The sequence below is a fragment of the Bradyrhizobium nivariense genome, from assembly GCF_029846695.2.
In the GTDB taxonomy this organism is placed as follows: Bacteria; Pseudomonadota; Alphaproteobacteria; order Rhizobiales; family Xanthobacteraceae; genus Bradyrhizobium.
The window spans coordinates 1-55,178 of sequence record NZ_JARWCR020000060.1; the positions used below are offsets into that span (position 1 = coordinate 1).

General features: G+C 64.0%; 57 protein-coding genes, 1 pseudogene and 1 riboswitch (1 of these 59 running past the window's edge). Of the genes and pseudogenes, 39 read left to right on the forward strand and 19 right to left on the reverse strand.

The window, feature by feature from the left end; translation table 11 throughout:
* Window positions 1-151 precede the first annotated feature (151 nt).
* Both QCM77_RS34180 and QCM77_RS34185 read left to right on the forward strand, forming a co-directional pair.
* Window positions 152-733, forward strand: coding sequence for a hypothetical protein (locus QCM77_RS34180; RefSeq protein WP_280095910.1), 582 nt, complete (start codon window positions 152-154; stop codon window positions 731-733).
* A gap of 7 nt (window positions 734-740) precedes the next feature.
* Window positions 741-2,309: a S53 family peptidase gene (locus tag QCM77_RS34185; protein ID WP_280095911.1), complete on the forward strand. Its 1,569-nt coding sequence runs from the start codon at window positions 741-743 to the stop codon at window positions 2,307-2,309.
* A 160-nt stretch (window positions 2,310-2,469) separates the two neighbouring features.
* Here QCM77_RS34185 and QCM77_RS34190 read toward each other — a convergent pair whose 3' ends face one another.
* The gene (locus tag QCM77_RS34190; RefSeq protein WP_279668741.1) at window positions 2,470-3,042 is read right to left on the reverse strand and encodes a 6,7-dimethyl-8-ribityllumazine synthase; all 573 of its coding nucleotides are present in this window, start codon (window positions 3,040-3,042) and stop codon (window positions 2,470-2,472) included.
* A gap of 76 nt (window positions 3,043-3,118) precedes the next feature.
* Window positions 3,119-3,291: riboswitch (FMN riboswitch) on the reverse strand.
* A gap of 434 nt (window positions 3,292-3,725) precedes the next feature.
* Here QCM77_RS34190 and QCM77_RS34195 point away from each other — a divergent pair.
* Together QCM77_RS34195 and proC are read left to right on the forward strand one after the other, a co-directional pair.
* Complete coding sequence (locus QCM77_RS34195) at window positions 3,726-4,226, forward strand: type III secretion system chaperone family protein (RefSeq protein ID WP_279668742.1); 501 nt, start codon at window positions 3,726-3,728, stop codon at window positions 4,224-4,226.
* Between the two features lie 148 nt (window positions 4,227-4,374).
* Entirely contained in the window at window positions 4,375-5,196 is an 822-nt protein-coding gene (gene proC / locus QCM77_RS34200) for a pyrroline-5-carboxylate reductase (protein WP_279693092.1), read from the forward strand.
* 127 nt (window positions 5,197-5,323) lie between these two features.
* On the opposite strand, the gene QCM77_RS34205 is transcribed toward proC, so the two are convergent.
* The 4 genes and pseudogenes from QCM77_RS34205 to QCM77_RS34220 all read right to left on the reverse strand — a co-directional run.
* Window positions 5,324-5,716, reverse strand: coding sequence for a thioesterase family protein (locus QCM77_RS34205; RefSeq protein WP_279668744.1), 393 nt, complete (start codon window positions 5,714-5,716; stop codon window positions 5,324-5,326).
* Window positions 5,717-5,897: 181 nt separating this feature from the next.
* A complete protein-coding gene (locus tag QCM77_RS34210) occupies window positions 5,898-6,146 on the reverse strand; it encodes a tautomerase family protein (RefSeq protein WP_279668745.1) in 249 nt (82 codons plus the stop codon).
* Between the two features lie 55 nt (window positions 6,147-6,201).
* Window positions 6,202-7,701, reverse strand: a complete 1,500-nt coding sequence (gene hisS / locus QCM77_RS34215; protein WP_279668746.1) for a histidine--tRNA ligase — start codon at window positions 7,699-7,701, stop codon at window positions 6,202-6,204.
* A 52-nt stretch (window positions 7,702-7,753) separates the two neighbouring features.
* Window positions 7,754-8,200, reverse strand: a pseudogene (locus tag QCM77_RS34220) (YegJ family protein); the annotation flags it as partial.
* On the opposite strand from QCM77_RS34220, the gene QCM77_RS34225 reads away from it, so the two are divergent.
* Window positions 8,091-8,420, forward strand: a complete 330-nt coding sequence (locus QCM77_RS34225) for a hypothetical protein (protein ID WP_280095940.1) — start codon at window positions 8,091-8,093, stop codon at window positions 8,418-8,420. The pseudogene QCM77_RS34220 and the gene QCM77_RS34225 overlap by 110 nt on opposite strands.
* 63 nt (window positions 8,421-8,483) lie before the next feature.
* On the opposite strand, the gene QCM77_RS34230 is transcribed toward QCM77_RS34225, so the two are convergent.
* The gene (locus QCM77_RS34230) at window positions 8,484-9,566 is read right to left on the reverse strand and encodes a branched-chain amino acid aminotransferase (protein ID WP_280095912.1); all 1,083 of its coding nucleotides are present in this window, start codon (window positions 9,564-9,566) and stop codon (window positions 8,484-8,486) included.
* A 338-nt stretch (window positions 9,567-9,904) separates the two neighbouring features.
* Here QCM77_RS34230 and QCM77_RS34235 point away from each other — a divergent pair, with 338 nt between their 5' ends.
* The 3 genes from QCM77_RS34235 to QCM77_RS34245 are packed head-to-tail and all read left to right on the forward strand — an operon-like array spanning window position 9,905 to window position 12,582.
* Window positions 9,905-10,447 carry a MarR family winged helix-turn-helix transcriptional regulator gene (locus tag QCM77_RS34235; RefSeq protein WP_280095913.1) on the forward strand — a complete coding sequence of 181 codons (543 nt, stop codon included), beginning with the start codon at window positions 9,905-9,907 and terminating at the stop codon, window positions 10,445-10,447.
* Window positions 10,444-11,175, forward strand: coding sequence for a response regulator (locus QCM77_RS34240; RefSeq protein ID WP_279668751.1), 732 nt, complete (start codon window positions 10,444-10,446; stop codon window positions 11,173-11,175). Before QCM77_RS34235 ends, QCM77_RS34240 begins: the two co-directional genes overlap by 4 nt.
* 18 nt (window positions 11,176-11,193) lie before the next feature.
* On the forward strand, window positions 11,194-12,582 hold the full coding sequence (locus QCM77_RS34245; protein WP_279668752.1) for an ATP-binding protein: 1,389 nt from the start codon (window positions 11,194-11,196) through the stop codon (window positions 12,580-12,582).
* Window positions 12,583-12,752: 170 nt separating this feature from the next.
* Here QCM77_RS34245 and QCM77_RS34250 read toward each other — a convergent pair whose 3' ends face one another.
* The gene (locus QCM77_RS34250) at window positions 12,753-13,283 is read right to left on the reverse strand and encodes a DUF3617 domain-containing protein (protein ID WP_280095914.1); all 531 of its coding nucleotides are present in this window, start codon (window positions 13,281-13,283) and stop codon (window positions 12,753-12,755) included.
* Window positions 13,284-13,327: 44 nt separating this feature from the next.
* Window positions 13,328-13,621, reverse strand: coding sequence for a hypothetical protein (locus QCM77_RS34255; RefSeq protein ID WP_211396669.1), 294 nt, complete (start codon window positions 13,619-13,621; stop codon window positions 13,328-13,330).
* 181 nt (window positions 13,622-13,802) lie between these two features.
* On the opposite strand from QCM77_RS34255, the gene QCM77_RS34260 reads away from it, so the two are divergent.
* From QCM77_RS34260 to QCM77_RS34275, 4 genes are all read left to right on the forward strand, one after another.
* Window positions 13,803-14,267, forward strand: a complete 465-nt coding sequence (locus QCM77_RS34260; RefSeq protein WP_280095939.1) for a hypothetical protein — start codon at window positions 13,803-13,805, stop codon at window positions 14,265-14,267.
* Window positions 14,268-14,403: 136 nt separating this feature from the next.
* A complete protein-coding gene (locus QCM77_RS34265) occupies window positions 14,404-15,096 on the forward strand; it encodes a ribonuclease T2 family protein (protein ID WP_280095915.1) in 693 nt (230 codons plus the stop codon).
* 213 nt (window positions 15,097-15,309) lie between these two features.
* Window positions 15,310-16,170 (forward strand): 23S rRNA (adenine(2030)-N(6))-methyltransferase RlmJ, encoded by an 861-nt coding sequence (locus QCM77_RS34270; protein WP_279690077.1) that lies wholly within the window; start codon window positions 15,310-15,312, stop codon window positions 16,168-16,170.
* Window positions 16,171-16,420: 250 nt separating this feature from the next.
* Window positions 16,421-16,636, forward strand: a complete 216-nt coding sequence (locus QCM77_RS34275) for a cold-shock protein (protein WP_008544396.1) — start codon at window positions 16,421-16,423, stop codon at window positions 16,634-16,636.
* A 71-nt stretch (window positions 16,637-16,707) separates the two neighbouring features.
* Here QCM77_RS34275 and QCM77_RS34280 read toward each other — a convergent pair whose 3' ends face one another.
* The gene (locus QCM77_RS34280) at window positions 16,708-17,331 is read right to left on the reverse strand and encodes an outer membrane protein (RefSeq protein ID WP_279668567.1); all 624 of its coding nucleotides are present in this window, start codon (window positions 17,329-17,331) and stop codon (window positions 16,708-16,710) included.
* A gap of 253 nt (window positions 17,332-17,584) precedes the next feature.
* Here QCM77_RS34280 and uvrC point away from each other — a divergent pair, with 253 nt between their 5' ends.
* The 9 genes from uvrC (at window position 17,585) to QCM77_RS34325 (ending at window position 26,364) form a co-directional block, all read left to right on the forward strand.
* Entirely contained in the window at window positions 17,585-19,654 is a 2,070-nt protein-coding gene (gene uvrC, locus QCM77_RS34285; protein ID WP_279668568.1) for an excinuclease ABC subunit UvrC, read from the forward strand.
* A gap of 98 nt (window positions 19,655-19,752) precedes the next feature.
* On the forward strand, window positions 19,753-20,370 hold the full coding sequence (pgsA, locus tag QCM77_RS34290) for a CDP-diacylglycerol--glycerol-3-phosphate 3-phosphatidyltransferase (protein WP_280095916.1): 618 nt from the start codon (window positions 19,753-19,755) through the stop codon (window positions 20,368-20,370).
* Window positions 20,367-20,618: a molybdopterin converting factor subunit 1 gene (moaD, locus tag QCM77_RS34295; protein ID WP_279668570.1), complete on the forward strand. Its 252-nt coding sequence runs from the start codon at window positions 20,367-20,369 to the stop codon at window positions 20,616-20,618. Before pgsA ends, moaD begins: the two co-directional genes overlap by 4 nt.
* Before the next feature lie 3 nt (window positions 20,619-20,621).
* Entirely contained in the window at window positions 20,622-21,104 is a 483-nt protein-coding gene (locus QCM77_RS34300; protein WP_279668571.1) for a molybdenum cofactor biosynthesis protein MoaE, read from the forward strand.
* Window positions 21,104-22,063, forward strand: coding sequence for a 50S ribosomal protein L3 N(5)-glutamine methyltransferase (gene prmB / locus QCM77_RS34305; protein ID WP_280095917.1), 960 nt, complete (start codon window positions 21,104-21,106; stop codon window positions 22,061-22,063). Before QCM77_RS34300 ends, prmB begins: the two co-directional genes overlap by 1 nt.
* 88 nt (window positions 22,064-22,151) lie before the next feature.
* Window positions 22,152-22,739, forward strand: a complete 588-nt coding sequence (locus tag QCM77_RS34310; protein WP_280095918.1) for a phage holin family protein — start codon at window positions 22,152-22,154, stop codon at window positions 22,737-22,739.
* Window positions 22,740-23,870, forward strand: a complete 1,131-nt coding sequence (locus QCM77_RS34315; RefSeq protein ID WP_280095919.1) for a YihY/virulence factor BrkB family protein — start codon at window positions 22,740-22,742, stop codon at window positions 23,868-23,870. It abuts the gene before it with no gap.
* A 142-nt stretch (window positions 23,871-24,012) separates the two neighbouring features.
* Window positions 24,013-25,494 (forward strand): EAL domain-containing protein, encoded by a 1,482-nt coding sequence (locus tag QCM77_RS34320; protein WP_280095920.1) that lies wholly within the window; start codon window positions 24,013-24,015, stop codon window positions 25,492-25,494.
* A gap of 15 nt (window positions 25,495-25,509) precedes the next feature.
* A complete protein-coding gene (locus QCM77_RS34325; RefSeq protein ID WP_280095921.1) occupies window positions 25,510-26,364 on the forward strand; it encodes a TIGR01459 family HAD-type hydrolase in 855 nt (284 codons plus the stop codon).
* Between the two features lie 119 nt (window positions 26,365-26,483).
* Here the strand turns inward: QCM77_RS34325 and QCM77_RS34330 are convergent, their stop codons facing one another.
* Complete coding sequence (locus QCM77_RS34330; RefSeq protein WP_007596883.1) at window positions 26,484-26,879, reverse strand: response regulator; 396 nt, start codon at window positions 26,877-26,879, stop codon at window positions 26,484-26,486.
* A gap of 229 nt (window positions 26,880-27,108) precedes the next feature.
* On the opposite strand from QCM77_RS34330, the gene QCM77_RS34335 reads away from it, so the two are divergent.
* From QCM77_RS34335 to arfB, 7 genes are all read left to right on the forward strand, one after another.
* Window positions 27,109-28,080: a bifunctional riboflavin kinase/FAD synthetase gene (locus tag QCM77_RS34335; RefSeq protein WP_279668577.1), complete on the forward strand. Its 972-nt coding sequence runs from the start codon at window positions 27,109-27,111 to the stop codon at window positions 28,078-28,080.
* A 203-nt stretch (window positions 28,081-28,283) separates the two neighbouring features.
* The gene (gene ileS / locus QCM77_RS34340) at window positions 28,284-31,292 is read left to right on the forward strand and encodes an isoleucine--tRNA ligase (protein ID WP_280095922.1); all 3,009 of its coding nucleotides are present in this window, start codon (window positions 28,284-28,286) and stop codon (window positions 31,290-31,292) included.
* A gap of 11 nt (window positions 31,293-31,303) precedes the next feature.
* Window positions 31,304-31,798 carry a signal peptidase II gene (lspA, locus tag QCM77_RS34345; protein ID WP_279668579.1) on the forward strand — a complete coding sequence of 165 codons (495 nt, stop codon included), beginning with the start codon at window positions 31,304-31,306 and terminating at the stop codon, window positions 31,796-31,798.
* Window positions 31,799-31,893: 95 nt separating this feature from the next.
* On the forward strand, window positions 31,894-32,622 hold the full coding sequence (locus QCM77_RS34350) for a hypothetical protein (protein WP_279668587.1): 729 nt from the start codon (window positions 31,894-31,896) through the stop codon (window positions 32,620-32,622).
* Window positions 32,623-32,823: 201 nt separating this feature from the next.
* A complete protein-coding gene (locus tag QCM77_RS34355; RefSeq protein WP_462804368.1) occupies window positions 32,824-34,218 on the forward strand; it encodes a M16 family metallopeptidase in 1,395 nt (464 codons plus the stop codon).
* The gene (locus QCM77_RS34360; RefSeq protein ID WP_280095924.1) at window positions 34,215-35,585 is read left to right on the forward strand and encodes a M16 family metallopeptidase; all 1,371 of its coding nucleotides are present in this window, start codon (window positions 34,215-34,217) and stop codon (window positions 35,583-35,585) included. The genes QCM77_RS34355 and QCM77_RS34360 overlap by 4 nt, the downstream gene beginning before the upstream one ends.
* Before the next feature lie 115 nt (window positions 35,586-35,700).
* Window positions 35,701-36,117 carry an alternative ribosome rescue aminoacyl-tRNA hydrolase ArfB gene (gene arfB / locus QCM77_RS34365; RefSeq protein ID WP_279668581.1) on the forward strand — a complete coding sequence of 139 codons (417 nt, stop codon included), beginning with the start codon at window positions 35,701-35,703 and terminating at the stop codon, window positions 36,115-36,117.
* A 61-nt stretch (window positions 36,118-36,178) separates the two neighbouring features.
* Here the strand turns inward: arfB and QCM77_RS34370 are convergent, their stop codons facing one another.
* Window positions 36,179-36,487, reverse strand: coding sequence for a hypothetical protein (locus QCM77_RS34370; protein WP_279690095.1), 309 nt, complete (start codon window positions 36,485-36,487; stop codon window positions 36,179-36,181).
* 309 nt (window positions 36,488-36,796) lie between these two features.
* Between QCM77_RS34370 and QCM77_RS34375 the strand changes: the two genes are divergently transcribed.
* The 4 genes from QCM77_RS34375 to QCM77_RS34390 are packed head-to-tail and all read left to right on the forward strand — an operon-like array spanning window position 36,797 to window position 39,771.
* Entirely contained in the window at window positions 36,797-37,183 is a 387-nt protein-coding gene (locus tag QCM77_RS34375) for a c-type cytochrome (RefSeq protein ID WP_279668583.1), read from the forward strand.
* Window positions 37,184-37,579 carry a VOC family protein gene (locus QCM77_RS34380; protein ID WP_280095925.1) on the forward strand — a complete coding sequence of 132 codons (396 nt, stop codon included), beginning with the start codon at window positions 37,184-37,186 and terminating at the stop codon, window positions 37,577-37,579. It abuts the gene before it with no gap.
* Between the two features lie 45 nt (window positions 37,580-37,624).
* Window positions 37,625-38,173 carry a gluconate 2-dehydrogenase subunit 3 family protein gene (locus tag QCM77_RS34385; protein ID WP_247284553.1) on the forward strand — a complete coding sequence of 183 codons (549 nt, stop codon included), beginning with the start codon at window positions 37,625-37,627 and terminating at the stop codon, window positions 38,171-38,173.
* Window positions 38,174-38,202: 29 nt separating this feature from the next.
* A complete protein-coding gene (locus QCM77_RS34390) occupies window positions 38,203-39,771 on the forward strand; it encodes a GMC family oxidoreductase (protein ID WP_280095926.1) in 1,569 nt (522 codons plus the stop codon).
* Between the two features lie 51 nt (window positions 39,772-39,822).
* Here the strand turns inward: QCM77_RS34390 and QCM77_RS34395 are convergent, their stop codons facing one another.
* Window positions 39,823-40,140: a ribbon-helix-helix domain-containing protein gene (locus QCM77_RS34395; protein ID WP_279667277.1), complete on the reverse strand. Its 318-nt coding sequence runs from the start codon at window positions 40,138-40,140 to the stop codon at window positions 39,823-39,825.
* Window positions 40,141-40,391: 251 nt separating this feature from the next.
* Here QCM77_RS34395 and mutL point away from each other — a divergent pair, with 251 nt between their 5' ends.
* Entirely contained in the window at window positions 40,392-42,203 is a 1,812-nt protein-coding gene (mutL, locus tag QCM77_RS34400) for a DNA mismatch repair endonuclease MutL (protein WP_279667278.1), read from the forward strand.
* Between the two features lie 9 nt (window positions 42,204-42,212).
* Here the strand turns inward: mutL and rsmD are convergent, their stop codons facing one another.
* A complete protein-coding gene (gene rsmD / locus QCM77_RS34405; protein WP_279667279.1) occupies window positions 42,213-42,767 on the reverse strand; it encodes a 16S rRNA (guanine(966)-N(2))-methyltransferase RsmD in 555 nt (184 codons plus the stop codon).
* A gap of 2 nt (window positions 42,768-42,769) precedes the next feature.
* Window positions 42,770-44,845, reverse strand: a complete 2,076-nt coding sequence (locus QCM77_RS34410) for a pseudouridine synthase (RefSeq protein WP_280095927.1) — start codon at window positions 44,843-44,845, stop codon at window positions 42,770-42,772.
* 118 nt (window positions 44,846-44,963) lie between these two features.
* On the opposite strand from QCM77_RS34410, the gene QCM77_RS34415 reads away from it, so the two are divergent.
* A complete protein-coding gene (locus QCM77_RS34415; protein ID WP_279667361.1) occupies window positions 44,964-45,422 on the forward strand; it encodes a nucleoside deaminase in 459 nt (152 codons plus the stop codon).
* Here QCM77_RS34415 and QCM77_RS34420 read toward each other — a convergent pair.
* Both QCM77_RS34420 and purD read right to left on the reverse strand, forming a co-directional pair.
* A complete protein-coding gene (locus tag QCM77_RS34420; protein ID WP_280095928.1) occupies window positions 45,419-46,324 on the reverse strand; it encodes an alpha/beta fold hydrolase in 906 nt (301 codons plus the stop codon). The genes QCM77_RS34415 and QCM77_RS34420 overlap by 4 nt on opposite strands.
* Window positions 46,325-46,493: 169 nt before the next feature.
* Window positions 46,494-47,777 (reverse strand): phosphoribosylamine--glycine ligase, encoded by a 1,284-nt coding sequence (purD, locus tag QCM77_RS34425; protein WP_280095929.1) that lies wholly within the window; start codon window positions 47,775-47,777, stop codon window positions 46,494-46,496.
* Between the two features lie 566 nt (window positions 47,778-48,343).
* Between purD and ybiA the strand changes: the two genes are divergently transcribed.
* From ybiA to QCM77_RS34450, 5 genes are read left to right on the forward strand one after another with little or no spacing between them, the layout of a single operon-like run.
* Window positions 48,344-48,973, forward strand: coding sequence for a riboflavin biosynthesis intermediates N-glycosidase (gene ybiA, locus QCM77_RS34430; protein ID WP_280095930.1), 630 nt, complete (start codon window positions 48,344-48,346; stop codon window positions 48,971-48,973).
* Window positions 48,970-50,907, forward strand: a complete 1,938-nt coding sequence (locus QCM77_RS34435; RefSeq protein WP_280095931.1) for a hypothetical protein — start codon at window positions 48,970-48,972, stop codon at window positions 50,905-50,907. The genes ybiA and QCM77_RS34435 overlap by 4 nt, the downstream gene beginning before the upstream one ends.
* Complete coding sequence (locus tag QCM77_RS34440; RefSeq protein ID WP_280095932.1) at window positions 50,904-52,040, forward strand: phosphoribosyltransferase-like protein; 1,137 nt, start codon at window positions 50,904-50,906, stop codon at window positions 52,038-52,040. The genes QCM77_RS34435 and QCM77_RS34440 overlap by 4 nt, the downstream gene beginning before the upstream one ends.
* Complete coding sequence (locus tag QCM77_RS34445) at window positions 52,040-52,798, forward strand: hypothetical protein (RefSeq protein ID WP_280095933.1); 759 nt, start codon at window positions 52,040-52,042, stop codon at window positions 52,796-52,798. The genes QCM77_RS34440 and QCM77_RS34445 overlap by 1 nt, the downstream gene beginning before the upstream one ends.
* Before the next feature lie 26 nt (window positions 52,799-52,824).
* Window positions 52,825-53,580: a hypothetical protein gene (locus tag QCM77_RS34450; protein ID WP_280095934.1), complete on the forward strand. Its 756-nt coding sequence runs from the start codon at window positions 52,825-52,827 to the stop codon at window positions 53,578-53,580.
* A gap of 28 nt (window positions 53,581-53,608) precedes the next feature.
* Here the strand turns inward: QCM77_RS34450 and QCM77_RS34455 are convergent, their stop codons facing one another.
* From QCM77_RS34455 to QCM77_RS34465, 3 genes are all read right to left on the reverse strand, one after another.
* On the reverse strand, window positions 53,609-53,908 hold the full coding sequence (locus tag QCM77_RS34455; RefSeq protein ID WP_280095935.1) for a winged helix-turn-helix domain-containing protein: 300 nt from the start codon (window positions 53,906-53,908) through the stop codon (window positions 53,609-53,611).
* Window positions 53,908-54,462, reverse strand: a complete 555-nt coding sequence (locus QCM77_RS34460) for a hypothetical protein (protein WP_280095936.1) — start codon at window positions 54,460-54,462, stop codon at window positions 53,908-53,910. Before QCM77_RS34460 ends, QCM77_RS34455 begins: the two co-directional genes overlap by 1 nt.
* 330 nt (window positions 54,463-54,792) lie before the next feature.
* Window positions 54,793-55,178 carry the 3' portion of an alpha/beta hydrolase gene (locus tag QCM77_RS34465; protein WP_280095937.1) on the reverse strand. 625 nt of this gene lie beyond the right edge of the window, so the window shows 386 of its 1,011 coding nt (coding positions 626-1,011); its start codon lies beyond the right edge, outside the window; its stop codon occupies window positions 54,793-54,795.

A 55,178-nucleotide genomic window follows, 5' to 3' on the forward strand; every position in this document is an offset into this window, starting at 1 on the left:
CGCTCGGCTTGCCTAGACAAAGCGGTTCCATCTTCGCCCATTGGGCGTCATTCAAAACGAATCGGTCCATCCCGAGCTTGAATCACAGCCGAGCTCAAATGAGAATCCTGAATCCCAACAGACCCTAGTCTCGTTTCACATCATCTCGAAGATGGTGCCGAACTGGACCTGGGCGACGTTCGAGCACATGAACAATCCCGGCCGCTGTGACGTGCTCGGATGCGCCGACACGTTCGGTGCCACCCCGCCCTTGATGCCGCCGCACGTGCCGGACAACACCAGCCCACACACCGGTGAGCAGTATCCGAACTGCACCAAGTCCGCCGCGCTGACGGCATTGTTCAAGGATGCGAAGATCGATGCAGCGTTCGCGAATTATTGCCTGAAGGGCAGTCAGACCGACTTTACCGACGCGCAGGGCGTCAAGACGCGGCTCGGCAACTCGGTGACCGAGGCCGGATTCCTCGACACCGCCTCCTGCATCAGCTGCCACGGCAACGCGGCGTTCTCCTTCGTTACCGGAGGCTGGGCGACCAATCGCGTGTTCCTCTTCAACAGCACGCCGATCGCGGCGGTCGGCCCGCCCGATGCCGGCCAGTTCTGGCTCTTCCCTGACAAGGATCCGATGCGGCCACGGGATGCCGCGATCTTCCGTTCGTCGGATTTCGTGTGGTCGATTCCGTTCTGCGCCGTCGATGACACCACCGGCAAGTCAAACTGCGTCACCAAATAGCCGCGGCATGAACGACCGCGTCGTGCTGGCGGCGGGCCGCCAGCTAAAGCCAAAGGAACGGCTCACAGGCGCACCCGACGCCGGAACGCGCATCACGGTGGGGCTCTATCTCAAGGACCCCAGCGAGACGCCGTGCCGGCCGGGTAGCGCGGAAGATTTTGCAGCGCTCGACAAGGTCACCACGCGCGAGGCGCTCACGGAGCTGCGCCGAGCACGGTATGCGGAGGTCGCGCGCGAGGCCGTGCGCTTCGCCGGCCAGCATGGACTGGAGGTCACGGACATCGATTTCGCGAAACGCCGCATCCGACTGACGGGTACTGTCGTCCAGATGGCGGAGGCTTTCGGAACGGAATTCGTTGGTCTGCGCAGTGGCCGGCGCGCCTGCCGCTCTCACCTCGCACCGATCGGGATTCCAAAATCGCTGGCGCCGTGGACACGTGGCGTGCTCGGGCTCGACAACCGGCCGCGAATTCGCCGCCGGCTGCGCGCCTTTGCCGTCAACGCCCCGAGCACTGCGGGAACGGGCATGTGGCCGGCCGACATCGCCCGGCTGTACGGGATCGCCGCCCCGTCCCGTGGTGCCGGCCAGTGCATCGGCATCATCGCGCCCGGCGGCGGCTATCTGCCCGATGATCTCGTCCTTGCCGCGCAGCATACCGGCGCTCCCTTCCCGGCCATCACCGAGATCAGCGTCGATCTCGGGCGCAACAAATTCGGCGGCGGGACGCTCGCCGATCAGGAACTCGCACTCGATCTCCAGGTGGCCGGAGCCGTCGCGCCTGCCGCGCGGCTGGTGGTCTATTTCACCGATAATTCCGAGCAGGGGCTCGCCGACGCCGTGCTCACCGCTGTCCATGACGATACCAACCGCCCCAACGTCATCTCGATCAGCTGGGGCGCTTCCGAACTGGATTGGTCATCGTATCAGCAGGCCACGGACATCTTCAGCGATGCACTCGCCGACGCCATGAGACTGGGCGTCGTGGTGACGGCGGCGACCGGCGACATGCTGGCAACCGACGCGGTCGACGACGATCTCGTGCACGTCAACTTTCCAGCGTCATCGCCTTATGTGCTGGCTTGCGGCGGATCGAGCATCCAGCTTGCGGGAGGCGCGATCTCCTCGGAGGTGGTGTGGAATGACGGCAACCGCGGCACCGGCGGCGGCATCAGCGAGTTGTTCGATATTCCGGAGTACCAGCAGGGCTTGGTCATGCCGGCCTCCTTGAGTACCGGCAAATCCGGCCGCGGCATTCCCGACGTGGCGGCTGCCGCCGCCGAGTTGAACGGTTACCGGATCGTGGTCAACCGGCAGCAGATCCTGCAAGGCGGCACCAGCGCGGTTGCGCCACTTTGGGCTGCCTTCGTTGCTCTCATCAATGCCGAGCGCGGCAGTGCGATCCGCCGGATCCATCCCATCCTTTATGCGGATGCATCCCAGTTCCGCAGCATCGTCACGGGCAACAACAAGATGGGTACGCTCGGTTACGACGCGGGACCCGGCTGGAACGCCTGTGCTGGACTCGGTGCGCCGCTCGGAACAGCAATTCTTGCCAAGGCGACATCGGTCTCGTGAAGCATGATGGCCCGGCCTACGCCTCGGCCTTCGCACCACCGCTTCTGCAAACGACCCGAACACCTCAGAGCCGCCCAGGCTCCACGGCACGGCCTCATCCCGCCGTCGACGTTATAGGGACGGCGGCGGGATTGACACTGAGCGGCGTGTGAGCGGACGGCTACACGATCCCCGCGGCAACCTGGCCGCGCAGGCGTTCGAGCCCGAGCAATGTCTCCGCACAGGCGGCCGCGACCTCGACGCCCTTGATCGCAAAATGCCTGCGGAAGAAATCGTAGTGCACCTCGGTCTCGTGGAATTGCTGCGGCGTCAACACCGCGGAGAACACCGGCACCTCGGTGCGGAGCTGCACGTCCATCAGCGCCTTGATCACGGTGTCGGCGACGAACTCATGGCGGTAGATGCCGCCGTCGACGACGAGGCCGGCCGCGACGATCGCGGTGTAGCGCCGCGTCTTGGCGAGGATCTGTGCATGCAGCGGGATCTCGAACGAGCCCGGCACCTCGAACACGTCGACATGATTGAGATGGCGGACTTCTGCCTCCTTCACGAAGGCGATGCGGGCCTCCTCAACCACGTCGCGGTGCCAGCAGGCCTGCACGAAGGCCACCCGCTGCGGCTTTGCGAAGCGCGGATGGTCGGGCGCCGGATCCTGCGGAACCGGCGATCGGGTTGCTTCAGAAGTTTGGACTTGGGACGTTTCGGCTTGGGGATCTTGCAACATCTGATTCATGGCTTTCCTCAGTTAAGGACCAGAATCAGGGCACACGGAACGACAAACAGCCGCATCCTGCGATGCGTCTGCCACCGACCGTTCTCTTTCATCCGGACTTTAACCGTCGGCTTCGGAGTTGCACCGAATCTGCTGACCCTTTCCCTTGGAAAATCCCTTTCGGGAAAACCTTGGGGAAGGCGCTCGCGGGCTTGGGCCTTTGGGACCCTTACCGCCGGTGGGGACTTTCACCCCGCCCTGAGAACATCGGCCGTCCGGGATGAACGGCCTGAACGGAAATATGACGCCGGTTGGGGGCCGCAGCAAGCCTGTTCCGCACGGGAAAACCGCATGGTCCCATGCCGGGATGGCGGGCGCGGCCCTCGCGCGGCGGAATTAACGATTTACGCGCGGTCCGAGAGTCCGATTCCGGTTTGTTCTTTTCGTTAATAATTGTGGCCGAGATGAGCTGTGGACGAACGAGTCATGGCTTGTGGACGGACTCGGCAGCCAGTTGCGCAGATTCCGCAAATCACATCACTTGATCCGCGACAAGCCCGCGCTGATCCCGAGATCGCGAGAGCGACTCCGAGGAGATCGCAACAGCGACTCCGAGGGATCGCCTTAGCAATATTTAAGGGAGCGCGCGCCGGACCAACCGCGTGCGTATCAAAGACAACAAAAAGGCAAGAGGTCGAGACGGCATGTCCCTGCTCGAAGGCACTATCGATTCCAAAAACCATCCGCTCGCGGTGGTCGAGGATATCGCCGCCAGCAACAACTGGCCGTTTGAACGCTCCGGCGAAGACGAACTCACGATTGTCTCCAAGGGACAATGGACCGACTACCAGATCTCCTTCACCTGGATGGGCGAGATCGAGGCGCTGCATCTGGCCTGCGCGTTCGACATGAAGATTCCGGTTGCGCGGCGATCGGAGGTCCAGCGGCTCGTCGCCGCGGTCAACGAGCAGTTGTGGGTCGGGCACTTCGACCTGTGGACCAACACCGGCATGATCATGCACCGGCAGGCCCTGGTGCTGCCGGGCGGGCTCATCGCCTCCACCGGCCAGTGCGAAGCCATGCTCGCCGGCGCCATCCACGCTTGCGAGCGCTATTTTCCGGCGTTCCAGTTCGTGGTGTGGGCGGGCAAGACCACGACGGAAGCCATGGACGCGGCGATGTTCGATACGGTGGGCGAGGCGTAGGGCGCGCTGCTCTCCACCGCGTGACGAAGGCAGGCTCCCTCCTCGCCGTATCTCGCGATGCTTGTTGCTCTGCCCTCCATCCACTAGAACCCCTCGGGGGTAATGGGTCCCGGCTTTCGCCAGGACGACGGATGCATTGGCAGCAGCGATGGCGAACAGCACTCTCAAGAACATCACCGGTACCATCCTTCTCGCCGGCGCCGGCAAGATGGGCGGTGCGATGCTGACCGGATGGCTGGCGGGCGGGCTCAACCCGCGCCGCGTCGCGGTGATCGATCCGCACATCTCGCCCGAGATCAGTGCGCTTGCCGTGAAGGGCGTTGCACTCAATCCGGATGTGACGACCGGAACGGTCGAGACGCTGGTCGTCGCGGTCAAGCCGCAATACTTCCGCGAAGCCGGCGCCAAGCTGAAGCCATTCGTCTCGGACAAGACCGCGGTGGTGTCGATCATGGCGGGTACCACGATCGCCTCACTTCAGGACGTATGTGGCGGCGCCGTGGTCCGCGCGATGCCGAACACGCCGGCCGCGATCGGCCGCGGCATCACGGTGGCTGTCGCCGCGAACAACGTCAGCGCACAGCAACGCGCAGTGGCCGATGCGCTGCTGCGCGCCACCGGCTCGGTCGAATGGATTGACGATGAGAGCCTGATGGACGCGGTCACCGCCGTGTCCGGCTCGGGTCCCGCCTATGTGTTCCTGCTTGCCGAAGAACTCGCGCGCGCCGGCGTGGAAGCGGGATTACCCGAAGCGCTGGCGACCAGGCTCGCACGCGAGACCGTGGCCGGCTCCGGCGAGCTTCTCCACCAATCGGAGCTGCCGTCGAGCGCGCTGCGCCAGAACGTTACCTCGCCCGGCGGCACCACTGCCGCAGCGCTCGGCGTGCTGATGGGCGAGCCAGGCCTGCGCGATCTGATGATCCGCGCGATCGCGGCGGCGACGCAGCGGTCGAAGGAATTGGCGAAGTAGCCGATCGTCATGGTGAGGAGGCGCGAAGCGCCGTCTCGAACCATGCAAGCCCGGCTCTCGCCTGTGGCCTATCCTTCGAGACGACCGCTGCGCGGTCTCCTCAGGATGAGGGCAGAGCAAGCGGCTCCTACGTCCCCAGCCGCTTGTTGAACATCGCGACATTGACGAGCCCGCGTGCGTGGCGGCCTTCGCCGAGCTTGCGCGTGCCCTCGAAAGCCTCGACCTCAAAACGAATGACGCGGCGTTCGACCGCGACTACTTTTGCGGTGGTCCGCACCGTCGCGCCGACGGGGCTTGCCGCAAGATGACGGATGTCGACCTCGGTGCCGACCGTGACCCAGCCCGGCTGAAGCGCCGCGCGGATCGCATCGCCCGATGTCATCTCCATCTCCAGAATCATCATCGGCGTCGCATAGACCATGGGCATGCCGGGCACGAAATGCCCGACCGTGCGCTCCACCGGTACCACCAGCGTGCGCTCGGCGCTCATGCCGACCTTGATGAAGTCGCGTGCGTCCATAGCTCTTTACCCAGTCGTCCTGGACAAGCGCAGCGAAGCGGAGCGCCGATCCAGGACCCATTACCCCGATTGCTCATCGTCGGCGCAGTCTAAACCACGACCTGCCGTAACAACTGCTCCCTGGGCTAATGGGTCCTGGCTTTCGCCAGGACGACATCTGTGTTTGCCGCACTAGCCGCCGCTACTTCTTCGCAGCCGCCGCGCGCTCCACAAACGTCTTTCCGCCCTTCATCTTATGAGCGAGCGGGGCTTCGTTGATCTGGATGACGACGGCATCGGCATCGACGCCGAGATTCTTCACCAGCGCCTGGGTGATGTCGCGCATCATGCCGGCCTTCTGATCGTCGGTGCGGCCCACGGCCATGCTGACAGTGATCTCGGGCATTTTTCTCTCCCTTGGGGCCGAACACCGGCCATTGACAGTCGCCATCAAACAGGACGTGGATGCCCGGGACAAGCCCGGGCATGGCGGCGTCAGCGAATAGCTAGCCCCAGCTCACGTCATGGCGCGCCAACACCTCGCGCACTTTTGCGACGAGGTCGGCCTCGCTGCACGAGAACTGCGCCGGGCGGCTCTCGCGCCATTCCTGGTTGGAAGCGATCGCGGCCGCCGCCTTCGCGCCCTCGATCAGATCCTTGATCTGCACCTCGCCGCGCGCTTTTTCATCCGAGCCCTGGATGATGACGCAAGGCGCATTGCGGCGATCGGCATATTTGAGCTGGTTGCCCATGTTCTTGGGATTGCCGAGATAAAGCTCGGCACGAATGCCGGCGCTACGCAGACTCGCGACCATCTTCTGATAATCGGCGACGCGGTCGCGGTCGAACACGGTGACGACGACGGGGCCGAATTCGGGCTTTGTGTCGAGCTTGCCGAGCAGCGTCAGCGCGGCCTGAAGCCGCGACACGCCGATGGAGAATCCGGTCGCCGGCACCGGCTCGCCGCGGAAGCGCGAGACGAGACCGTCATAGCGTCCGCCGCCGCCGACCGAGCCGAAGCGGACGGGGCGGCCCTTCTCGTCCTTGGTGTCGAGCAGCAGTTCGACCTCGTAGACGGGGCCGGTGTAGTATTCGAGGCCGCGGACGACGGAGGGATCGAGAATGATTCGATCAGGACCATATCCAGAAGCTCTAACGAGTCGTTCGATTTCCTCGAGTTCTTTGCGGCCTTGCTGTCCGATCTCGCTGTCGCGCAGCCTGATGTCGATCTGAGCAATCTTCTCATCAGCATCATCGACACGCTCAATAACACTCGTCACCAGAGCAATATCAGCGGGCTTCAGTCCGGCCCCCTTGGTGAAGTCGCCGGACTCGTCCTTGCGGCCCTCTCCGAGGAGTTGTTGGACTCCCGAAAGTCCCAGCCGATCGAGCTTGTCGATCGCGCGCATGATCGTGAGCCACTGTCCGTCACCGGCGATGCCGAGTGCGTCGCGAACACCGTCCAACACTTTTCGGTTGTTGACCTTCACCACGTAGGAGCCGCGCGCGATCCCGAGCGCCTCCATCGTGTCCGCCGCCATCATGCAGATCTCGGCATCCGCCGCCGGCGTCGCCGATCCCACAGTATCGGCATCGAACTGCATGAACTGGCGGAAGCGGCCGGGGCCGGGCTTTTCGTTGCGGAAGACGTAGCCGACGCGATAGCTGCGATACGGCAGGACCAGACCGTCGGTCCCGTAGCGCTCGCCGACATAGCGCGCGAGCGGTGCGGTCAAATCGTAGCGCAGCGAGATCCACTGTTCGTCGTCGTCCTGGAACGAGAACACGCCTTCGTTCGGACGGTCCTGGTCGGGCAGGAACTTGCCGAGCGCATCCGTGTATTCCATCGCCGGCGTCTCCACCGGCTCGAACCCGTAGAGCTCGTAGACCGCGCGGATCTTCTCGACCATCTCGCGCGTCGCCCGGATCGCGGCGGGATCGCGATCCTCGAGCCCGCGCGGCAGGCGCGCCTTCAGTTTCTGCGGTTTTTTGGGTTTTTCGGCCATGCGCGGCGTTTACCAGCCGACGCGCGAAGCGGCAACTGCCGGCTTGCGCCCACGGCTGCTCCATCCGCGCCCTCAGCGCGTCCGCATCCGCTTTCGGCAGCGACTTCAGCGTCGGCTTGATGGTTTCGCCGCCGACGATCTTGCCGTTGCGCATGAACATCCAGTCCGAGATGTCGGCCTCAGCGAACTCGACCTTGTCGCCTGCCCGCTTGCCCGGCAGATCGCGCGGCTCGTTGGCGAAGAGGCCGGAATAGGTTCCGTTCGGTAGCTTCTTCACCTCGGCCATCCAGATGTGCTCGCCGCCCCGGCGGGTCGAAAAGCGCACTTTCAGGGAATGCCCGGCCTCCGACGGCTTGGGCGCGTCATACGAGGCCCAGAAGGTGGGAAGCGTGCCACGGGCGCGCGCGATTGCGGTGTTCATCTCCGGATCGGTGGTGCGCACATCGACGATCGGCGAGCGGTCTTCCGCCACGACCTCGTGCGCGGGGCCGATGGTCAAAATGCCGAACACGGAGACGCCGGTAATTGCGGCAGCAACCGCCCATTTGAGGGATTGGGGGAGTTTGGAGGCCATGATCGCGATGTCCGGGATGCTTCGATATGTCGAAGCTTTGTCGCGGGGTCGTACAGGTGCGTTCATGCCGATTGGCGTTCCCCGGATGCTGCGCAACGCAACGCGCTTGCGGCGCGGTGCGCAGCTGATCCGGGGCAATCCGTAGAGATATGGGTCCCGGCTCTGCGTCGCGTCGCTGCGTGCCGCGCCGCGTCCGGGACACGAGATCTCAATCCACCTTGCGGATCCAGTTGTGCGGATCGTTGGTGCGGCCGTACTGGATGTCGACGAGCTGCTTGCGCAGGCCCATGGCGACGGGGCCGGCGGCGCCGCCGCTGATCTCGAAATCGCCGCTCACCGAGCGCACCTTGCCGATCGGCGAGATCACGGCGGCGGTGCCGCAGGCAAACGCTTCCTTGAGCTTGCCGCTTGCCGCGTCCTTGCGCCACTGGTCGAGCGAGTACAGTTCCTCGCGCACGGTCTTGCCGGCATCCCGGGCCAGCGCGATGATGGAGTCGCGGGTGATGCCGGGCAGGATGGTGCCGAGCGGCGGCGTCGACAGCGAGCCGTCCTCGAACACGAAGAACACGTTCATGCCGCCGAGCTCCTCGATGTAGCGGCGTTCGACCGCGTCGAGAAAGACGACCTGATCGCAGCCGTGCTGGATCGCTTCGGCCTGCGCGCGCAGGCTCGCGGCGTAATTGCCGCCGCATTTGACCGCGCCGGTGCCGCCGACCGCGGCGCGCGTGTAATTCTCCGAGACCCAGATCGACACCGGCGCAGGGCCGCCCTTGAAGTACGAGCCGACCGGCGAGGCGATCACCGCAAAAATGTATTCGGACGACGGCTTGACGCCGAGGAAGGTCTCGCTCGCGATCATGAAGGGGCGCAGATAAAGACTGCCCTCGCCGCCCGGCATCCAGGCGCGGTCGATGCGCACGACCTGCTCGACTGCCTCGATGAAGACGTCCTCGGGGATCTGCGCCATCGCCATGCGGTCGGCCGAGTCCTTGAAGCGCCGCGCGTTGGCGTCGGGGCGGAACAGGTTCACGCCGCCGTCGTCGCGCTTGTAGGCCTTGAGGCCTTCAAAAATTTCCTGGGCGTAGTGCAGCACGGCGCCGGCCGGATCGATCTGGAAATTGGCGCGGGCTTCGACGCGCGCCTCGTACCAGCCGCCCTTGGCCTGGTCGTAGCGGACCACCGCCATGTGGTCGGTGAAGACCCGCCCGAAGCCGGGGTCGACCAGCTTGGCGATGCGATCCTTCTCGGGGGTCGGATTGGATGCGGGCTGGATGTCGAATTTCATGCTCATGTCCTTGCCTCCCGCTACCGGTGGCGGCGCTGTTCTGGGCGCCCACCTGCCCTGATTTGGGCCGGCTGGCTTGATTGGTTAATGGCCGGACCGCCGCCAGCCTTGTTACGGCCGGGTTCCGTGGCCAGCATGTCACCGAGGACATGCTTTTGCGGAAGGCGGAAGTCCAGTATGTTTTGCCGAAATGCCGTTCGACAATCGCACGGTAGTTCTGCTCCGGCGGTCGCCGCCTGTCTGGCTCTCTCCGGCCGCCTGCTTCGATGCCCACCCGACGCGAAACGATCTAAAGTTTCGTGCGGATTGATCGTTTTGTAACATTGAAACCAAGATACGTCAATATGCCTGACATAAATTTCGCGACTCCCTCTCAAGACGCTGCCGAGCCTCGGCCGGCTGCAGACGACGGAGGCAATTTGCGCTGGGATATCATCGAACTGCTGTTCTTCGCCTATCGCGATTTCGTCGGCGATCCCGACCAGGAGCTGGAGGCGTTCGGCTTCGGCCGGGCCCACCACCGCGTCATGCACTTCGTCTATCGTTATCCCGGCCTCAAGGTCGCCGACCTCCTCGACGTCCTGCGCATCACCAAGCAATCGCTCGGCCGGGTGCTCAAGCAGCTCCTGGACGAGGGCTATATCGTGCAGAAGACCGGCGACAATGATCGTCGCCAGCGCCTGCTGTTTGCGACACCGAAGGGCGAAGCGCTGGTGCAGAAGCTCGCCGGCCTCCAGACCACGCGGATCACCAAGGCGCTCGCCGAGATGGCGCCGCAGGATGCCGAGACCATCAAGCGCTTCCTGCGCGCGATGATCGACCGCGACGATCCGGACAAGGTGCTGGAAACGATCTTCGCCACCACCGTCAATCAAGACAAGGAGTGACCGTGCCGCTCGCTGCCACGCTCGCCCGCCCGCCGGCACGCCCGGCCGACGATGCCCCGCATCTGCTGCTGGTCGACGACGACCGCCGCATCCGCGATCTGCTGTCGCGCTTTCTCGCCAGCGAAGGCTATCGCGTCTCGACCGCCGCCAGCGCCAGCGACGCGCGCGCGAAGCTCATGGGCCTGCACTTCGACCTCTTGATCCTGGACGTCATGATGCCCGGCGAGACCGGCTTCGATCTCGCCCGTTTCATCCGGACCTCGTCCTCGGTGCCGATCGTGATGCTGACGGCGCGGCATGAAGCGGAAGCGCGCATCGAGGGCCTGCAAATCGGCGCCGATGATTACGTGGCAAAGCCGTTCGAGCCGCGCGAGCTCGCGCTGCGCATCAACAACATCCTCAAGCGCGCCGCGCCGCCGCCGCAGGCCGCAGCAGTCGAGAAGATCGCGTTCGGTCCCTACGTCTACCACCTCGACCGCGGCGAATTGCGCCAGGGCGAAGACGTCATCCACCTCACCGACCGCGAGCGCGAGATGCTGCGGATCCTGTCGGAGACACCGGGCGAGACCGTGCCGCGCAGCGCGCTGACCGGCAATGGCAGCGTCAACGAGCGCGCCGTCGACGTGCAGATCAACCGCCTGCGGCGCAAGATCGAGACCGATCCCGCCAATCCGCTGTTCCTCCAGGCGGTGCGCGGCATCGGCTACCGGCTGGTAGCCTCGCCATAAAGCAGTGAATCGCCACCGATGAGCACGATCGATACCGGGCTGACGCTGTTGAAGAGCGCCGCCGGCCGCGTCTCCGCCGCCAATGGCTGGATGGGCAACGCGTTCAAGGGCTGGATGCCGACCGGCCTTTATGCGCGTGCGCTCCTCATCATGATCGTGCCGATGGTGATCCTGCAGTCGGTCGTCGCCTTCGTGTTCATGGAGCGGCACTGGAACACGGTGACACGTCGCCTGTCGGCCGCGGTGGTGCAGGACATCGCCGCGCTGATCGACGTCTACAAGGGCTATCCTCAGGACAGGGATCGCGACCAGATCCGCCGCATCGCGCAGCAGCGCCTCGGCCTCGTCGTCGATTTCCTCCCGGCCGGCGACATGCCACCGCCGGGACCAAAGCCGTTCTTCTCGCTGCTCGACCAGACGCTGTCGGTGCAGCTCGGCCGCCAGATCGGCCGCTCGTTCTGGATCGACACGGTCGGCCGCTCCAACCTCGTCGAGATCCGGATCCAGCTCGACGACGCCGTAATGCGCGTGTTCGCGCAGCGTAGCGCGGCCTATGCCTCGAACTCGGAGATCTTTTTGTTCTGGATGGTCGGCACATCGTCAATCTTGCTGATCGTCGCGGTGCTGTTCCTGCGCAACCAGATCAAGCCGATCCTGCGGCTTGCCGACGCCGCCGAAAGCTTTGGCAAGGGTCGGGAGGCACCGAATTTCCGCCCCAGAGGCGCCCGCGAGGTGCGGCGCGCGGCGGTCGCCTTTCTCGAAATGAAGTCGCGCATCGAGCGCACGATGGAGCAACGCACCGCGATGCTCGCCGGCGTCAGCCACGATTTGCGCACCATCCTGACCCGCTTCAAGCTCGAGCTGGCGCTGATCGGCGACAACCCCGAATTGGAGGGCATGCGCAAGGACGTCGACGAGATGTCGATGATGCTGGAGGACTACCTCGCCTTTGCCCGCGGCGATTCCGGCGAGCAGTCGCAGCCGACCGACATGGCGCAGGCGCTCGAAGAGCTGCGTAGCGACGCCGAACGCCACGGCCACGCTGCGACCGTTGCCTTCCACGGCCTGCCCGTGGTCACGGTGAAGCCGGCCTCGTTCAAGCGCTGCCTCGCCAACCTCGTCACCAACGCGGCGCGCTACGGCAGGACCATCGCCATCGCCGGCCAGCGCGATCACCGTTATTTGACCGTCACCGTCGACGACGACGGGCCGGGCATTCCCGCCCATTTGCGCGAAGAGGTGTTCAAGCCATTCCTGCGGCTGGACAATGCGCGCAACCAGGACGAGGGTGGGACCGGCTTGGGACTCGCGATCGCCCGCGACATCGCTCGCTCGCATGGCGGCGACATCACGCTCGGCGACAGCCCGATGGGGGGATTAAGGGCGAGCGTGCGGATACCGGTGTAGCTTTTCTTACCTCGCCCCGCTTGCGGGGAGAGGTCGGATCGCTCTTGCGATCCGGGTGAGGGGGTACAGTTACCTCGACGATCGCGCGTGCGGAGAGAGGCCCCTCACCCCAACCCTCTCCCCGTAAGAACGGGGGGAGGGAGCGCACCGGTTTCGCGGCGCTGCCTGCCCTACTTCGGCAGCAGCGCCTTCAGCTTGTCGACGTCGCGGACGTTCATCTTGAAGCCGCCGGGCATCACGATGTCGCCGGGCTTCTGGTCGGCCTTGCAGGCCCCTAACCACTTGGCTTCGAGCGTCATGGTGGAATCGCGGCCTGCCGCGCCGGCGGCACCGCCTTGCGCGTGCGACGACGTCTTCACCGTGTAGGCCGAGTTGAAATCGCCCGTGATCTCCGCATGCGAGGTCGTGCTGATGCCGGCGACGTTGCACTCGGAATCGCTGACATAGCCGGTTGCCGTCTTCTTGATGTCCTGCTTGGCGCAGAGCTGCTTGGCCATCGGGGAGACGTTGTTGTTCATCTCCTTGTCGACGGTCTCGTCGGTGCAGTGCTGCATGGTCATTTCCGGCATCGCCGAGCCGCTCCTGACCATCTTCAATTCCCACAGGCCGGCCTTGCGCACCGGCAGATCGTCGGCGCTGGCGCTGCCTGCCGACAAGACGAGGCAAAGGGCCGAGCCGAGCAAAGCGAGCTTGCGCGTCATGTGGGAAGCTCCCGGCTGAGAGATCGCGGCGTTACGAAAACGCCTCAGTAGAGCGTGCGGATCGGCTGGTCGGCGGCGCCATAGGGCACCCAGCGGCAGGAGAACGAGATGTAGCCGCCCTCATAGGCCTGCACCGCCAGGAATTTCACGACCTTGCCGTAGCGCGCGCAGTGATCGACCGCGACCTGCCGCGCATCGACCTGGGTTGCCATCGAATAGGCGATGATGCCGCCGGTGTCGTTGCCCTTGAACGGAGGCACCGGAAGGAGATCGGCGCGCGCCGACTGGCTCGCCATCATACCCAAGGCAAGTAGGCCCGCGGCCGCAATGATTCGCATTCCCGTCACTCCGATTGGTTGGCGGCAGTTTACGGTGCCGGCGCGGCGGTGGAAAGAACGGAAGGCCGGCTGCAGCGACGTTGCGGTCAACTCGTCGGCAAGTGTTGCCGTGCTGCACTTGACCTCCCCCGGCCTTCGCGGCACCGTCCGTCCCTCGCAGATCATGCTGTCTGGATTGCCCATGCGCGCCTCGACCTTCCTGAAATCGCTCCGCTTTGCCGCCGTGCTCGGCCTCCTGTTCGGGGCGCTGTCGCTCGGTGAGGCCAGGGCCGCCAATCCGCTGGAGCTGAACTTCTGGCTGAGCGGGCCGCGCTATGACGGCAACGTCTCCGAATGCGACAGGGCGCTGCCGACGATCGCCACCCAGTTCTGGGAGAAGGAAAGCTCGTTCTGGAATTCCTCGTTGAAGATCACCGGCTTCACCGCCGTTCACGAGACCGCGTTCCGGCCTTGGGCATCCGACAACATTCCGCGCCGCTTTTGCTCCGGCGAGGCCATGCTCACGGACGGCAAGATGCGCAAGGTGCACTTCTCGATCGTCGAGGATGGTGGTTTCGCCGGTTACGGCCAGGGCGTCGAATGGTGCGTGGTCGGGCTCGACCGCAACTGGGCCTACAATCCGTCCTGCCGCGCCGCCAAGCCCTAAACTCACAAGCCCTAAACTCAACAGGCCCCGATTCGGACCGATCAGGCGGCCCAACGATGGCCCGCCCGAAATTTGTTCTTGAAATGTTCCTATCGCCTGCTAGGCTTGTTGCACAGTCTAGTTGAGGGGCGTCGCCATGTTTCATTCCAGATTGCATTCGTTTTCCCGCCTGATGATCTCGCTGACGCTTGCGGCCGGGCTGGCTGCGCTGGCCGGCGGCGCGAAGGCCCAGGACAAGCGGCAGAACGCGCCCGGCGAATTCGATTTTTATGTGCTGTCGCTGTCGTGGTCGCCCTCCTTCTGCGAGGAGGCGGCGGAGCGCGGCGGGCGTTCGCAGACCCAGTGCAGCGGACGGCCCTACGCTTTCGTGGTGCATGGTCTGTGGCCGCAATATGAGAACGGTTTTCCGGAATATTGCCAGCGGCCGTCGCCGCGGCTGAACCGCAGCATCGTCTCCTCGATGCTCGATCTGATGCCCGCGCCGGGGCTGATCTTCAACGAGTGGGACAAGCACGGCACCTGCTCGGGGCTCGCCGACCGCAGCTATTTCGAGACGATCCGGAAGGCGCGCGCCGCGATCAAGATTCCGGCCGAATATCTCGATTTGTCGCAGGCCAAGACCGTGGCGCCGGCGGAGGTGGAGGAGGCCTTCATCAAGGCCAATCCGGGCCTCAGCAATGCCGCGGTCTCGATCACCTGCAACCGGACGCGGCTGTCCGAAGTCCGCATCTGCCTCAGCAAGGACCTGCAATTCCGCGCTTGTGAGGAGATCGACCGCCGCGCCTGCCGCCGCGACCAGGTGACGATGCCGCCGATCAGGGGTGGTTAGACCGAGTCCCCAGATCGTCATTCCGGGGCGCGCGACTTGTCCGCCGAAGCTCGAAGAGCGAAGGCGGAAGCGCGCACTATGATGCGCAATTGCGCATCCGAGAATCCATTTGTCCGCATTGTTGGTGGCGAAATGGATTCCGGGTTGGGTCCTGGCGCACCGCCCCGGAATGACGGCAGTTACTTTCATCGCGCGATGTCGTAACTCTGTCCCATGAACTACCGCCACGCCTTCCATGCCGGCAACTTCGCCGATGTCATCAAGCACATCGTGCTGGCGCGCATCATCACCTATCTTCAGGACAAGCCAGGGGCGTTCCGCGTCATCGACACCCATGCCGGCGCAGGCCTCTACGATCTCGAAAGCGACGAGGCGCGCCGCGGCGGCGAGTGGCTGACGGGCATTGCGCGGCTGATGCAGGCGCGGCTGTCGAACGAGGCCATGGCGCTGACCAAGCCCTATGTCGATATCGTCCGCGCCTTCAATCCGAAGGGCGAGCTCAAGGCCTATCCGGGCTCGCCGCTGATCGCACGCGGCCTGCTCAGGCCGCAGGACCGCCTCGTGGTCTGCGAGCTCGAGCCGAAGGCGCGCAAGGCGCTGATCGGCGTGCTGCGCCGCGACGAACAGGCCCGCGTGGTCGATCTCGACGGCTGGGTGGCGCTGCCGGCCTTCGTGCCGCCGAAGGAACGGCGCGGCCTCGTGCTGATCGACCCGCCATTCGAGGCAAAGGACGAGTTCGACAAGCTGGGCGAGGCCTTCTCGGCGGCTTTCGCGAAATGGCCGACCGGTATCTATGTAATCTGGTATCCCGCCAAGAGCCGGCGCGCCACCGACGCGCTGGTGCAATCAGTGGCGCGGCTCGCAGCCGCAGCAAAGCCGCCGGGAAAATGCCTGCGCCTCGAATTCAGCGTGGCGCCGCAAGCCGACGGCGCTGCCCTCACCTCCAGCGGGCTCTTGATCGTCAATCCCCCTTACACGCTGCACGGCGAGCTCAAGACGATCCTGCCCGAGCTGGAAATGCCGCTCGGCCAGGGCGGCGCTGCCAGATTCCGATTAGAGGTGCCGAGGCCGTAACACTCCGGCATTCTTGGGAAAAATATGCAGGAGCCGTAGTCAATCTGCGAAGAACCGTATTATGCTGTTTCCGTGACTGGCTTTACGTTCCGCTTCCGCGAATGGTTGCGGCGGAGTGAAGGCCTAAGAAAGATCCAGTCGGACCGAATGGTCTGCCCAAGGATGGCCAGCTCCCGGGCTTCGTAAGGCCCGGTCATGTCGTGACGTGCGTCTGCGTCGCGACGGAGGAGCAATGAGGGGGAGTTTCCCGATGGCCATGACGGGAACGGTCAAGTTTTTCAACGGCGAGCGCGGCTACGGATTCATCAAACCGGACGACGGGGGCCGCGACGTCTTCGTGCATATTACTGCTGTGGAGCGGGCCGGACTGAAGGACCTTGCCGAAGGACAGCGTATTACTTTCGAAGTCGAACCGGACAAGAAGGGGAAGGGGCCGAAGGCGGTCAATTTGGTCATCCTTTCCTAGCGAGCCTGGCATAAAAAAATCCCGGCCGCAAAGCGGCCGGGAGGTTGGTCCGGTATTTTCTTCTTTAGCTATCAGAAGTGATAGTTCACGCCTGCGCGCACAACGCTGGCGCTATAGCCGTTTGACACGCCTGTAATCGCGAACTGACTCGTCGACAGATCGATGTAGAGATATTCGAGCTTGGCGCTCCAGTTCGGCGCGAAGCCGACTTCCGCGCCGGCACCGATGGTCCAGCCAGCGCTGGTGTGCGACTCCGTCCAGCCGAACGTCTGCGCGCGCAGCTCGCCGAAGGCGAGGCCCGCCGTGCCGTAGAACAGCACGTTGCTGAAGGCGTAGCCGGCGCGGCCGCGCAGGGTGCCGAACCACGGATTGGAGAACTTCCACGGCGCGAAGGTGTCGTCGGCACCGGCGGCCTGGATGTCGCCCTCGACGCCGAACACCCACGGGCCGTTCTGGAAATTGTAGCCGGCCTGAACGCCGCCGACGAAGCCGGACGGCTTCGCGGGATTATTGTTCACCGAGCCCCATTCGTAGCCGAGATTGGCACCGAGATACGGGCCCGCCCAGCTATAGCCGTTGAGCGGCTGATTGACCGTGTAGGGCGCGCGCTGCCCGTAATTGAGGTCGGCCGCCTCTGCCGAAGCCGTCCAGCCGGCTGCAACCAACGCGGCTGCGCCCACAACGAGCCTCTTCATCACACACTCCAACGCAACTGCCGTCACCGGGGGCGATGCCTGCGCCGCCGCGCGAAGCAAAACCGCATGGTTACGGAACCAAGACTTTTTCGCGTAAGATTTATCGAGAGTTTTAAGTTAAAGGCCTGTTAAGTCGGGTTACCGCGCTGTTAACAAGCTTAAGCAAGCGTTACCGGGAACTGCGCCACCATCCTGTGCGCGTGCCGCACGGCCGGAACTTCAAATCAGCACCCCCAGCGCCTAAATTCGCACCATGGTTCACGATTCCACTGACGACCCGGACGACGCGCGCGCGCGCAAACCCGTGCGCGGCAACGCGCCGGACGCCCCGCCCCAGGACACGGAAATGGCGCCGCCGGATCTCGATCCCGCAACCGCAAGCGGTGACGACGAGGACGACGCACGGCTGCCGGATATCCTGGAAGAGAGCGGCACGGTCGGCGAAGAGCCGCTGGCGACCGGCCATGAGGCGATCGAGCGCGCGGTCCGCCTCGCCCCCACCTCGCCCGGCGTCTACCGCATGCTCAATGCGAATGCCGACGTGCTCTATGTCGGCAAGGCCAAGAACGTCAAAAAGCGCCTGTCGAACTATGCGCGCCAGAGTGCGCCGCAGCCGGCGCGCATCCTGCGCATGATCGCCGCCACCGTTACCGTGGAGATCGTCTCGACCAACACCGAGACCGAAGCGCTGCTGCTGGAAGCCAACCTCATCAAGCAGCTTCGGCCCCGCTTCAACGTGCAGCTGCGCGACGACAAGTCGTTTCCCTATATCCTGATCACCGGCGACCATTGGGCGCCGCAGATCCTGAAGCATCGCGGCGCGCAGACCCGGCCCGGGCGCTATTTCGGTCCGTTCGCCTCCGCCGGCGCCGTCAACCGCACCATCACCGCCTTGCAGCGCGCGTTCCTGGTCCGCTCCTGCACGGATTCCTTCTTCGAGAGCCGCAGCAGGCCCTGCCTGCTCTACCAGATCCGCCGTTGCGCCGGCCCCTGCACCCGCGAGATCGACTTCCCCGGCTATACGACACTGGTGCGCGAAGCGACCGACTTCCTCTCCGGCAAGAGCCAGGCGGTGAAGCAGGAGCTCGCTGGCGAGATGGAAAAGGCTTCCGGCGAGCTCGAATTCGAAACCGCGGCGCTCTACCGCGACCGCCTCGCTGCGCTCTCTGCGATCCAGTCGCAGCAGGGCATCAATCCGCGCACGGTGGAAGAAGCCGACGTGTTCGCCATCCACCAGGAGGGCGGCTTTTCCTGCGTCGAGGTGTTCTTCTTCCGCACCGGACAGAACTGGGGCAACCGCGCCTATTTTCCGCGCGCGGAGAAGACCTTTACGCCGGAGGAAGTGCTCGGCTCCTTCCTCGCCCAGTTCTACGACGACAAGCCGCCGCCGAGGAATATCCTGCTCTCGCACGAGATCGAGGAGAGCGAGCTGCTCGCCGACGCGCTGGCGATCAAGGCCGGCCGCAAGGTCGAGGTTTCCACGCCGAAGCGCGGCGAGAAGAAGGAGCTCGTCGCCCACGCGCTCACCAATGCGCGCGAGGCGCTGGGCCGCAAGCTCGCGGACACCGCGACACAGAGCCGCCTGCTGGACGCCATGGCCACGACGCTGAGCCTGCCGCATTCGCCGAAGCGGATCGAGGTCTACGACAACAGCCACATCCAGGGCACCAACGCAGTCGGCGCCATGATCGTCGCCGGCCCGGACGGCTTTGTGAAGAACCAGTACCGCAAGTTCAACATCAAGTCGGAAGGACTCACGCCTGGCGACGACTACGCCATGATGCGCGAGGTGCTCGAGCGCCGCTTCAAGCGCCTGATCAATCCGCCCGAAGAAGGGGCCGCCAAGGCCAAGGACGACGATTTCCCGCAATGGCCCGATCTCGTGATCATCGACGGCGGCCGCGGCCAGCTCAACGCCGTCCGGGAAATCTTTGCAAATCTCGGCCTGACCCAGGTGGCGCTGATGTCGGTGGCCAAGGGGCCGGACCGGGATGCCGGCCGCGAGACCCTGTTCATGCCGGAGCGCGAGGCGATCAAGCTGGAGCCGCGCGACCCCGTGCTCTATTTCATCCAGCGGCTGCGGGACGAGGCGCACCGCTTCGTCATCGGTTCGCACCGCAAGCTGCGCAAGAAGGACATCCGCGAGGCCGGCTTGCAGGAGATTCCGGGCATCGGTCCGTCACGCAAACGTGCCTTGCTGCACCATTTCGGAACCCTGAAGGAGATCGAGAGGGCCTCGATCGGCGATCTCGGCAAGGTTCCGGGGGTGAGCGCCGAGAGCGCCCGCAGGATTTTCGAGTATTTCCATCCCCAGCCGGGGTGAACTAAAGGGGGGCCGCGGTCATATGGTCGTCGTATCCCGCACCCCATTTGGGGAGCGGAACGGTTGACCTTCAGGCTGCAGCGGTATTGGTAGGACGAATGAACATCGCCACGACACGAGGGACGACCAGCCGCGCGATGTCCCTCCCGAACATCCTGACCTACGGCCGGATCGCCGCGATTCCGGTCGTGGTCGGGTGCATCTATGCGCAGTCGATCATGGACGGTCCGCTTTGGCTGCGCTGGGTTGCGGTCGCCGTCTTCATCGCCGCTGCGGTCACCGACTACCTCGACGGTTATTACGCGCGGATCTGGAATCAGCAATCGGCATTCGGCCGGATGCTCGATCCGATCGCCGACAAGCTGCTGGTCGCCTCGTGTCTCCTCATGCTGGCCGCCGACGGCATCATCCACGGCTGGTCGCTGTGGGCCGCCATCGTGATCCTGTGCCGCGAGATCCTGGTCTCGGGCCTGCGCGAATATCTCGCCGCGCTGCGCGTCAGCGTGCCCGTGACCAAGCTTGCGAAGTGGAAGACGACCGTTCAGCTCATCGCCATCGGCTTCCTGCTGGCGGGTCCGGCCGGCGATGAGGTGGTGCCCATGGTCTCGATGATCGGACTGGTCCTGCTCTGGGCCTCGGCGATCCTCACCATGTACACCGGCTACGACTATTTCGGCGCCGGCATCCATCACCTCATCAAGGAGGATGAGGGATGAAGGTGAAGTATTTCGCCTGGGTGCGCGAGCGCGTCGGCAAGGCCGAGGAAACGATCGAGCCGCCCGCGACCGTGCGCACCGTGGAAGAGCTGATCGCCTGGCTGTCCGGCCAAAGCGAAGCCTACGCCTACGCCTTCGAGAAGCCGAAGGTGATCCGCGCCGCGATCGACCATGCCCACGTCAAGCCGGACGCCATGATTGCAGGCGCCCGCGAGATCGCGTTCTTCCCGCCGATGACCGGCGGCTAGGCCATGACCTTTCCCGTCACCACCTGCCCCGTCACCATTCGTATCCAGCAAGACGATTTCGACATCGCGCGCGAGATCGCGGTCCTGACCGGGAGCCGCACCGACATCGGCGCAGTCGTGAGCTTTTCCGGCATTTGCCGCGGCGACGAGGACAGCGCGAAGATCGCCGCGCTCTCGCTCGAGCATTATCCTGGTATGGCGGAGGAAGAGATCAGGCGCCATGCCGACGAGGCCACCTCGCGCTGGCCTCTCAACGGCGTCACGGTGATCCATCGCGTCGGCCGGTTCATGCCCGGCCAGAACATCGTGCTGGTGCTGACCGCCTCGCAGCACCGCCAGGCAGCGTTCCAGGCAGCCGAGTTCCTGATGGATTATCTCAAGACCAACGCGCCGTTCTGGAAGAAGGAAGAGAGCGCCACCGGCACCGGCTGGGTCGAGGCCCAGACCCGCGACGACGAAGCCGCCGCACGCTGGACCCGACCCTGATGGCAACAACATCTAAAAAGACCGTGCGCGGCCGCGCCGCGCCAAAGCTCGCGAAAGTGAGCCGCGGCGAGCTTGTCACGCTGATCGATTTCGTCCGCTATGCGGTGAGCCGCTTCAATGAGGCCAAGCTCGCCTTTGCCCACGGCACGCCCGATCCGGTCGCGGAAGCAGCCTTCCTGGTCTGTGAAGCCCTGCATCTGCATCCCGATCAGTTCGAGATTTTTGCCAACGCGCGCGTCTCGGCCGCCGAGGGCAAGACCATCATCGATCTCATTCATCAGCGCGTCACCACGCGCAAACCGGCCGCCTATCTCGTCAACAAGATCTACATGCGCGGCCTGCCGTTCTATGTCGACGAGCGCGTCATCGTTCCCCGCTCCTTCATCGGCGAGCTGCTGGGGTCGCATTTCGGCGGCGACGGCGAAGCCGGCTCGCTGATCGACGACCCCACCGCGGTCGAGCGGGTGCTCGATCTCTGCACGGGGTCGGGATGCCTCGCGATCCTCGCCGCACATCATTTTCCGAACGCCACGATAGACGCGGTCGATATCTCCAAGGGCGCGGTCGAAGTCGCCGGACGAAATGTCGGCGAACACGGGCTCGATGACCGGATCAGCCTGCATCGCGGCGACCTGTTCGCTCCGCTCGGTGACGCCAAATACGACCTGATCATCACCAACCCGCCTTATGTCGACGCCGAGGGCATGGCGGCGCTGCCGCCGGAGTGCCGGGCCGAGCCGAAGCTCGCCTTCGACGGCGGCGCCGACGGTCTCGACGTGGTGCGCCGGATCCTGCGCGATGCGCCCGACCACTTGACGCAGGATGGTGGGCTGATCTGCGAGATCGGCCGCGGCCGCGAATTGGTCGACGAGGCCTTTCCGGAACTGCCGCTGCTCTGGCTCGACACCGAGGACTCCGAGGGCGAGGTGTTCTGGATCGCGGCCGGCGATCTCGGCTGATCCGTCACGACGGGCATACCTCGTCGGAACAAGTCAAATACCGCCACGTTCATCCCCGACGAAGGTCTCGCTGTCGGAGGATATCCGCATGCTCGCGCCATCGGGCGAATTGCTGCGCGCCGGCGTCGCGCTCAAGCTCAACCATCTCAAGCGCGCCGCCGAGTCCTATCTGCGTGACCGCACCAGCCAGGCCACAGGACGCGCGAGGTCCTACGCAGTCGCGGCGGGCCTGTTCGTGGCGGCTGGGCTGTTCCTGGTCGCAACCTTCTTCGTTGGCCTGATCGCTCTGTATCGTTGGATTGCAATCACCCACGGTCAATTCTGGGGTTTTGGTGCCGTCGCGGCCGTGCTGCTGGTGCTGGCCGCGGCCTGTGCCGGGGTCGCTCTGGCTCAGATGAAACGTCGTGACAGGCCGGTCGTGCCGCTTGCCAGCCGGATGCGCGTTGCGATCGCCACGCCGCGGATCCCGCGCGGAACGGTCAAGCAGGCGGTGAAGGAGGTCGCGACGACGATCCCCCTGGCACCGCTCGCGCCGGGTGAACGCGGCCATGGCGGCAACGCTTCGTCGGCTCGGACCACCCGGCCCGTGCAGCTTGGACTGATGCTCGCAGCCGTCGGATTGATGGGGTTCACGGCGGCGCGCCGAAGACGTCACGGTCGAAGATTGGGCGCTTAAATGCCGGCGCGGCACTCCGAGCAGTTCGACAGTTGGCTGTTGATCGCCGCCACGGCCGTTTTCGTGCTGACCGCGGAACGCTACCTCGAGGAGTCCGGCTTTGGCCGCTCCGGGCCTCCGCAAGACCATCGCAACAGTGAGGCGAATTCCCCTGAAACGAGCCCGGCGGGCGCAGCCATGCAGCCCGGCCGTGGCCGCCGCTCGAAAAACCCGTTCGCGATCCCCTGGGCAGGCTGGAAGGACATCTTCTGGCGCACCTATCAGCGCATCGACGACGATCGCCTGCTCGCGACCGCTGGCGGCGTCGTTTTCTTCGGGCTGCTGGCGATCTTTCCGGCCGTGACCGCGCTCGTCTCGTCCTATGGACTGTTCGCCGATCCCTCCACCATCAGCTCCAACCTCCAGACGTTGGCGACGATGCTGCCCGAGGGCTCGTTCCAGATCGTCGAGGACCAGGTCGGGCGGGTGGTGTCGAATGGCAATACGGCCCTCGGCGCCACCTTCCTGTTCGGCCTCGTGCTTGCGATCTGGAGCGCCAATGCCGGCGTCAAATCGATTTTCGATGCTCTCAACGTCGCCTATGAGGAACGCGAGAAGCGCAGTTTCATCAAGCTGAACCTGATGTCGCTGGCCTTCACAATCGGCGGCATCGTGGCCGTCCTGGTGATGGTCGGCACCGTGGTCGCCTTTCCGCTCGCGCTTGATCATCTCGGCATCGCACCCGAAAGCAAGCTGATCGTCGCGCTGGCGCGATGGCCGCTGCTGCTCGTCATCCTGCTCGCCGCACTCGCCATCCTCTACCGCTTCGCGCCCAGTCGCGACGCGCCGCGCTGGCAATGGCTGAGCATCGGCGCGGTGACGGCCGGGATCCTCTGGATCGCCGGCTCGGCCCTGCTGTCGTGGTATCTGTCCGAATTCGCCAATTACAACGCGACCTACGGCTCGCTCGGCGCGGCGATCGGCTTGATGACGTGGATGTGGATGTCGGCGATCGTCATCATGTTCGGGGCCGAGTTGAATTCGGAGATCGAACGGCAGACCCTGCGCGACACGACCACCGGGCCGCCCAAGCCGCTCGGCACCCGCGAGGCCGTCGCGGCCGACACGGTCGGCGCCGCCGCGCCATCCTGACTCCGCGCGCCGGCCGCTATCCCCTCGAATCAACAATGATGTTAAGGTCATGCCGCTTGGGGGAGCATGGGGCGTGACGGGTTCGAAACGCCACCCGTGTTTTCCCGGTCAGGCAGTCAGCTCTTGAGGCGTAACGCGCGGCATGATTCGTATTTCGACGATCTTCATCGCCATTTGCATGGTTCTGGTCGCGGCCTCGCTCGGGCTCGTGCTCTACGCGGTCGCCGGCATCAGCGGAACCGAATCCGCGATCGTGGCGCTGACGGCGCTGACCTTCCTGATCCTCTACAATGCAGTGTCGATGCGGCTGCGCGACCGCAGCGACGTCGGCGGCCAGATCGCCGACCTTTCGCGCGGCACCGCCGACCTCGCCCGCCAGGTGGCCGAGTTCGGCCGCCGGCTTGCCGCGGTCGAAGGACGCATCGCCTCCTCCAATTCGACCAACTCCGACCGTATCCAGTCGGTGGTCGGAGAGATCAACGAGCTCGGCGGATTGGTCAGGCAGCTCGCCACCACCGTGTCGACCCATGAGGATTTGTTGGCCGGCAACGCGCCGGTGCCGGCCCCCGCTCCGGCCGCGAGGCTGGAGCCTGAGGCACCGCTCGACTTGATGGCCCCGTTCGAGGAGGAGCGGCCGGCTGCCCCTCCCCCAGCTCCCGCGCCGCCGCCGCGGCCGGCACCACCGGCGATCCGGATCCAGGCCGCCAATCCGGTTCAGATGGCCAACGGCCGCAACCAGACCCAACTGCTGGCGACGCTGCGCAACGCGATCGACGAGAACCGCATCGACATCTTCCTCCAGCCGATGGTGACGCTGCCGCAGCGCAAGGTCCGCTTCTACGAGGCCGTGACGCGCCTGCGCGACGAGCGAGACCAGCTGGTCGCGGCCGAGGAGTTCATCAGCATCGCGGAGGTTTCCGGCCTGATCGGGCGCATCGACAACATGGTGATGCTGCGCTGTGTGCAGGTGCTGCGACGCCTGATGGTGCGCAACAAGGAGGTCGGCGTGTTCTGCAACGTCGCGGCTTCCACGCTCGGCAATTCCACGACCTTCGCGCAATACCTCGACTTCCTCGAGGCCAATCGGGCGCTGGCGCCCTCCCTGGTGCTGGAATTCAAGCAATCGACCTTCCGCAATCTCGGCCCGGCCGAGACCGAGAACCTCGCAGCGCTCGCCCAGCGCGGTTTCCGCTTCTCGATCGACCATGTCACGGATTTGCGCATCGAGCCGCGCGAGCTCGCCGACCGCGGCGTGCGCTTCATCAAGGTGCCGGCCTCGCTCCTGCTCGACCCCAGGCAGGCTTCGGCGTCGGACATCCACCCCTCCGACCTCTCCGACCTGCTCGGCCGCTTCGGCATCGACCTGATCGCCGAGCGGATCGAGGGCGAGCGCGCCGTGATCGACCTGCTCGACTATGACGTGCGGTTTGGCCAGGGGTTTTTGTTCGCGCCGCCCCGGCCATTGCGGCCTGAAGGGGCATCTGCTACCGGCGGGGCCTCGCCGAACCAGGCGCAGGATATTCAGGGATCCAATGGCTCCGCTCCCCCCAGCCCAGGCGCGACGTCTTCAGCGCCTCCGGCCCAACGCATCACCGGCAACGCCGCGCTCGCGCGCCGCATCTGATCGGCCGAGCGCATCATGACCACGCTGCATTTCGCCGAAAGCCTGCGCGAGCTCGTGGATGGCGTGGACGTCGTGCTCAGCGACATCTGGGGCGTGGTCCATAACGGCCTCGAATCCTTCCCCGAAGCCTGCGAGGCGCTGCACACCTATCGCAGTCGCGGCGGAACGGTGATCCTGATCACCAACGCGCCGCGCCCGGCCGACTCCGTGCAGCGGCAATTGCGCAAGCTCGGCGTCGCAGATGAGACCTATGACGCGATCGTGTCCTCAGGCGACCTGACGCGGCTCTATGTCGCCGAGCATCCCGGCCGCAAGATGTTCTGGCTAGGCCCCGAGCGCGACAACTCGATCTACCGCGGCCTCGATGCGGTGACCGCGCCGCTGGAGGAGGCGGATTACATCGTCTGCACCGGCCTCTATGACGACGAAACCGAGACGGCGGAAGACTATCGCGGCATGATGCTGAAGGCGCGCGAGCGCAAGCTGACGCTGGTCTGCGCCAACCCCGACATCGTGGTGGAACGCGGCGACCGGCTGATCTATTGCGCCGGCGCGATCGCGGAGCTCTATCGCGAGCTCGGCGGCGAGGTGATCTTCTACGGCAAGCCGCACCGGCCGATCTACGAGCGCGCGATGGCGCTCGCCGGCGAACGCCGGGGCCAACAGATCGACCGCAAAAAGGTGCTCGCGATCGGCGATTCCGTCCGTACCGACCTCACCGGCGCACGCGAATTCGGCATCGATTGCCTGTTCGTGACCCGCGGCATCCATGCCGAGGAATTCGAGGGTCTCGACCAGCTCGACCCGGCTTCCGTGCTGGAATTGTTCGGCCACCCGCCGAAGGCGCTGATGCGCGAACTGAAGTGGTAGCGAGCTGATCGTCATTCCGGGCTGATGTGGAGCATCGAATCCGGAATGACAAACCCAACGCAGAAAACCCGGGACAACCGCCCGGGCCTTCCGAATTCACTGATCGCTTCGATCGCGCCTTACGCGCTCGCCATGTCCGGGAAGACCGCCTCGATCTTGGTCTTCAGCGTCGCCGCGTTGAACGGCTTGACGATGTAGTTGTTCACGCCGGCCTTCTTGGCCGCGATCACGTTCTCGGTCTTCGATTCGGCCGTGATCATGATGAAGGGCGTGGTGGCGAGGTTCGGATCCGCGCGCACTTCGCGCAGCAGGTCGTAACCCGTCATCGGCTCCATGTTCCAGTCGGAAATCACGAGCCCGTACTTCTTGCCGCGCATCTTGTTCAGCGCTGCCGAACCGTCGCTGGCATCATCGATATTCTCGAAGCCAAGCTGCTTCAGGAGGTTCCTGATGATACGGATCATGGTGCTGTAGTCATCAACCACCAGAACCGACATCGACAAATCAACCGCCATCTCGACTCCCCCAACGCAAACCCAGGAAATATTACGATCGGACCTGCCAGGCCGGAGCTCGGCGGTTCCACGCTCAAGGACTAACACCAAGGCGTTAAACAGCGCGTTAACTGAGGACGCCCCCGGTGGACTGAAATCGCATTCGATGCGGCCGCCCCCTCCCGCTTGACTTCATCCGGCCGGTCGAGCCACGGTCCCGGCCGGTCCCGCCGGCTCGAGAATTCCCCTGATGGCCCCGCATTTTACCGTTATCCGTGACACCACGCCGGACTCCGCCATTGCAAGGGGTGCCGTGGTCGCCATGGGCAATTTCGACGGCGTTCATCTCGGCCATCGCGCCGTGATCGCTGCAGCCCTGGAAATGGGCCGGACGCATGGCCGCCCTGCGCTGGCATTGACCTTCGAGCCGCATCCGCGCCGGTTTTTCAGCCCCAACACCCCGCAATTCCGCCTGACGGACGAGCGTGCCAAGCTGCGGCTTCTGGCCGGCGCCGGACTTGCCGGCGCCGTGGTCATGACCTTCGACAAGTCCCGCGCCGGGACCAGCGCGCAAGACTTCATTCACCATGACCTGATCGGGCGCCTGGGCATCGGCGGAATCGCCGTCGGCTACGACTTCCACTTCGGCAAGGGTCGCGTCGGCTCGCCGAGCCTCCTGGTCAACGAGGCGCCCCGGCTTGGCATCGAGGTCGACGTGCAGCCGCATATCGACTTCGACGAGCGGCCGGTCTCCTCCAGCGCGATCCGGATCGCGCTCGCGGAAGGCCAGCTCGACGAGGCCACCACCATGCTGGGCGGCCCCTGGTTCATCACCGGCGAGGTCGTCCACGGCGAGAAGCGAGGCCGCGACCTCGGTTATCCCACCGCCAACATCCGCCTCGACGCCAATTGCGGCCTCAAGCACGGTATCTATGCGGTGCGGGTCGGCCGCGGCGCCGAGCGGCTGGACGGGGTGGCAAGCTTCGGCCGCCGCCCGACGTTTGATAATGGCGCGCCGCTGCTGGAAATCTTCCTGTTCGACTTCAAGGGCGACCTTTACGGACAGACGCTCGACTGCGCCTTCGTCGGCTTCATCCGCGAGGAGCTGAAATTCGACGGCCTGGATGCCCTGATCCGGCAGATGGACGACGATTCCGCCCGCGCCCGCGCCATCCTCGCTGCCGCCCCGGACGCGTTTCCGAGGCTTGGCGTCATCGATTGAGGCCGAAAACCGGCCCGCCGAACCTTTTGCGCTTCCCCCGCCCCCCTGCTATGGAGAGCCCATGTTTGCGCGGCGCATCATAGGGATTAGCGGCCCGGCTTCCGCCTGAGCCTTCGGCTCGGCGCAAGACCGGGATGTTGTCGTTTCACCCCGCGATTCCGCATCGCCATCCGTTCCCGCGCCCTTCCGAGCCAGTCAGCCTCATGTCCGAAAAGCCGCAAAAGTCCCAAAAGTCTGAAGTCAAAGACTATTCCAAAACCCTGTTCCTGCCGCAGACCGAATTCCCGATGCGCGCCGGCCTGCCGCAGCGCGAGCCGGAGATCCTCAAGCGCTGGTACGAGATGGGCCTCTACGAGAAGCTGCGCGAGAGCGCCAGGGGCCGCGACAAGTTCGTGCTGCATGACGGCCCGCCCTATGCCAACGGCAACATCCATATCGGCACGTCGCTGAACAAGATCCTGAAGGATCTCGTCACCAAGAGCCAGCAGATGCTCGGCTTCGATTCCAACTACGTTCCGGGCTGGGACTGCCACGGCCTGCCGATCGAGTGGAAGGTCGAGGAGGAGCATTATCGCAAGAAGGGCAAGCAGAAGCCCGATTTCCGCGACAGTGCCGCGATGATCGATTTCCGCAAAGAGTGCCGCGCCTACGCGACGCACTGGCTCGGCGTTCAGCGCGAGGAGTTCAAGCGCCTCGGCGTGATCGGCGACTGGGATCATCCCTACGCCACCATGAGCTATCCGGCCGAGGCCCAGATCGCGCGCGAGCTGATGAAGTTTGCCGCCAACGGCACGCTCTATCGCGGCTCCAAGCCGGTGATGTGGAGCGTGGTCGAGAAGACCGCACTCGCCGAAGCCGAGGTCGAGTACGAGGACTACACGTCCGATACGGTGTGGGTGAAATTCCCGGTTACCTCGCCCGCGCACGGCGCATTGGCAAATGCGTCCGTCGTGATCTGGACCACGACGCCGTGGACGCTGCCGGGCAACCGCGCCATCTCGTTCTCGCCGAAGATCGCCTATGGCCTCTTTGAGGTCACGGACGCCCCTGGCGACAACTGGGCCAAGACCGGCGATCTCCTGATCCTCGCGGACGCGCTCGCCGAAGAAGTGTTCAAGCAGGCGCGCGTGACCGCCTACAAGAAGGTCCGCGACATCCCCGGCGATACCATGGACGCGATCGAATGCGCCCACCCGCTGAAGGGTCTTGCCGGCAGCTACGAATTCATCGTGCCGCTTTTGTCCGGCGATCATGTCACCGACGACACCGGCACCGGTTTCGTGCACACGGCGCCCGGCCATGGTCGCGAGGACTTCGATGCCTGGATGGCGCAGGCGCGCGATCTCGATGCGCGCGGCATCAACACCGCAATCCCCTACACCGTCGACGAGAACGGCGCCTACACCGATCATGCCCCGGGCTTTGCCGGCAAGCGCGTCATCAACGACAAGGGCGAGAAGGGCGAGGCCAACGAGGCCGTCATCAAGGCGCTGGTCGAAAGACGCATGCTGCTGGCACGCGGCCGGCTCAAGCACCAATATCCGCATTCCTGGCGCTCTAAGAAGCCGGTGATCTTTCGCAACACGCCGCAATGGTTCATCGCGATGGACAAGGACATTGCCGCAGGCGGCAAGACCAAGTCCGGCGACACGCTGCGCGCCCGCGCGCTGCACGCGATCTCGGTGACGCAATGGGTGCCGCCATCCGGCGAGAACCGCATCAACGGCATGATCGAGGCTCGGCCCGACTGGGTGATCTCGCGCCAGCGCGCCTGGGGCGTGCCGATCGCCGTGTTCGTGCGCGAGAAGGGCGACGGTTCGGCCGAGATCCTTCAGGACGAGGCCGTCAATACGCGCATCGGCGAAGCCTTCGAGAAGGAAGGCGCGGACGCCTGGTACGCGAAAGGCGCGCGCGAGCGCTTCCTTGGGCCGCACGCGAACGAGGACTGGCAGAAGGTCGACGACATTCTCGACGTCTGGTTCGATTCCGGCTCGACCCACGCCTTCGTGCTCGAAGACCCCGTGCACTTCCCCGGCCTCGCCGACATCAAGCGCAAGGTCGACGGCGGCAAGGACACCGTGATGTACCTTGAGGGCTCGGACCAGCATCGCGGCTGGTTCCATTCCTCGCTGCTGGAGAGCTGTGGCACGCGCGGTCGCGCGCCTTACGATATCGTGCTGACCCACGGCTTTACCCAGGACGAGCACGGCCGCAAGATGGCGAAGTCGCTCGGCAACACCATCGCGCCGCAGACCGTCATCAAGGAATCCGGCGCCGACATTTTGCGGCTCTGGGTCGCCGCCTGCGACTACACCGACGACCAGCGCATCGGCCCCGAGATCCTGAAGAACACGGTCGAGACCTACCGCAAGCTGCGCAACACCGTGCGCTGGATGCTCGGCACGCTGCATCATTACAAGCCGGCCGACGCGGTCGCAGCCGCCGAGATGCCGGAGCTCGAGCGGCTGATGCTGCACGAGCTCGCGGTCCGTGCTGCCGTCGTCAGCAAGGCCTATCAGGAGTTCGACTACAAGACCGTGGTCGCGACCCTGTCCGCCTTCCTGAACAGCGAGCTCTCGGCGTTCTATTTCGACATCCGCAAGGACACGCTCTATTGCGATCCGCCGTCCTCGCTCACGCGCAAGGCGGCGCTGACCACGATCGATCTGCTGTGTCACGCGATCCTGAAATGGCTGGCGCCGATCCTCAGCTTCACCGCCGAGGAAGCCTGGCGCATGTACAGGCCCGACGCCGAGCCCTCGGTGCACCTGACGCAGTTCCCCCACGACCTCGAAAGCTTGCGCGACGACAAGCTCGCCGCGAAGTGGGAAGCGATCCGCAACGTCCGCCGCGTCGTCACCGGTGCGCTGGAGCTCGAACGCGCCGCCAAGAATATCGGCTCGTCGCTGGAGGCCTCACCGGTCATCTATGTCGCCGACCGCGACATGCTTGCGACGCTGTTCGACACCGACCTCGCCGAGATCTGCATCACCTCGAACTACGAGGTGCGCGAGGGCGAGGCGCCGGCTTCCGCATTCCGTCTCGATGCCGTTCCAGGTGTTGCAGTCGTGGTGGAGAAGGCGGTCGGCACCAAATGCGCCCGTTCCTGGAAGATCTCGCCGACGGTGGGTGAAGACCCCGAATACCCCGACGTCACCCCGCGCGACGCCAAGGCGCTGCGCGAATGGAAGGCGCTGGGGGTGGGGGTCTGATCCCCGCGGCCATGACCCCGCTCCGCGCCGGCATCCTCGCGGCCTTGGTCACGCTCGTGGCCGACCAGGCCTCAAAGCTCTGGCTGCTGAACGTGTTCGACCTCGCCCGTCGCGGCGCGGTAAGCGTGACGCCGTTCTTCGACCTGGTGCTGGCCTGGAACATCGGCATCAGCTTCGGCTGGCTCCAGAACGACGGTCAGGCGGCGCAGCTCGCGCTGATGGCGGTGAAAGTCATTGCGGTGGTTGCGCTGGCGATCTGGATGGCCCGCTCGCACACCCTGCTCGCAACCATCGCGCTCGGTCTGATCATCGGCGGCGCCATCGGCAATGGCATTGACCGTCTGGCCTATGGCGCGGTGGTCGATTTCGCCCTGTTCCATATCGAGATCGGCGGAAATACCTATAATTGGTACGTGTTCAACCTCGCGGACGTGGCCATCGTTGCTGGGGTGGCGGCGCTGTTGTATGATTCCTTCCTGGGGGTACCCGCCGCAAAAGCGCCCTGATCCCGGCCGATACGGACCGGCAGGTGGAACCTTGCGTTTGCGAGGATCGGCCGCGCGAGAGCGGCAAACTGCCACAATTTGGAACAGGTACAGTGATGCGCAGCTCGAAGACCAGCGGTTCGATGGTTGGAGACCCCCGGCAGGGGTTCTGGCGGGCGTTGAAATTGTCCGCTGTCGCGCTCGGCATCGGTCTCGTCATGTCGGCTGGCGCCGCCCGCGCCGGTGACGACGGCGAGGACGACGACGACATGACCTTCGAAGAGAAGCTCATCGACAATCTGATGTCCGGCATCGGCGCCAAGAGCATGGAGAAGAAGGGTATCGAGTACCGCGAGCGGTCGCCGCTGGTGGTGCCGCCCAAGCTCGACCTGCCGCCTCCGGCCGGCACTGAAGCCAAGAACGCGCCGAACTGGCCGAAGGACCCTGACGAGAGGCGTCGCAAGGAGGCCATTGCTCAGCGCAAGAAGGCCAACAAGGCTCAGGAAAGCTGGCAGGCGGGCCGGGCGTTGTCGCCCGCCGAGATGGAGGTCGGCAGGACGGCCGCACCCGAGCGCACGAGCAACGATCCTATTCAGCCGGGCACCAACGGCAATCCGTCGCTCAGCCCCGCCCAGCTCGGTTTCACCGGCGGTCTGTGGGGCATGATGAAGGGCAGCGGCAGCTCTGAAAACAAGCAATTCACGACCGAGCCGCCGCGCCAGTCACTTGTCGAGCCGCCGCCGGGCTACCAGACCCCGTCGCCGAGCTACGCCTATGGCGCCGGAGAGGACAAGACGCGGCGGACCTATTTCGACATCATGTCCGGCAAGGACAAGGAACAATAGCGCTCCTGTCCCATTGCGATATCCTGACAGGCGCGGACCCGACGCCGGCGGCTCGTGCGCGCCGGACGCGGTCTATAGATTGCTAATCAGTAACTTGCCCCCGAATTGAGTTCTCTGCTTCGTGACGCGAAGCGTTTGCCGCACGGTGTACCATGCCGTGCCTCCGAGCCGGACATCCGGGCTCGGCCCTTCATAAGGATCATGATGTCCTCTCACCGATCGGCTGCCTGCCTCCTTGCCGCGCTGCTTTCGACGAGTGTCCTGACGGCCGGCGCATCCCTTGCCCAGACCACGGTGACATCGGCTCCGCCTGCCAGCTTCACGCTCGGTAACGGCCTGCAGGTCGTGGTGATTCCGGACCACCGCACGCCGGTCGTCACGGAAATGATCTGGTACAAGGTCGGCTCGGCCGACGAGACGCCGGGCAAGTCCGGGCTCGCGCACTTCCTCGAGCACCTGATGTTCAAGGGAACGGAAAAGCACCCGGTCGGCGAATTCTCCCAGACCGTGCTCCGCGTCGGCGGCAACGAGAACGCCTCGACCTCGGTCGACTACACCAACTACTACCAGCGCGTGCCGCGCGAGCAGTTGCCGACCATGATGGAGTTCGAGGCCGACCGCATGACCGGCCTGATCCTCAAGGACGAGAACGTGCTGCCCGAGCGCGACGTCGTGCTCGAAGAATACAACATGCGCGTCGCCAACAATCCGGACGCGCGGCTGAACGAGCAGATCATGGCCGCGCTCTATCTCAATCATCCCTACGGCCGGCCGGTGATCGGCTGGCACCAGGAGATCGAGAAGCTCGATCGCGAGGATGCGCTCGCCTTCTACCGCCGCTTCTACGCGCCGAACAACGCGATCCTGGTGATCGCCGGCGACGTCGACGCCGCCGACATCCGTCCGCTGGTCGAGCGCAATTTCGGCTCCATCCCGGCGCAGCCCGCGATCCCGGCGCGCCGCGTCCGCCCGCAGGAGCCGGAGCCCGCGGCGCCGCGCACCGTGACGCTGGCCGATCCGCGCGTCGAGCAACCCGGCTTGCGGCGCTATTACCTGGTGCCCTCGGCGACCACGGCTGCGGCCGGCGAAAGTGCGGCCCTCGACGTGCTGGCGCAGCTGATGGGCAGCGGCAGCAACTCCTATCTCTACCGCGCGCTCGTGGTCGACAAGCCGCTCGCGGTCTCCGCCAGCGCCAGCTATTCGAGCATCTCGCTCGACCCGACCCAGTTCGCGATCTCGGCTTCGCCCAAATCCGGCGTCAGCTTCGCCGAGGTCGAGCAGGTGGTCGACGGCGTCATTGCCGACATCGCGCAGAATCCGATCCGCGCCGAGGATCTCGAGCGGGTCAAGACCCAGCTCATCGCCGAGGCGATCTACGCCCAGGACAACCAGGCGGTTCTGGCGCGCTGGTATGGCGGCGCGCTGACCACGGGTCTGTCGATCGAGGACATCCGGAGCTGGCCCGACCGCATCCGCGCCGTCACCGCCGAGCAGGTCCGCACCGTCGCGCAGAAATGGCTCGAGAAGAAGCGCTCGGTGACGGGCTATCTGATCAAGGACACCGCGACCACCAAGCGCGAGGAGAAGCGTTCGTGACCTATCCCTTCCTTCGCACAAGACGCTTCGCGCTGTCCGTCGTCACCGGCGCAGCACTCGCGCTCGCTACCCTCTCGCCGTCACAGGCGGCTGCAAAGATCCAGCACCTGACCTCGCCGGGCGGCATCGAGGCCTGGTTCGTGCAGGACGCGACCGTGCCGCTGATCGCCATGGAATATTCCTTCGCCGGCGGCTCGTCCCAGGAGCCCAAGGACAAGTCGGGCGTCGCCAATCTGGTCGGCGATCTCCTCGACGAAGGCTCCGGCGATCTCGATTCCAAGACCTTCCATGAGCGGCTCGATCGCCGCGCCATCGAGCTCTCCTTCAGCGCCAGCCGCGACACGTTCCGCGGCAGCCTGCGCATGCTGCGCGACAACAAGGACGAGGCCTTCGACCTGTTGCGGAGCGCGCTGACCTCGCCGCATTTCGAAACTGCCGATGTCGAGCGCATCCGCTCGCAGGTGATCTCGGGCCTGCGCCGCGAGACCACCAACCCGACCTCGCTGGCGAGTCGCAAATTCCTGGAGGTCGCCTTCGGCGATCATCCGTACGGCCGGCAGAGCAACGGCAACCTCGACAGCGTGCCGAACATCACGGTCGCCGACATGAAGGATTATGTCGGCCGCGTGCTCGCCAAGGACACGTTGAAGATCGCGGTGGTCGGCGACGTCGATCCGGCTACGCTCGGCAAGCTGCTCGACCACACGTTTGGTAGCCTGCCCGCCAAGGCCAACCTCGTGCCGGTCCCCGACGTCGAGACCGCCAAGCCGCCGCAACGCGCCTTCGTGACGCTCGACGTGCCCCAGACCGTGATCTCCTTCGGCGGCCCCGGGGTGAAGCGCAGCGATCCGAACTTCATGGCGGCCTATGTCGTCAACCACATCCTCGGCGGCGGCGGGTTGTCCTCGCGGCTCTATCGCGAGGTGCGCGAGAAGCGCGGGCTGGCCTATTCGGTGTTCGAATCGCTGCTCTGGATGGAGCATTCGGCGGTCTTCATCGGCAATACCGGCACCCGCGCGGACCGCGCCGGCGACACCATGGACGCCATCGACAAGGAAGTGCGCCGGATCGCCGAGGAAGGCCCGACGCAGAAGGAGCTCGACGAGGCCAAGTCCTACCTCAAGGGCTCGCAGATGCTGGCGCTCGACACCTCCTCGAAGCTCGCGCAGGCGCTGCTGCAATATCAACAGGACAAGCTGCCGATCGACTATATCGAGAAGCGCAACGGCGTGGTCGATGCGGTCACCATGGACGACGCCAAGGCGGCCGCAAAACGCCTCTGGGGCCAGGGCCTCCTGACCGTCGTCGTCGGCCGCGCCCCGCAGGCCGCGGCGCAACCGACCGCAGCGGCCCCGAAGTCGAACTGACTTCCGCTACGGCTCTAGAAATGGCCGGGTTCGCCCGGCCATTTGCGTTTCGCATGAGCGCCATTGCCGAACGTAGACGTCCGCGATATGTCCGGACATCACGAATGGTGCGACCATGCTGCGGATATCCCGCGATCTCGTCATCGACGAGGACGACATCGAGATCGGCTTTGTCCGCGCCTCCGGCCCGGGCGGGCAGAACGTCAACAAGGTCGCGACCTCGGCGCAATTGCGCTTCGACACCCGTAAGCTGACGCTGCCGGAGGATGCCGCGTTGCGCCTTGCCCGGCTCGCAGGGCAGCGCATGACCAAGGACGGCGTGATCGTGATCCAGGCCCAGCGCTTCCGCACCCAGGAACGCAACCGCCAGGACGCCATCGACCGCCTTACGGAGATGCTCGGCGAAGCCATGGTCCGGCCGAAGCCGCGGCGCGCGACAAAGCCGACCTTTGGCTCCAAGCAGCGCCGGCTCGAGGGCAAGAAACACCGCAGCGACATCAAGTCGAAACGCGGCGGACATTTCGACGATTGACTGATTAACGAAAAACCTCCGGCCGCGGGGCGACCGGAGGTTTGCCGTTTCGCTGGCTGCGTCAGTAGCGCTTGCCGGTTGCAGCACCGCCCGACACGGAATCGTCGGCCGTGCCCTTGTGCGTCGCGCTGCCGGTGGTTCCAACGGTACCCTTCGTACCCTTGGTCGACTTCGTGCCCACCTTTTCACCGGCGGCTCCCTGCTGTGCGCCGAGATCCTCATCCTCGCTACCTGCCGCGCCGCCCTGCATGGGTTTGCTTTGCACAGTGCCGCCCGGCCTGACGCCGGAGGATGTACCTTGCGCGAGAACGGGCGTCGCAATCAGGGCCGCGAGAGCGCATGCGATTGCAGAGGTCTTCACCAACTTCATCCATTTCTCCTGGATTTGTCGCGATGAACGGTTCGGCTGCTTCCTGCGCCGCCCGCTTTGGGCCGGACCGGTTCATCGCGTCGAGGGTTCGAACGGCGCGGTTGTGATGCAATCCACCTTGTGTGGTCATCGTTTAGGGATTTCTGGGCGGTTTCGCGGAATTGTCCTTCTCATATGCGGCGCCGGGGAACATACGTAACCCGCGATAGCCCCCATCTGCCGCGAAACAGCCCGCTACTACCACCGCCGATCTGACGCCGCCTAGAATTTGCGCACGCTGAATTGATGTGGATGGGCGGACTTTTGACGATGCGCGCGATCGTGCTGGGATTGTGCACCGCGATGGTGCTGCTGGTGCAGGGGGCCGAGGCGCAGATGCCCTTGCCGGCTGCAAAGCCGCCGGATGGCGCGACACTGTTCAAGCAGCAATGCGCGGTGTGCCACACCACGAACCTGTCAGAACCGGTGCGGCAGGGTCCGCCGCTGGTCAGGATCGTCGGGCGGCCCGCCGGGAAGGCCGAAGGCTTTCACTATTCAGAGCCCCTCGCAAAAGCAGCCTTCGCCTGGGACGAGACGAAGCTCGACGCCTGGCTGACCAATCCGCAAGCCGTGGTTCCCGGCGTGGTCATGGTCTACCGGCAGGCGAAGCCGGAGACGCGCGCCGCCATCATCGCCTTTCTCAGGGAGCAGAACTGAATGGCGAAGCCGGTCCATTCCATGATCCGCGCACTCGACGAGGCGCGCTCGCTCGACTTCTACCAGCGGGCCTTCGGCCTGGAAGTCACCGACCATTTGAAATTCGCAGACTTCGCCTTGATCTATCTGCGTCATCCGTCCTCACCCTTCGAGTTGGAGCTGACGGTCAATTTCGATCGCAAGGAGCCGTATGCGCTCGGTGACGGCTACGGACATCTCGCCGTGGTGGTCGAGGATCTCGATGCCGAACATTCCCGCTTCGAGCGCGAGAAGCTCGCACCGGGCCCGCTGCGCGACTTCAAGCACGACGGCAAAACGTTGGCGCGCTTCTTCTTCGTCAGTGATCCCGACGGCTACAAGATCGAGGTGATTCAGCGCGGCGGACGTTTCAACTGATCAGACCACAAAAATCCAAATCGCAAAAATCGAAGGAGGAATGCCATGAGAGAAGTCGATCGTCGAAGCAAGCACAGCCGCCGCGTCTTTCTCAAGGGCGCCGCGACCGCCGTGCCGGTCGCTGCAGTCGCAACCAGCGTCGCCGTCAGCATCGAGGGCGCATGGGCCGACGAGACAAGCGCGCTTTCGCCCGCGACGATGAAGACGCTGCTGAAGGTCGCGCGCGACATCTATCCGCACGACGTCCTCGGCGACAGCTACTACATCACCGCGATCAAGCCGTGGGACGGCAAGGCGGCGAAGGACGCGTCCGTCAAATCGCTGATCAGCGACGGCATCACACGGCTCGATCAGAATGCGCGTGATCGCCACAAGGTGGCTTACGCTGAAGTGCCCTGGGAGGCCGACCGCGTGGTGCTCTTGAAGGAGATCGAGCAGAGCGACTTCTTCCAGAAGGTGCGCGGCGACCTCATCGTCTCTCTCTACAACCAGAAAGAGGTCTGGCCGCGGTTCGGCTACGAGGGCTCCTCCGCCGAGCACGGCGGCTACATCAACCGCGGCTTCGCCGACATCGACTGGCTGCCGAAGGCTTAGGGCTCACCCAACGTTTCAGGAGAACGCATATGGCAAAATTCGATCTGAACGACTCCAGCGTTGTGGTGATCGTCGGCTCCGGCGCCGGCGGCGGCACGCTGGGCAATGAGCTCGCACAGAAGGGCGTCAAGGTCGTCATCCTCGAAGCAGGCCCCCGCATCGAGAATCAGGACTTCGTCAACGACGAGTGGGAGAGCTTTTCCCAGCTCGCCTGGACCGATGCGCGCACCACATCCGGAACATGGCGCGTCGCCAAGGATTTCTCGGGTCTTCCCGCCTGGATCGTCAAGGCGGTCGGTGGCTCCACGGTGCATTGGGCCGGCGCGTCGCTGCGCTTCGACGAGCACGAGTTCAGGGTCAAGAGTACCTATGGCAACATTCCCGGCGCCAACCTCCTGGACTGGCCGGTCACGCTCGCCGAGATGGAGCCGTGGTATGCCAAGGCCGAGAACAAGATGGGCGTGACCCGCACCAACGGCATTCCCGGGCTCCCCGGCAACAACAATTTCAGGGTGCTCGAGGCCGGCGCGAAGAAGCTCGGTTACAAGACCGTGCATACCGGCAACATGGCGATCAACAGCCAGCCGCGGGACGGGCGCGGTTCCTGCCAGCAGATCGGCTTCTGCTTCCAGGGCTGCAAATCCGGTGCGAAATGGTCAACGCTCTACACCGAGATCCCCAAGGGCGAGGCGACCGGCAATCTGGAGGTCCGGCCCAGCAGCATGGTGGTCAAGATCGAGCACGACGCGAGCGGTAAGGTCACCGGCGTGGTCTACGCCGACGAGGCCGGGGCGATGCAGCGTCAGAAGGCGCGTATCGTCGCGGTCGCCGGCAATTCGATCGAGAGCCCGCGGCTGCTGTTGAACAGTGCCTCCAACACATTTTCCGATGGTCTTGCCAATTCATCGGGACAGGTCGGCCGCAACTACATGCGCCACATGACCGGCAGCGTCTACGCCGTATTCGAGAAGTCGGTCCACATGTATCGTGGCACCACCATGGCCGGCATCATCCGCGACGAGGCCGCCAACAATCCGAAGCGCGGCTTCGTCGGCGGCTACGAGATGGAGACGCTGTCGATCGGCCTGCCCTTCATGGCGGCGTTCCTCAACCCCGGCGCCTGGGGACGTCCGTTCACCGCGGCGCTCGACGGCTATCCGCGGATGGCCGGGATGTGGCTGGTCGGCGAGGACATGGCGCAGGAGACCAACCGCATCACGCTCGATCCGACCGTGAAGGACAAGTTCGGACAGCCGGTCGCCAGCGTCCACTTCGACGATCATCCCAACGACGTTGCGATGCGCGCGCATGCTTACAAGCAGGGAGCGGCGGTCTACGACGCCGTCGGCGCCACCGTCAGCTATCCGACGCCGCCTTATCCGAGCACGCACAATCTCGGCACCAACCGGATGAGCGAGAAGCCTAGGGACGGCGTGGTCAACAAGTTCGGGCAGAGCCACGACGTCAAAAATCTGTTCGTCTCCGACGGCAGCCAGTTCACCAGCGGCGCGGCCTGCAACCCGACGCTGACCATCGTCGCACTCGCGATCCGGCAGGCGGACTACATCGCCGGCGCGATGCAGAAGAAGGAAATCTGATCTGACCGCACCCTCAGTCGTCGTCATGGCGAAAGCCAGGACGACGAGAGGCTATTCAGCCGCATCAAGAATGGGTGCGACGACGCCCTTGAAATCCCGTACCGGAGCGACGCCTCTGGAGCGGTAGATCAGGCAGGAGCAGCGCAGCAACGAGGCGAAATTGTTGACCTCGCCGTGGTGGTCGAGCACCTCGCTGTAGAGCGTCGTCAGGAACTTGCCGACGCTCATGTTCTCCTTGGCCGCGATCTCCTCCAGCGTGTCCCAGAATGCCATTTCCAGACGGATCGAGGTGCAATGCCCTCCGATCCGCAAGGAGCGGGTCTGGGATTCGTAGTCGCGTTGGGGCTGATGCGCGAAGAGATGGCACATGGCGTCCTCCCGTCCTGTTGCCGTTTTTTCACGATGCTACACCGCAGCCCGGCACCCCACAATCGGGGCCGGAGGCGGACATCGCTCCATCCCGGTTGCGCGATTTTCTCGAACGTCCAATCTCTTCAATGTGATAGACAGCCCTCTTCCCCAGACCGCCACGTTCCTGTTGCCCAACACATGCTTTTGACGCAACACGGCCTAGAATAGCGCTGTCAGCGAATCCAGATCGAAGCCCAAGATCGAGTTTCATGCCCGTCCGCCAATTGCCCGAACAAGTCGTCAACCGCATCGCCGCCGGCGAGGTGGTCGAACGTCCCGCGAGCGTGGTCAAGGAACTTGTCGAGAACGCCATCGACGCAGGCGCCAGCCGGATCGACGTCTTCACCGATGGGGGCGGGCGCCGTCGGATCGGCATCACCGACGACGGCGCCGGCATGACCGCCAAGGACCTGTCGTTGGCGGTCGAACGCCACGCCACCTCCAAGCTCGACGACGAGGACCTGCTGCAGATCCGCACGCTCGGATTCCGCGGCGAGGCGCTGCCGTCGATCGGCTCGGTCGCGCGGCTCTCCATCACCACGCGGCGTGCCGGCGAGCCGCACGCCTGGGCGCTCAATGTCGAGGGCGGCGAGAAGTCCGAGATCATGCCGGCCGCGCTCGCGCACGGCACGCGGGTCGAGGTCGACGACCTCTTCTACGCGACGCCGGCGCGGCTGAAGTTTTTGAAGACCGACCGGACTGAGGCGGAAGCGATCCGTGAGGTGGTGCGGCGGCTGGCGATGGCACGACCCGATATCGCTTTCACGCTGGCCGGCGAGGAGCGCGCACCGGTGACCTGGGCTGCGGCGCTGCCCGGCGTCGCCGGTCGCCTGACGCGTCTCGGCGACATCCTGGGCGTGGAGTTCCGCAGCCATGCCATCGAGGTCCATGCCGAGCGCGAGGGCGTCGTGGTCGCCGGCTATGCCGCAGCGCCCGCGCTGACCAAAGCCAACGCGCTCGGGCAATATCTGTTCGTCAACGGCCGCCCCGTACGCGACAAGCTGATCCTTGGCGCCGTGCGCGGGGCCTATGCCGACTATCTGCCGCGCGACCGCCATCCGATGCTGGCGCTGTTCGTCACGCTTGATCCGCGCGAGGTCGACGCCAACGTGCACCCGGCCAAGACCGAGGTGCGGTTCCGCAACGCCGGCCTCGTGCGCGCGCTGATCGTGCACGGATTGAAAGAAGGGCTCGCGCGAGAGGGCCGGCGTACGGCCGCCAACGGCGGCGAGAGCGCGCTGTCGTCGTTCCGCCCCGCATTCACGCCGCGTCCGGCAAGCTGGGACTGGCGCCAATCGCCATCCGCCCCGGTAGGGCCGATGCCGTCATTTGACGGTGCCGCGGCGCCCGCCTTCGCCGAGCGCGCGCAGGCCGCATTCGACGTCGGCGCGCCCAGTGCGGACGTTCGGATCGAAACGCAGCCCGTCGGCGACCTGGTCGACCGCCCGCTCGGGGCAGCACGCACCCAGATCCACGAGACCTATATCGTCTCGCAGACCCGCGACGGCTTGATCATCGTCGACCAGCACGCCGCGCATGAACGCATCGTCTACGAGCGACTGAAGGCCTCGCTCGCCGCGAACGGCGTGCAGCGGCAGATCCTGCTGATCCCCGAGATCGTCGAGATGGACGAGGCCACGGTCGAGCGCCTGCTGGAGCGCGGCGAGGAGCTGACGTCGTTTGGCCTTGCGATCGAATCCTTCGGCCCCGGCGCGGTCGCAGTGCGCGAGACGCCGTCGCTGCTCGGCAAGACCAACGCGGGCGGGCTCTTGCGCGATCTTTCCGAGCACATGGCCGAGTGGGACGAGGCGCTGCCTCTGGAGCGCCGCCTGATGCACGTCGCCGCGACCATGGCCTGCCACGGCTCGGTACGCGCCGGCCGTCGGCTGCGGCCGGAGGAGATGAACGCCCTGCTCCGCGAGATGGAGGACACCCCAAACTCCGGCCAGTGCAACCACGGCCGGCCGACCTATGTCGAGCTGAAGCTGTCCGATGTGGAGAAGCTGTTCGGGCGGAGGTAATCTTTGAAGTTACGGCCTCTTCAAAAACACGAACTCCGTGTCGTCATAGGCCCGCCGCTCCAATTCCTCGAAGCCTTCGGGCGTGACGAACTGCGCCGTCTTTGCCTCTTCCACTACGAGTAGCGCGCCCGGCGTCAACCAGCCGCCGTCGCGCAAGCTCGCGAGCGCCTTCTCCGCAAAACCGTTGCCATAGGGCGGATCGAGGAACACCAGCGAGAACGGCTCGACCGGATGTGCAGGCCCGAGATCGGTCGCATCACGGCGATAGACTTTTGTCACGCCACCCAAGCCCAGCGACTCGACATTGTTGCGGAGCAGAGCGCGCGCTTCCGCGCCGTTGTCGACGAACAGCGTGAACTTCGCGCCGCGCGACGACGCCTCGATGCCGAGCGCACCGGTGCCGGCGAAGAGATCGAGCACGCGCGCATCCGGAATCGGATCGTCATAGGCGTGCACGAGGATGTTGAACACGGACTCGCGCAGGCGGTCCGCCGTGGGGCGGATGTCGCGCGAGGACGGTGAGGCCAAATTGCGCCCCTTCAATCGACCGCCGACGACGCGCAACGTCAGTCCTCCTGCGGCGTCAGGTCGCGCTTGCCGTGATAGCCGCGCTTGGGACGGCGCGGCGGGCCGTAGCCGCTGGCCTCGGACTCGTTGCGCTCGCGCGCTTCCTCGCTGCCGGTGCGTTGCACCAGCACGCGGCGGCCCTTGCGGTCGTTGATCACGCCGCGCTTGCTCACCGGCTTCTTCTCGCGCGGCGCGTCGTCTCCCTCACGCGAGGCAGCTTTCTGCGGCACGTCGAACTGCGCACCGGATTTCTCGATCACCTTGTCGCCGAGCTGGTCGCGCAGCACGCGGGACTTGATCTCCTCGACCTGGCCTTCGGGGACCTCGCCAAGCTGGAACGGGCCGTAGGACACCCGGATCAGCCGGTTCACCTCGAGCCCGAGATGGGCGCAAACGTTGCGCACCTCGCGGTTCTTGCCCTCGCGGATCGCGAAAACCAGCCAGACATTGGCGCCCTGGTCACGCTCCAGCGTAGCGTCGATCGGACCGTATTTGACGCCCTCGACCTCGATACCGTTCTTCAGCTCGTCGAGCTGCACCTGCGTGACGTCGCCATGGGCGCGGACGCGGTAGCGGCGCAGCCAGCCGGTGTCCGGCAGCTCGAGCGTACGCGCGAGCCCGCCATCATTGGTGAGCAGCAGCAGACCCTCGGTGTTGAAGTCGAGCCGGCCGACACTGATCAGCCGCGGCAGACCTTCGGGCAAATTGTCGAATACGGTCGGACGCCCCTCGGGATCGTCATGCGTCGTCATCAGACCGCGCGGCTTGTGATAGAGGAACAGCCGCGTGCGCTCGCGCTCCGGCAACGGCTTGCCGTCGACGGTGACGACATCGTTCGAGGTGATGTCGAGCGCCGGCGAATTGATGACGCGGCCGTTGACGGCGACGCGACCCTGCGTGACCATCTCCTCGGCATCGCGGCGCGAGGCGAGCCCTGCACGCGACAGCACCTTGGCGATACGCTCGCCGGCCTTCTTCGGCTTCGGTGCTTCGTCCCGGCGCGGGCGGCCTTCGAAATCCCGATCACGGTCGCGATAGGCGCCGCGACCGCCGAAGGCGGGACGCTTCTCGAAGATCCTGCTGTCATCCTCGTTTTCGCGGCGCGGACGATCGCCCTCGCTGCGCGGATGCTCGTGCCAGTCGGAGCGCTCGCGCGGACGATCGAATTTCGGGCGGTCCTCGCGCGGGCGATCGAACTTGGGCCGATCGAATTTGGGCCGCTCACGGAACGGACGATCGCCGGACGCACGATCGTCGCGCGAACGCGAAAAGCGCGGACGGTCTTCGCCGCCGCCTTGCCGATCGTCGCGCTTCTGCCAGGGCTTGTCCTGGCCGCGGTCACTGCCGCCAAAATCCTTGCGCGGACCCTTGCTAAAATCCTTGCGCGGCGGCCGGTCCCCACGGGGAGCCGCATCGCGCTTCTGCCAAGGCTTTGAATCGCTGCGCTCGCTACGATCGCGGTCCGGTGCGCCGCGCGAAAACTTCCGCTCGCCGTCGAACTTGCGTTCCGGACGGTCGCCACGCGGTGCGTAAGGTCGCTTGTCGCCAAACTTCGTGTCACCGGTTCGGCCGGCCGGACGGGAATCGTCGCGATCCCTGCGCGGCGGACGATCATCACGCCCATAGGACGGGCGATCACCGCGCGGCTTGAACGGCCGCTTCTCGCCATCGCGCGAGGGGCGATCAGAAAATGGGCGGTCGCCACGGGGCTTGAACGGGCGCTTCTCGCCGTCGCGCGACGGACGATCGGAAAACGGACGGTCTTCACGCGGCTTGAACGGCCGATCGCCACGCGGCTTGAAACTGCGCTCGCCACGATCCTCGCCGCGCGGCCGGTCTTCGCGCTTGAACTTCGGGCGGTCGCTGAAATCGCGGCGCGGGGCATCGCCCTCCTCGCGGCGGCGGACCGGACGGCTGTCGCGGTCGCCACGGGGCGGGCGGGCGTCGCCCTTGCCCTCAGGGCCGCGCTTGGCGAACTTCTTGTCAGGCCCGCGCGGCTTGCCGGACCGGCCCTTGGCCGGGCCGCGATCACGCCGGCCGCGGGAATCATTGTCTTTGTCGCTGTCGCGAGGCATGAATAATCTCACTCAGGGGGTGGCCAGAAAGCATTGTGCGCGCTCGTTCGAGCCGCATGCTCAGGCAAAATCGGTATGCACTTCTGCTGAAGGCGCAGCTACTAGCAGGTTTCTCGCGATGATACGAGGCTTGAAAGCCCCCTCTTTCATGGATTTGGCGCTCAAAACGGCCGAAAACGCCGGAAAGTCGGGCGAAGTTCCGATCGGATGCGTCGTGGTCCGCAATTTCGAGGTCATCGCCACCGCGGCGAACCGGACGCTGACCGACTACGACCCCACGGCTCATGCCGAGATCGTTGCGCTGCGCGAAGCCGCGAAAAAGATCGGCAGCGAGCGCCTGGTCGACTGCGACCTCTACGTAACGCTGGAGCCCTGCACCATGTGTGCGGGCGCGATCTCGTTTGCAAGGGTCCGGCGGCTCTATTACGGCGCCGCCGATCCCAAGGGCGGTGCGGTCGAGTCCGGCGTGCGGTTCTTCACCTCGCCAACCTGCCATCACGTCCCGGATGTCTATTCCGGGGTGGGCGAGAGCGAGTCGGCGCGGCTGCTGCGGGAGTTCTTTCGGGAGCGGCGCTAATCCGCCGCAAAGAACTCGCGCAGCGCCTTCGCGGTGAAGTCAGGGTTCTCCTCGGTCAGGAAGTGCCCCGAATCCACCGGCATGCCCACGACGTTGGTCGCCCATTGCTTCCAAATGTCGAGCGGAGTGGCGGCGGCCTGCGCCACGCCGGCATTGCCCCACAGCGCCAGCATCGGAAGCGTGATCTTCTTGCCGGCCTCGAAATCGACCTTGTCAAGATCGTAATCGAAATAGGCGCCGGCGCGATAATCCTCGCACATCGCGTGGACGCGGGCGGGGTCGCGGAACGGGGCGATGTAGTGTTCAAGCCCGCGCTCGTCGATGGCGTCGAGCGTCTTCGACCTGGTCTGGCTCGCCATCTTGAAGCGCAGGAAGAACTCGCCATTGCCCGAGATCAGCGTTTCCGGCAGCGGATAGGGCTGCGCCAGGAAGGTCCAGTGATAGATCTTCAGCGCGTAGGCGCGGTTCATCCGCTCCCAATAATTATAGGTCGGCAGGATATCGAGCACGGCGAGGCGCGACAGCCGGCCGGGATGATCGAGCGCAAGCCGATAGGAGACGCGGCCGCCGCGATCGTGGCCGGCAAGCGCGAAGTGGACGTGGCCGAGTTGCTCCATCGCCTCGACCATGGCCTTCGCCATCGCGCGCTTGCTGTAGGGGATATGCAGCGCGTCGCTCTCGGGCATGTCCGACCAGCCATAGCCGGGCAGATCGGCGATGATCAGCGTGAACTTGTCGGCAAGCTGCGGCGCGACGCGGTGCCACATCACGTTGGTCTCGGAGAAGCCGTGCAGCAGCAGCAGCGGCGGCCCGCTGCCGCCGACGCGGGCGAAGATGCGGCCGAAGGAGGTGTTGATCCATTCGGAGGCGAAGCCGGGATAGAGGTCGGCGAGATCGGACATCTTCTGCATCCTTATCTGTCAGCGCTGGATCTGCTCAGTCTTGGGTGCCCCAAAACAAAAAAGTCGAAAAACAACCCCATGCACAGTAGCTAAGTTCAAGACCTGCCTACACAATTTTGGAGTGCCGACGGGCGCGGCCGGGAATGCGCGCGCGTGCGAAAAAAGCCTGTCAGCCCTTGGCCTTCTCGGCTTCCACCGCCTGCCAGCCGATGTCGCGGCGGCAGAAGCCTTCCGGCCAGTTGATGCGGTCGACGGCCTGATAGGCGCGGCCTTGCGCTTCCGTCACCGTCTTGCCGAGCGCGCAGACATTGAGCACGCGGCCGCCATTGGCGAGGATCGCGCCGTCCTTCTCGACCGTGCCGGCGTGGAAGATCTCGGCGGTCTCGACCTTCGCGGCGTCATCGAGCCCGTCGATGCGTGTGCCCTTCTGAAAGTCGCCGGGATAGCCCTTCGCCGCCATCACCACCGTGAGCGCGGATTCCGGATACCAGCGCAGATCGAAATTCCTCAGCTGCCCGTCGCAGGCGGCGAGGAAGGCCGGCACGATGTCCGACATCATCCGCAGCATCAGCACCTGGCACTCGGGATCGCCGAAGCGGACGTTGAACTCGAACAGTTTCGGGCCCTGCGTCGTCAGCATGATCCCGGCGTAGAGGATGCCGCGAAACGGCGTGCCGCGCTGCTTCATGCCCGCGACCGTCGGCAGAATGATCCTGGCCATGATCGCGTCATGGATCGCAGGCGTCACCAGCGGCGTCGGCGAATAGGCGCCCATGCCGCCGGTGTTCGGGCCGAGATCGTGGTCGAACACGCGCTTGTGGTCCTGCGCCGAGGCGAGCGGGATCGCGGTCTCGCCGTCGCAGAGCGCGAAGAAGCTGATCTCGCGACCCGGCAAAAACTCCTCGATCACGACCTCGGTGCCAGCCTCGCCAAAGGCGCCCTCGAACATCATGGCGATGGCGTCCTCGGCCTCGCGCACGGTCTTGGCGACGACAACGCCCTTGCCGGCGGCGAGGCCGTCGGCCTTGACCACGATCGGCGCGCCCTGGCTCTGGACATAGGCGCGCGCATCGGCGGCGTTGGTGAAGCGCTTGTAGGCCCCGGTCGGAATGCCGAATTCGGTGCACAGCGCCTTGGTAAAGCCCTTCGAGCTTTCGAGTTGGGCGGGGATCTTGTTCGGCCCGAACGCCTTGATGCCGGCGGCGGTGAGGTCATCGACGATACCGGCCGCCAGCGGCGTCTCCGGGCCGACCACCACGAGCTCGACCGCATTCTTTTTGCAGAAGTCGATCACGGCGGCATGGTCGGCGACATCGAGCGCCACGCATTCCGCCTCGCGCGCGATCCCGGCATTGCCCGGTGCGCACCAGAATTTGGTCACCAGGGGAGAGGCTGCGATCTTCCACGCCAAGGCATGTTCGCGGCCGCCGGAACCGAGCAGGAGAATGTGCATCGAAGGCTCGAAATGAGGGGTTGCTGAGCGCGTCGGTCGCACGAATCGCCGCGCGCCTCAAGGGGGCTTGCCCGAACTCCCCGTCATTCCGGGGCGCGGCAAAGCCGCGAGCCTGGAATCCATCAGGCCGCAGCGAGAGTGTTGCGAGGCATTCCGGGCTCATTGCTTTGCGAGGCCCCGGGTTGACGGCGGGGCCAAATTCGACGCTGGTCTGCGACGAAGGCTGAGGATGCAGACCACCGGAATTGTCGCGGCGGACATCAGGGGCAACGAGAGCGACGTCGGGATCACCTTTGGGCTCTACTCCAACGCTCAGCTGAAGCGCCTGAAGAATGCTTGCGTGGAGTCGGTCAAACTGCCAACAGCCCTAGCTGCGGCCAAACTGGGAAGGCTCACTTCGCCTATAAAAACAGTGGGGCAAAACTCAAAGGGCGGCCCTCTAACTCGTTGGCACCGCAACGCCTTTTTCCTACGATGCCCGCTCTGAATTCCTGCAAGCGTTTTACGAATCGCCTACTGGTTAAACGGCCGGTCCACTACAGACAAGGCGCGGTCGAGAGGGTGTAATGGCGCGTCAATCAACTAAGAAATCCCAAGGAGCATCCAAAAAGGTTACTGCCGACGACGATGCTATTAGGTTCTATCGGGCAAATGAAAAGCCCTATGGCCAGTTCAGCAATCTCTACCGCAGGCCCGTGGAATTTGAGGGAGTGGTTTATCCCACATCGGAGCACGCCTATCAGGCCGGGAAAGCCGTAAAGCCAGCTGTAAGAGATTGGATTCTTGCTGCTCCTACTCCAGCTCTCGCGGCAATGGCGGCCCACGGCCTGTACACCTGGGATATTGTTCCCAACTGGTCGGAGATCAAATTCGACCGAATGCGGAGAGTCTTGAAAGCAAAATTCGAACAGCATCCTGATCTCGCCGAGCTGCTAGCCTCGACTGGCTCAAAACGTCTTGTGGAGGCTGGCACTGTCAACAACGCGGTAAATCGCCTATGGGGTGAGGTTGCCGGAATCGGCAAGAATATGTTGGGTGTGATGCTGATGGAGCTTCGCGCTGAGCTGGGTAACCAATCTGGTGTCACCCGCACCGGCTCCCGCCAAGCGCCTTCGGCGCGAGCCAAGCAGTCCCGCAAGGCTCCCCCGCGCTTGTCGTCAAAGAGAGCGAAAGGAAGGAAGGCGAAGCGCGGATGACGCCGTACGAGGAAGAGTTAGCTAAGCTCGCATCGACTGTTGATAAAGCCGGGATGACAGACATTGCCGGGTTGAAGACAGCAATCGAGGGTGCCAGCGAAGCCAGCATCATCGCCGTAGGATCAGGTGGCTCCTATACTGTGGCCTCTCTTCTTTGCAGTTTGCATGAGGCTTATACCGGACGGGTATCAAGAGCTGTTACCCCATTAGAACTGATATGCAACCCAACACTAGCTTCGACGAGTCCAATATTTCTCATTTCCGCCGAGGGCAAAAACCCAGATATTCTCGAAGCGCTGCAGCGGGCTCGGCAGCATAGCTCTCGCGCGGTGCACGTTGTAACAAATCGCGCTGAGAGCCCGCTGATGGGCCGTGTCTCTGAGCTTCACGACGTCACGCCGCACGTATTTTCCTTGGCTGAGAAGGACGGCTATCTAGCCACAAACAGCCTCGTATTTGACGCCGCCTTGGTTGCACGAACCTATGGCGAGTTGGACAGACAGGGGCGCAAGCTTCACTTCCGCGTGGACGAACTGCAGTTCGACAACCTCTCACTTCCCGGTTGGATCGAGGCTTCGACACAGTTTGCCAACGAGGTCGCGTCACGAAGAAGTCTAATAATCGTATTCTCGCCGCATCTACGGCCGATCGCCGAGGATCTTGAATCCAAGTTTTCGGAATCTGCACTACTCTTTTGCCAACTAGCTGACTTCCGATCTTTCGCCCACGGCCGTCATCTATGGCTCACGGAACGATCTAAAGACAGCGCATTGCTGGTCTTGACCGAGCCGGCAGTCTCCCGACTATGGGACGACATGCATTCCAAAGTGCCGGCCGACGTGCCGCACTTCCGGCTTTCCCTCCCTGGGGCAGAGCCTAAAGACCTCATCGCAGGGCTGATCGCCGGCATGCATCTCGTGTCGGCGGTTGCAAACGCATCTAAGAGAAACATCGCCCGTCCAACAGTCTCCGATTTTGGTCGCCAGTTGTATTATGCGGACCTGGCTGCTCTTATTCCCCCACCGCTCGAAGGCGGCCTGCGAGGCGAACACTCAAAGTACGAAGTATTGGGCGCCCATTGGCCGTCGCCTCGTTCAAGTGGGACGATACGGAGAGCGCTGCAAACAACCGAAGAGGCATTTAATTCTCAGCGCTTTCGTTCGATTGTGTTTGATTACGACGGCACGCTCTGCAGCTCCAACAACCGCGACTTGGAGCCTCCCCGTCCCATAGTTGCTCAACTAGAGCGGCTAGCACGAGCCGGAATAATTATAGGCATTGCGTCCGGGCGCGGAGGGTCAATTCGCGACCATTTCCGATCAGTCCTAGCTCCCGCGTTGTGGCCTTTTGTGCGCTTGGGCTTGTACAACGGGGGTTGGATTGGAGGACTTGATCAAGAGCCTCAGACAACGGACTCGCTGAGTGAATTTTTGATCCATGCCCGTCGTCTCATTCTTGGGCTGCAATCTCTCGGAGTTCCCATCGAGGAAGCCCGGACCACGCCGCCTTATCAGCTCAGCATCCGATTCCGTACTGGCGTCCGGACCGAAGACACGTGGTTCGTGATCGTTGATACTTTTAAGCAGGCGGGGCTCGACACCAGCACGATCGTACGAAGTAAGCATTCTATTGATGTGCTATCACGCGACGTCAGCAAGTCGCACTTGGTCGCGAGTATAGTTCGGGAGAACGCCGTTGATCCCTATGAAGTTGTCACGATGGGCGACCTCGGTGCATGGCCGGGAAACGACGCCTCGCTACTTCAGCATCGATTTTCGCTTAGCGTGGACCTCCCATCACGAAGGATCGATCGCGGTTGGAAGTTAGCTCCGCGTTACAAGCGTGATGTCGATGCGACGCTTTGGTACCTAGATCGCCTCGTGATCGAGCCCGATCATCGATTCTTCTTTGATTTATCTAGAGACGAACGATGAAGGACAAGAACGCGCAGGAACTTCTAACGACGGTCATGGGCTGGACCGACCAAGACACCGTCTTGCGGCACAGTCTGAGCCTGCAGCTTTTGGCCGATTACAAATACAATCATTATCAAAGGTACGCGCCAGGCCAACGCTTCGTCGAGAGCCTGGCGCTATGGCTGGACCAGTTTGATAAGGGCGACCGCACAACAGCCCTCGATTTCATTCAGAAGAAGTTGATCTTCATTTCAGAACAGGAGATCGCACATCTGGTAACGACCGCCTATCCCGATGTAATTGTACAGGAGCGCCTTCGTCTTGTGGCGGAAGAGAGCGAGATCGCCGCCTTCAAAGTCGGTCAGCTACTTCAACATCCTCGATTTGAACGCCTACGTTTGAAGTCCCTGTATCTCGGATTGAGTGATGGAGCCCACACCAACGATCTTCGCCGCGCAAGCAATGGCGCCATTAGCAACGAGCAAATATGGCAGGCCTACGAGCTAGGCGAGACAAAAGCGGAAGATATGCTTGGGAAGCTTCGAAAATCGCTACGAAAGGCAGCCGAAGCGGCAGGCGAATCTATAAATGATGGGATTGAAACAGAACGCTTCAACCTGGTTTGGCTAGTGGATGACTTCTCTGGTAGCGGCAATACATACATTCGCTTCGAGGAAGAGGACGGCCAACGACGTTTTGCGGGCAAAATTCAGAAGATCTACGACATGGTCTTAGATGGTGGCTTGGTGAACCCAAGTTACTACGAGATTTACCTTCTTCTGTATGTCGCGACCCGGCAAGCTATTGACCATATCGAATATTGGTCGGAGCGCTTCACCTCAGAAAGAGGATTGAAGCCCTTGCGCGTGCGAGTTCTCTGCCCAATTGAGCGCGACGCTTCACTAACATCCGCCACCGATCCTGCCATAATCGAGATGCTTGCGAACGCTAGGTACTACGACGATCGCGCGTCCGACTCACATATTGCCATCGGCGGGACAAAGGACGCCCGCTACGGCTTCGCAAAGTGCGCCTTGCCGCTTGTGCTGTCTCACAATACTCCGAACAATAGTATCTATGCGCTATGGGGCCCCGAAGAGTTTGATTTCGTCGGCCTTTTCCCGAGGGTAAGCAGGCATCGAGCTATCTAATGGCTTATCGAGCAAATCCATTTCTTGAGCGAATGTCGGAGCGCACGACGTCTGATCAAGAGTTTGTTCAAATGTTTGCACCCAAAGTGCTGGAGCGGTTGAATGATGACTGCCTTCGGGGAGGAGTCCACATCTTCCGCAGCCCGCCTGGTGGCGGCAAGACGACGATACTCCGGGCATTTACGCCGAACGCCCTCCGTGCATTCTGGCATGGCGGCCCAATGGGCGCGGACACTTATCGTCAGCTAATTGATCGCGGAGTGATCGATGCCGATATTGGCCCGCAAACCCTAGGCGTATTTCTTTCCTGCGCCTCGGGTTACGCTGATCTCCCCCCGGGCGCTTCCGCGATAAGCGAAGGCATGTTCCGTGCGCTGCTCGATTGCCGCATAGTACTTCGCAGCCTCCGTAGCCTAGGCGAGCTAGTTGGATCCACGTCCGCCGACACTATGGAAGCCCTGGAGCTGCACTATGATGACGGGTTTCTTCAAGATCTAAGCTCAATTCCTCTGCATTCGACGGCGGCAGAGATGATTGGATGGGCGGAGCAACGCGAACGAGAGGTTTATTCCCAACTCGACTCTCTCGCGTACATGCCGGGAGCCTCAGCACCAAGCGACGTGCGGTTCGAGTCACTGCTGTGGTTGCAGTCGGTGCGCTTCGTGCATGACGGAAGAGTAGTTGCGCCTAAGCGGCTGAAGGCGAAGACGATATCAGCTCGAACATCGCCTTACGACGCAGCGCTGACGAGATACTAAAGTCTGTAACGGATCAAACAGATATCGTGCTGGACGTAAGTTCGTTGCCTCGCGTCGCGTATGTGACAATTCTTTTATCCCTGCTGGCCCGCATAATCCCCGAAGGAGATAAGAATGGCGGCCTGTCTGCTGGCGGCGTCTCTTTGCAGGTGTTAGTCGCGGAGGACGCTCAGCTAGATAGCAAAATAAGTTCTGAAGATCCGAGCAACGACTTGACGTTGATCCCTGGATACTCACAGGCGCTACTATCGGAATCCCAACAGGAAGAGCCTCTGGTTTGGTTCCCAATACTGGGTGAAAATCGCTTAGCGCAGCTCCGGAAGATTCAAGCCTCCATCCCAGAATTTGCGGAGATATGCCCCATCTTACCGCACCCTTCACGGAATCCCCGTCGAGGGGATGAGCTGCTGTTGGAGTATGACACCGTTCTGTTCACACAGCGAGCGACGCCGATCAGCAATGTTTTTTACGTAAACGAGACGCATCCTTTTGAGGTCTATCGTCAATTGTTAGGTGCTATGCAGCGCTTTCGTAAATCGCTCGGTTTGATTGGAAAATGCCGATTGGTTGTGACGCCGCTAGCCAGCAAGTTAATTACAGTCGGAAGCGCTTTGGCTTGCTTTGAGATGAAGCTTATCTCAATGGACTATAAGTCCAGCGTTGCGATCCCGTACGCTGAACCGAAAAGGTACGAGGCCGATCTGGAGCTACTGTTGCAGTCTCGTCCTGTCATTTCTGCGTTGCTGTTGACGGGCGACGCTTACCGGACCGACGCAGGTTGAAAACGGTAATTGGCCAAGCCGCCCCAAGCTAGACCTGCTTCCCCGCAATGATCTCCTGCAACGTCGCGACGTGCCGCGCGAACGCCCCGCGACCAGTGGCGGTTGCGGTGACGGTGGTTTGCGGCTTCTTGCCCACGAACGCTTTTTCCACCGACACGTAGCCCGCCTTGGCCAGCGTCTCGATATGCGCGCCGAGATTACCGTCGGTCGCGCCGGTCAGCTTCTTCAGGCGCGAGAATTCGAGGCCGGTAGCGACAGGCAGCGCGTTCAACGCCGCCATGATCTTCAGCCGCAACGGCTGGTGGATGATGTCGTCGAGCTCGGCCATCAGATCCGCCGCATCCAGAGACCGCCGAGGATCAGGCCGCCGCCATTGACGAAGGCCATCCAGAGCGGAAACGCCTCGCCGATATAGAAGAAGCCGATCAGCGTCAGCGCGGAGATGCCAAGACCGATCGCAACGAAGGCATAGCCGAACCAGAGACCCGCCAGCGTATAGAACAGCATGAAATAAAGCGGCCAGAACGCGCCCAGCTGGCGCGGACCGAAATGGCCGAGGACGTTGGTGCAGAGATAGCCGAAGACGAAGAACAACACGAACACCAGAAGCAGTCTGACGTTGAAGGCAGCGCCATGGGGGTGATGCGGCGGATTGAGCAGGCGCAGTGCAACCAGACCGACGACGCCCAAAACGTCCGCGGCAACCCAGGCGTAGACCGCATAGACCGGCCAAAGCCAGGTCACGAGATTGGCCGCGAACACCAACACGCCCCACCAGACGGCAGCATAGCTCGCCAGCTCATAGAGCTGCGATTGCTTCACGCGCTGGACGATGTCGTCGATATCGGCCAGCGCTGCGGAGGCTTCCTTGCTGTCGATCATGTCGTCCCTTTCTGTCCCTGGGCTATCTCGTATGACGCTCGGTGACACCTGAGCGCGCGCCTCGTCCTTCGAGACGACCGCTTCCAGCGGTCTCCTCAGGATGAGGCTCAGCTGCACCAGGACCCGTTGAAGCGGCTGCCGCAAACTCCGTCCTCATCCTGAGGGCCCGCCGCAGGCGGGCGTCTCGAAGGATGGCCACGAGTTCGGTGGCAGCTGAGCAAGCGCCTCGTCCTTCGAGACGACCGCTGCGCGGTCTCCTCAGGATGAGGCTCAGCTGCACCGCGGGGAAACCGCTACCATCTGCGATTGCCTTGCCGTCAACGGGGCGCATCATGACTGCCCTGCCCCGCGCGTTGCCAAATCCTCGGCGATGACCGAAATCGCCTTCGGGTTGGTGACGATGCCCATGTGGTTGATGCCGTCAATGATCTTGACGTCGACGGAAGGCTTCACCGCCTGCACGGTCTCTGCATATTTGTCCGAGATCATCATCTCGTCCTCGGCGCCGCCGAAGACCGTGATCGGACGTGTCGCCGCCGTCAGATCGATGCGATAGCCGCGCGTCGCGAAATTGCGCATCAGGCGGTCCGAATAGGTGGAGACGAGATACTTCGCCGAGCTTGCCGGCACGGCCAAAGCGAGCACCGGAAGCTGCGCGCAGCAGTCGATACCGAGCTTGCGCAGCGCGGCGAGAGCGAAGAGGCGCGGCAGATCGG

Coding starts and splice junctions, on each gene's coding strand:
- QCM77_RS34180 (WP_280095910.1), top strand. CDS start 152: ATGGTGCCGAACTGGACCTGGGCGACGTTCGAGCACATGAACAATCCC.
- QCM77_RS34185 (WP_280095911.1), top strand. CDS start 741: ATGAACGACCGCGTCGTGCTGGCGGCGGGCCGCCAGCTAAAGCCAAAG.
- QCM77_RS34190 (WP_279668741.1), bottom strand. CDS start 3,042: ATGAATCAGATGTTGCAAGATCCCCAAGCCGAAACGTCCCAAGTCCAA.
- QCM77_RS34195 (WP_279668742.1), top strand. CDS start 3,726: ATGTCCCTGCTCGAAGGCACTATCGATTCCAAAAACCATCCGCTCGCG.
- proC (WP_279693092.1), top strand. CDS start 4,375: ATGGCGAACAGCACTCTCAAGAACATCACCGGTACCATCCTTCTCGCC.
- QCM77_RS34205 (WP_279668744.1), bottom strand. CDS start 5,716: ATGGACGCACGCGACTTCATCAAGGTCGGCATGAGCGCCGAGCGCACG.
- QCM77_RS34210 (WP_279668745.1), bottom strand. CDS start 6,146: ATGGCGACTGTCAATGGCCGGTGTTCGGCCCCAAGGGAGAGAAAAATG.
- hisS (WP_279668746.1), bottom strand. CDS start 7,701: ATGGCCGAAAAACCCAAAAAACCGCAGAAACTGAAGGCGCGCCTGCCG.
- QCM77_RS34230 (WP_280095912.1), bottom strand. CDS start 9,566: ATGAGCATGAAATTCGACATCCAGCCCGCATCCAATCCGACCCCCGAG.
- QCM77_RS34235 (WP_280095913.1), top strand. CDS start 9,905: ATGCCTGACATAAATTTCGCGACTCCCTCTCAAGACGCTGCCGAGCCT.
- QCM77_RS34245 (WP_279668752.1), top strand. CDS start 11,194: ATGAGCACGATCGATACCGGGCTGACGCTGTTGAAGAGCGCCGCCGGC.
- QCM77_RS34250 (WP_280095914.1), bottom strand. CDS start 13,283: ATGACGCGCAAGCTCGCTTTGCTCGGCTCGGCCCTTTGCCTCGTCTTG.
- QCM77_RS34255 (WP_211396669.1), bottom strand. CDS start 13,621: ATGCGAATCATTGCGGCCGCGGGCCTACTTGCCTTGGGTATGATGGCG.
- QCM77_RS34260 (WP_280095939.1), top strand. CDS start 13,803: ATGCGCGCCTCGACCTTCCTGAAATCGCTCCGCTTTGCCGCCGTGCTC.
- QCM77_RS34265 (WP_280095915.1), top strand. CDS start 14,404: ATGTTTCATTCCAGATTGCATTCGTTTTCCCGCCTGATGATCTCGCTG.
- QCM77_RS34270 (WP_279690077.1), top strand. CDS start 15,310: ATGAACTACCGCCACGCCTTCCATGCCGGCAACTTCGCCGATGTCATC.
- QCM77_RS34275 (WP_008544396.1), top strand. CDS start 16,421: ATGGCCATGACGGGAACGGTCAAGTTTTTCAACGGCGAGCGCGGCTAC.
- QCM77_RS34280 (WP_279668567.1), bottom strand. CDS start 17,331: ATGAAGAGGCTCGTTGTGGGCGCAGCCGCGTTGGTTGCAGCCGGCTGG.
- uvrC (WP_279668568.1), top strand. CDS start 17,585: ATGGTTCACGATTCCACTGACGACCCGGACGACGCGCGCGCGCGCAAA.
- pgsA (WP_280095916.1), top strand. CDS start 19,753: ATGAACATCGCCACGACACGAGGGACGACCAGCCGCGCGATGTCCCTC.
- moaD (WP_279668570.1), top strand. CDS start 20,367: ATGAAGGTGAAGTATTTCGCCTGGGTGCGCGAGCGCGTCGGCAAGGCC.
- QCM77_RS34300 (WP_279668571.1), top strand. CDS start 20,622: ATGACCTTTCCCGTCACCACCTGCCCCGTCACCATTCGTATCCAGCAA.
- prmB (WP_280095917.1), top strand. CDS start 21,104: ATGGCAACAACATCTAAAAAGACCGTGCGCGGCCGCGCCGCGCCAAAG.
- QCM77_RS34310 (WP_280095918.1), top strand. CDS start 22,152: ATGCTCGCGCCATCGGGCGAATTGCTGCGCGCCGGCGTCGCGCTCAAG.
- QCM77_RS34315 (WP_280095919.1), top strand. CDS start 22,740: ATGCCGGCGCGGCACTCCGAGCAGTTCGACAGTTGGCTGTTGATCGCC.
- QCM77_RS34320 (WP_280095920.1), top strand. CDS start 24,013: ATGATTCGTATTTCGACGATCTTCATCGCCATTTGCATGGTTCTGGTC.
- QCM77_RS34325 (WP_280095921.1), top strand. CDS start 25,510: ATGACCACGCTGCATTTCGCCGAAAGCCTGCGCGAGCTCGTGGATGGC.
- QCM77_RS34330 (WP_007596883.1), bottom strand. CDS start 26,879: ATGGCGGTTGATTTGTCGATGTCGGTTCTGGTGGTTGATGACTACAGC.
- QCM77_RS34335 (WP_279668577.1), top strand. CDS start 27,109: ATGGCCCCGCATTTTACCGTTATCCGTGACACCACGCCGGACTCCGCC.
- ileS (WP_280095922.1), top strand. CDS start 28,284: ATGTCCGAAAAGCCGCAAAAGTCCCAAAAGTCTGAAGTCAAAGACTAT.
- lspA (WP_279668579.1), top strand. CDS start 31,304: ATGACCCCGCTCCGCGCCGGCATCCTCGCGGCCTTGGTCACGCTCGTG.
- QCM77_RS34350 (WP_279668587.1), top strand. CDS start 31,894: ATGCGCAGCTCGAAGACCAGCGGTTCGATGGTTGGAGACCCCCGGCAG.
- QCM77_RS34355 (WP_462804368.1), top strand. CDS start 32,824: ATGATGTCCTCTCACCGATCGGCTGCCTGCCTCCTTGCCGCGCTGCTT.
- arfB (WP_279668581.1), top strand. CDS start 35,701: ATGCTGCGGATATCCCGCGATCTCGTCATCGACGAGGACGACATCGAG.
- QCM77_RS34370 (WP_279690095.1), bottom strand. CDS start 36,487: ATGAAGTTGGTGAAGACCTCTGCAATCGCATGCGCTCTCGCGGCCCTG.
- QCM77_RS34375 (WP_279668583.1), top strand. CDS start 36,797: ATGCGCGCGATCGTGCTGGGATTGTGCACCGCGATGGTGCTGCTGGTG.
- QCM77_RS34380 (WP_280095925.1), top strand. CDS start 37,184: ATGGCGAAGCCGGTCCATTCCATGATCCGCGCACTCGACGAGGCGCGC.
- QCM77_RS34385 (WP_247284553.1), top strand. CDS start 37,625: ATGAGAGAAGTCGATCGTCGAAGCAAGCACAGCCGCCGCGTCTTTCTC.
- QCM77_RS34390 (WP_280095926.1), top strand. CDS start 38,203: ATGGCAAAATTCGATCTGAACGACTCCAGCGTTGTGGTGATCGTCGGC.
- QCM77_RS34395 (WP_279667277.1), bottom strand. CDS start 40,140: ATGTGCCATCTCTTCGCGCATCAGCCCCAACGCGACTACGAATCCCAG.
- mutL (WP_279667278.1), top strand. CDS start 40,392: ATGCCCGTCCGCCAATTGCCCGAACAAGTCGTCAACCGCATCGCCGCC.
- QCM77_RS34410 (WP_280095927.1), bottom strand. CDS start 44,845: ATGCCTCGCGACAGCGACAAAGACAATGATTCCCGCGGCCGGCGTGAT.
- QCM77_RS34415 (WP_279667361.1), top strand. CDS start 44,964: ATGATACGAGGCTTGAAAGCCCCCTCTTTCATGGATTTGGCGCTCAAA.
- QCM77_RS34420 (WP_280095928.1), bottom strand. CDS start 46,324: ATGTCCGATCTCGCCGACCTCTATCCCGGCTTCGCCTCCGAATGGATC.
- purD (WP_280095929.1), bottom strand. CDS start 47,777: ATGCACATTCTCCTGCTCGGTTCCGGCGGCCGCGAACATGCCTTGGCG.
- ybiA (WP_280095930.1), top strand. CDS start 48,344: ATGGCGCGTCAATCAACTAAGAAATCCCAAGGAGCATCCAAAAAGGTT.
- QCM77_RS34435 (WP_280095931.1), top strand. CDS start 48,970: ATGACGCCGTACGAGGAAGAGTTAGCTAAGCTCGCATCGACTGTTGAT.
- QCM77_RS34440 (WP_280095932.1), top strand. CDS start 50,904: ATGAAGGACAAGAACGCGCAGGAACTTCTAACGACGGTCATGGGCTGG.
- QCM77_RS34445 (WP_280095933.1), top strand. CDS start 52,040: ATGGCTTATCGAGCAAATCCATTTCTTGAGCGAATGTCGGAGCGCACG.
- QCM77_RS34455 (WP_280095935.1), bottom strand. CDS start 53,908: ATGGCCGAGCTCGACGACATCATCCACCAGCCGTTGCGGCTGAAGATC.
- QCM77_RS34460 (WP_280095936.1), bottom strand. CDS start 54,462: ATGATCGACAGCAAGGAAGCCTCCGCAGCGCTGGCCGATATCGACGAC.